General features: G+C 68.4%; 47 protein-coding genes and 6 pseudogenes (2 of these 53 cut by a window edge). 19 read left to right on the top strand and 34 right to left on the bottom strand.

Features of this window, described 5'->3' with window-relative positions; all coding sequences use genetic code 11:
- The 3 genes and pseudogenes from P2L57_RS24935 to P2L57_RS24925 form a co-directional block, all read right to left on the bottom strand.
- Positions 1-2,329: the beginning of a type I polyketide synthase gene (locus P2L57_RS24935; RefSeq protein WP_275818261.1), read on the bottom strand. Its footprint begins 4,679 nt before the window's first position; only the first 2,329 of its 7,008 coding nucleotides appear in the window; its start codon is at positions 2,327-2,329; the stop codon falls past the left edge of the window.
- Between the two features lie 148 nt (positions 2,330-2,477).
- A pseudogene (locus P2L57_RS24930) lies at positions 2,478-3,220 on the bottom strand (MmyB family transcriptional regulator).
- Between the two features lie 290 nt (positions 3,221-3,510).
- Positions 3,511-4,542, bottom strand: coding sequence for a medium chain dehydrogenase/reductase family protein (locus P2L57_RS24925; RefSeq protein WP_275818257.1), 1,032 nt, complete (start codon positions 4,540-4,542; stop codon positions 3,511-3,513).
- Between the two features lie 136 nt (positions 4,543-4,678).
- On the opposite strand from P2L57_RS24925, the gene P2L57_RS24920 reads away from it, so the two are divergent.
- The gene (locus P2L57_RS24920) at positions 4,679-5,329 is read left to right on the top strand and encodes a TetR/AcrR family transcriptional regulator (RefSeq protein ID WP_275818255.1); all 651 of its coding nucleotides are present in this window, start codon (positions 4,679-4,681) and stop codon (positions 5,327-5,329) included.
- 337 nt (positions 5,330-5,666) lie between these two features.
- On the opposite strand, the gene P2L57_RS24915 is transcribed toward P2L57_RS24920, so the two are convergent.
- The 6 genes from P2L57_RS24915 to P2L57_RS24890 all read right to left on the bottom strand — a co-directional run bounded on the left by P2L57_RS24915 (position 5,667) and on the right by P2L57_RS24890 (position 10,248).
- Positions 5,667-5,798 carry a hypothetical protein gene (locus tag P2L57_RS24915; RefSeq protein ID WP_275818253.1) on the bottom strand — a complete coding sequence of 44 codons (132 nt, stop codon included), beginning with the start codon at positions 5,796-5,798 and terminating at the stop codon, positions 5,667-5,669.
- Positions 5,799-5,960: 162 nt separating this feature from the next.
- On the bottom strand, positions 5,961-6,461 hold the full coding sequence (locus tag P2L57_RS24910; RefSeq protein WP_275818251.1) for a nuclear transport factor 2 family protein: 501 nt from the start codon (positions 6,459-6,461) through the stop codon (positions 5,961-5,963).
- A gap of 74 nt (positions 6,462-6,535) precedes the next feature.
- Entirely contained in the window at positions 6,536-7,891 is a 1,356-nt protein-coding gene (locus P2L57_RS24905) for a carotenoid oxygenase family protein (protein WP_275818249.1), read from the bottom strand.
- 69 nt (positions 7,892-7,960) lie between these two features.
- Complete coding sequence (locus P2L57_RS24900) at positions 7,961-8,434, bottom strand: SRPBCC family protein (RefSeq protein ID WP_275818248.1); 474 nt, start codon at positions 8,432-8,434, stop codon at positions 7,961-7,963.
- Positions 8,431-9,960: an MFS transporter gene (locus tag P2L57_RS24895; protein WP_275818247.1), complete on the bottom strand. Its 1,530-nt coding sequence runs from the start codon at positions 9,958-9,960 to the stop codon at positions 8,431-8,433. The genes P2L57_RS24900 and P2L57_RS24895 overlap by 4 nt, the downstream gene beginning before the upstream one ends.
- Positions 9,961-10,080: 120 nt before the next feature.
- A complete protein-coding gene (locus P2L57_RS24890; RefSeq protein ID WP_275818246.1) occupies positions 10,081-10,248 on the bottom strand; it encodes a hypothetical protein in 168 nt (55 codons plus the stop codon).
- Positions 10,249-10,500: 252 nt separating this feature from the next.
- On the opposite strand from P2L57_RS24890, the gene P2L57_RS24885 reads away from it, so the two are divergent.
- From P2L57_RS24885 to P2L57_RS24855, 7 genes are all read left to right on the top strand, one after another.
- On the top strand, positions 10,501-11,628 hold the full coding sequence (locus P2L57_RS24885; RefSeq protein WP_308292514.1) for a transposase family protein: 1,128 nt from the start codon (positions 10,501-10,503) through the stop codon (positions 11,626-11,628).
- The gene (locus P2L57_RS24880; protein ID WP_275818245.1) at positions 11,556-12,791 is read left to right on the top strand and encodes a cytochrome P450, cyclodipeptide synthase-associated; all 1,236 of its coding nucleotides are present in this window, start codon (positions 11,556-11,558) and stop codon (positions 12,789-12,791) included. Before P2L57_RS24885 ends, P2L57_RS24880 begins: the two co-directional genes overlap by 73 nt.
- A 114-nt stretch (positions 12,792-12,905) precedes the next feature.
- Positions 12,906-13,298, top strand: coding sequence for a nuclear transport factor 2 family protein (locus P2L57_RS24875; protein WP_275818244.1), 393 nt, complete (start codon positions 12,906-12,908; stop codon positions 13,296-13,298).
- A 351-nt stretch (positions 13,299-13,649) separates the two neighbouring features.
- Positions 13,650-15,653 (top strand): AAA family ATPase, encoded by a 2,004-nt coding sequence (locus tag P2L57_RS24870; RefSeq protein WP_275818243.1) that lies wholly within the window; start codon positions 13,650-13,652, stop codon positions 15,651-15,653.
- Positions 15,654-15,807: 154 nt separating this feature from the next.
- The gene (locus tag P2L57_RS24865; RefSeq protein WP_275818242.1) at positions 15,808-16,188 is read left to right on the top strand and encodes a hypothetical protein; all 381 of its coding nucleotides are present in this window, start codon (positions 15,808-15,810) and stop codon (positions 16,186-16,188) included.
- Between the two features lie 989 nt (positions 16,189-17,177).
- Positions 17,178-17,504, top strand: a complete 327-nt coding sequence (locus P2L57_RS24860) for a hypothetical protein (protein ID WP_275818241.1) — start codon at positions 17,178-17,180, stop codon at positions 17,502-17,504.
- Positions 17,505-17,870: 366 nt separating this feature from the next.
- The gene (locus P2L57_RS24855; protein WP_275818240.1) at positions 17,871-19,415 is read left to right on the top strand and encodes an FMN-binding glutamate synthase family protein; all 1,545 of its coding nucleotides are present in this window, start codon (positions 17,871-17,873) and stop codon (positions 19,413-19,415) included.
- 60 nt (positions 19,416-19,475) lie between these two features.
- On the opposite strand, the pseudogene P2L57_RS41160 reads toward P2L57_RS24855, so the two are convergent.
- Positions 19,476-19,679 (bottom strand): annotated as a pseudogene (locus tag P2L57_RS41160) (IS982 family transposase); the annotation flags it as partial.
- Between the two features lie 94 nt (positions 19,680-19,773).
- On the opposite strand from P2L57_RS41160, the gene P2L57_RS24850 reads away from it, so the two are divergent.
- Positions 19,774-20,343, top strand: coding sequence for a MepB family protein (locus P2L57_RS24850; protein WP_275818239.1), 570 nt, complete (start codon positions 19,774-19,776; stop codon positions 20,341-20,343).
- A 91-nt stretch (positions 20,344-20,434) separates the two neighbouring features.
- Here the strand turns inward: P2L57_RS24850 and P2L57_RS40860 are convergent, their stop codons facing one another.
- Together P2L57_RS40860 and P2L57_RS24845 are read right to left on the bottom strand one after the other, a co-directional pair.
- Complete coding sequence (locus tag P2L57_RS40860) at positions 20,435-20,578, bottom strand: putative immunity protein (protein WP_344184612.1); 144 nt, start codon at positions 20,576-20,578, stop codon at positions 20,435-20,437.
- 231 nt (positions 20,579-20,809) lie between these two features.
- Complete coding sequence (locus P2L57_RS24845) at positions 20,810-21,619, bottom strand: class I SAM-dependent methyltransferase (RefSeq protein WP_275818238.1); 810 nt, start codon at positions 21,617-21,619, stop codon at positions 20,810-20,812.
- A gap of 320 nt (positions 21,620-21,939) precedes the next feature.
- Here P2L57_RS24845 and P2L57_RS24840 point away from each other — a divergent pair, with 320 nt between their 5' ends.
- On the top strand, positions 21,940-23,046 hold the full coding sequence (locus P2L57_RS24840) for an acyl-CoA dehydrogenase family protein (protein ID WP_275818237.1): 1,107 nt from the start codon (positions 21,940-21,942) through the stop codon (positions 23,044-23,046).
- A gap of 540 nt (positions 23,047-23,586) precedes the next feature.
- Positions 23,587-24,384, top strand: coding sequence for a GNAT family N-acetyltransferase (locus P2L57_RS24835; protein ID WP_308292513.1), 798 nt, complete (start codon positions 23,587-23,589; stop codon positions 24,382-24,384).
- A gap of 77 nt (positions 24,385-24,461) precedes the next feature.
- On the opposite strand, the gene P2L57_RS40855 is transcribed toward P2L57_RS24835, so the two are convergent.
- Together P2L57_RS40855 and P2L57_RS24830 are read right to left on the bottom strand one after the other, a co-directional pair.
- Positions 24,462-24,647 carry a DUF6191 domain-containing protein gene (locus P2L57_RS40855; RefSeq protein ID WP_372515901.1) on the bottom strand — a complete coding sequence of 62 codons (186 nt, stop codon included), beginning with the start codon at positions 24,645-24,647 and terminating at the stop codon, positions 24,462-24,464.
- Between the two features lie 320 nt (positions 24,648-24,967).
- Positions 24,968-25,300, bottom strand: a complete 333-nt coding sequence (locus tag P2L57_RS24830) for an alpha-amylase inhibitor (RefSeq protein ID WP_275818236.1) — start codon at positions 25,298-25,300, stop codon at positions 24,968-24,970.
- A 606-nt stretch (positions 25,301-25,906) separates the two neighbouring features.
- On the opposite strand from P2L57_RS24830, the pseudogene P2L57_RS41250 reads away from it, so the two are divergent.
- Together P2L57_RS41250 and P2L57_RS24825 are read left to right on the top strand one after the other, a co-directional pair.
- Positions 25,907-26,080, top strand: a pseudogene (locus P2L57_RS41250) (hypothetical protein); the annotation flags it as partial.
- A 300-nt stretch (positions 26,081-26,380) separates the two neighbouring features.
- Positions 26,381-26,947, top strand: coding sequence for a hypothetical protein (locus P2L57_RS24825; protein WP_275818235.1), 567 nt, complete (start codon positions 26,381-26,383; stop codon positions 26,945-26,947).
- Between the two features lie 148 nt (positions 26,948-27,095).
- Here the strand turns inward: P2L57_RS24825 and P2L57_RS24820 are convergent, their stop codons facing one another.
- The 6 genes and pseudogenes from P2L57_RS24820 to P2L57_RS24795 all read right to left on the bottom strand — a co-directional run.
- Entirely contained in the window at positions 27,096-27,806 is a 711-nt protein-coding gene (locus P2L57_RS24820) for a GntR family transcriptional regulator (RefSeq protein ID WP_275818234.1), read from the bottom strand.
- A gap of 43 nt (positions 27,807-27,849) precedes the next feature.
- Entirely contained in the window at positions 27,850-29,229 is a 1,380-nt protein-coding gene (locus P2L57_RS24815) for an aldehyde dehydrogenase family protein (RefSeq protein WP_275818233.1), read from the bottom strand.
- Complete coding sequence (locus tag P2L57_RS24810) at positions 29,226-30,230, bottom strand: proline racemase family protein (RefSeq protein WP_275818232.1); 1,005 nt, start codon at positions 30,228-30,230, stop codon at positions 29,226-29,228. Before P2L57_RS24810 ends, P2L57_RS24815 begins: the two co-directional genes overlap by 4 nt.
- 17 nt (positions 30,231-30,247) lie before the next feature.
- Positions 30,248-31,156, bottom strand: a complete 909-nt coding sequence (locus P2L57_RS24805) for a dihydrodipicolinate synthase family protein (protein ID WP_275818231.1) — start codon at positions 31,154-31,156, stop codon at positions 30,248-30,250.
- Positions 31,157-31,236: 80 nt separating this feature from the next.
- Positions 31,237-32,229 carry an FAD/NAD(P)-dependent oxidoreductase gene (locus tag P2L57_RS24800; protein ID WP_275818346.1) on the bottom strand — a complete coding sequence of 331 codons (993 nt, stop codon included), beginning with the start codon at positions 32,227-32,229 and terminating at the stop codon, positions 31,237-31,239.
- Between the two features lie 11 nt (positions 32,230-32,240).
- Positions 32,241-32,843, bottom strand: a pseudogene (locus tag P2L57_RS24795) (NAD(P)/FAD-dependent oxidoreductase); the annotation flags it as partial.
- A 150-nt stretch (positions 32,844-32,993) separates the two neighbouring features.
- Here P2L57_RS24795 and P2L57_RS24790 point away from each other — a divergent pair.
- Entirely contained in the window at positions 32,994-33,995 is a 1,002-nt protein-coding gene (locus P2L57_RS24790; protein ID WP_275818230.1) for a LysR family transcriptional regulator, read from the top strand.
- Here the strand turns inward: P2L57_RS24790 and P2L57_RS24785 are convergent.
- From P2L57_RS24785 to P2L57_RS24740, 10 genes are all read right to left on the bottom strand, one after another.
- Positions 33,982-35,178: a M6 family metalloprotease domain-containing protein gene (locus P2L57_RS24785; RefSeq protein WP_275818229.1), complete on the bottom strand. Its 1,197-nt coding sequence runs from the start codon at positions 35,176-35,178 to the stop codon at positions 33,982-33,984. The genes P2L57_RS24790 and P2L57_RS24785 overlap by 14 nt on opposite strands.
- 37 nt (positions 35,179-35,215) lie before the next feature.
- Positions 35,216-36,502 carry an alpha/beta fold hydrolase gene (locus tag P2L57_RS24780; RefSeq protein ID WP_275818228.1) on the bottom strand — a complete coding sequence of 429 codons (1,287 nt, stop codon included), beginning with the start codon at positions 36,500-36,502 and terminating at the stop codon, positions 35,216-35,218.
- A complete protein-coding gene (locus P2L57_RS24775; protein ID WP_275818227.1) occupies positions 36,499-37,485 on the bottom strand; it encodes an ABC transporter ATP-binding protein in 987 nt (328 codons plus the stop codon). The genes P2L57_RS24780 and P2L57_RS24775 overlap by 4 nt, the downstream gene beginning before the upstream one ends.
- Positions 37,482-38,330, bottom strand: coding sequence for an ABC transporter ATP-binding protein (locus P2L57_RS24770; RefSeq protein ID WP_275818226.1), 849 nt, complete (start codon positions 38,328-38,330; stop codon positions 37,482-37,484). The genes P2L57_RS24775 and P2L57_RS24770 overlap by 4 nt, the downstream gene beginning before the upstream one ends.
- A complete protein-coding gene (locus tag P2L57_RS24765) occupies positions 38,327-39,319 on the bottom strand; it encodes an ABC transporter permease (RefSeq protein WP_275818225.1) in 993 nt (330 codons plus the stop codon). Before P2L57_RS24765 ends, P2L57_RS24770 begins: the two co-directional genes overlap by 4 nt.
- A complete protein-coding gene (locus P2L57_RS24760) occupies positions 39,316-40,257 on the bottom strand; it encodes an ABC transporter permease (protein ID WP_372515899.1) in 942 nt (313 codons plus the stop codon). The genes P2L57_RS24765 and P2L57_RS24760 overlap by 4 nt, the downstream gene beginning before the upstream one ends.
- Positions 40,254-41,936, bottom strand: a complete 1,683-nt coding sequence (locus P2L57_RS24755) for an ABC transporter substrate-binding protein (protein WP_275818221.1) — start codon at positions 41,934-41,936, stop codon at positions 40,254-40,256. Before P2L57_RS24755 ends, P2L57_RS24760 begins: the two co-directional genes overlap by 4 nt.
- A 162-nt stretch (positions 41,937-42,098) precedes the next feature.
- Entirely contained in the window at positions 42,099-43,331 is a 1,233-nt protein-coding gene (locus P2L57_RS24750) for a M6 family metalloprotease domain-containing protein (protein WP_275818219.1), read from the bottom strand.
- Between the two features lie 468 nt (positions 43,332-43,799).
- Positions 43,800-45,698: a LamG-like jellyroll fold domain-containing protein gene (locus P2L57_RS24745; RefSeq protein WP_275818217.1), complete on the bottom strand. Its 1,899-nt coding sequence runs from the start codon at positions 45,696-45,698 to the stop codon at positions 43,800-43,802.
- A 149-nt stretch (positions 45,699-45,847) separates the two neighbouring features.
- On the bottom strand, positions 45,848-46,237 hold the full coding sequence (locus P2L57_RS24740) for a helix-turn-helix domain-containing protein (protein ID WP_275818215.1): 390 nt from the start codon (positions 46,235-46,237) through the stop codon (positions 45,848-45,850).
- Between the two features lie 557 nt (positions 46,238-46,794).
- Between P2L57_RS24740 and P2L57_RS40325 the strand changes: the two genes are divergently transcribed.
- The 3 genes from P2L57_RS40325 to P2L57_RS24725 all read left to right on the top strand — a co-directional run bounded on the left by P2L57_RS40325 (position 46,795) and on the right by P2L57_RS24725 (position 52,874).
- Positions 46,795-47,154: a CU044_2847 family protein gene (locus P2L57_RS40325; RefSeq protein WP_275818213.1), complete on the top strand. Its 360-nt coding sequence runs from the start codon at positions 46,795-46,797 to the stop codon at positions 47,152-47,154.
- A gap of 83 nt (positions 47,155-47,237) precedes the next feature.
- On the top strand, positions 47,238-51,404 hold the full coding sequence (locus P2L57_RS24730; RefSeq protein ID WP_275818211.1) for a trypsin-like peptidase domain-containing protein: 4,167 nt from the start codon (positions 47,238-47,240) through the stop codon (positions 51,402-51,404).
- A gap of 162 nt (positions 51,405-51,566) precedes the next feature.
- The gene (locus P2L57_RS24725) at positions 51,567-52,874 is read left to right on the top strand and encodes a hypothetical protein (RefSeq protein ID WP_275818208.1); all 1,308 of its coding nucleotides are present in this window, start codon (positions 51,567-51,569) and stop codon (positions 52,872-52,874) included.
- 169 nt (positions 52,875-53,043) lie between these two features.
- Here P2L57_RS24725 and P2L57_RS24720 read toward each other — a convergent pair whose 3' ends face one another.
- The 4 genes and pseudogenes from P2L57_RS24720 to P2L57_RS24705 form a co-directional block, all read right to left on the bottom strand.
- On the bottom strand, positions 53,044-53,841 hold the full coding sequence (locus tag P2L57_RS24720; protein ID WP_275818206.1) for a maleylpyruvate isomerase family mycothiol-dependent enzyme: 798 nt from the start codon (positions 53,839-53,841) through the stop codon (positions 53,044-53,046).
- Positions 53,842-53,889: 48 nt separating this feature from the next.
- A complete protein-coding gene (locus tag P2L57_RS24715; protein WP_275818204.1) occupies positions 53,890-54,585 on the bottom strand; it encodes a type 1 glutamine amidotransferase domain-containing protein in 696 nt (231 codons plus the stop codon).
- Between the two features lie 391 nt (positions 54,586-54,976).
- A pseudogene (locus tag P2L57_RS24710) lies at positions 54,977-55,094 on the bottom strand (IS5/IS1182 family transposase); the annotation flags it as partial.
- A gap of 55 nt (positions 55,095-55,149) precedes the next feature.
- The gene (locus P2L57_RS24705) at positions 55,150-56,013 is read right to left on the bottom strand and encodes an SDR family oxidoreductase (protein WP_275818202.1); all 864 of its coding nucleotides are present in this window, start codon (positions 56,011-56,013) and stop codon (positions 55,150-55,152) included.
- Between the two features lie 375 nt (positions 56,014-56,388).
- On the opposite strand from P2L57_RS24705, the pseudogene P2L57_RS24700 reads away from it, so the two are divergent.
- Both P2L57_RS24700 and P2L57_RS24695 read left to right on the top strand, forming a co-directional pair.
- Positions 56,389-56,763, top strand: a pseudogene (locus P2L57_RS24700) (transposase); the annotation flags it as partial.
- Positions 56,764-57,018: 255 nt separating this feature from the next.
- Positions 57,019-57,671 carry the 5' portion of an alpha/beta fold hydrolase gene (locus P2L57_RS24695; protein ID WP_275818200.1) on the top strand. Its footprint extends 190 nt past the window's final position, so the window shows 653 of its 843 coding nt (coding positions 1-653); it begins with the start codon at positions 57,019-57,021; the stop codon falls past the right edge of the window.

Raw genomic sequence — 57,671 nt, 5'->3', positions numbered from 1 at the left:
GCTCGGAGCCGTCGACCCGGTCGCCGGTCACCGTCGAGTACAGCGGCACCTGGGCCCGGCCCGGCCGGATGCCGGCCAGGGCCGCCGGCAGTGCTTCGCGGATCTCGTCCATCTGCGGGCTGTGGTAGGCCACTTCGACCCGCAGCGGCGTGACGGCTGCGCCCGCCGCCTTCAGCCGTTCGGCCACGGCGTCGACGGCCTCATGACCACCGGCCAGCGTGGTCGCCGTCATGCTGTTGATCGCGGCCACCGATACGCCTTCGGCCAGGTAGGGGGAGAGCTCGTCGGCGGGCAGGCCGACCGCGATCATGCTGCCGCGACCGGCGAGCGTCGATTGCAGACTCGCCCGGTGGAAGCTCACTGTCAGCGCGTCCTCCAGCGTGTACACACCGGCCGCATGTGCTGCAGCCACCTCGCCCACGCTGTGGCCCACGATCGCGGCAGGCTCGATTCCCCAGTCGCGCCACAGCGCCGTCAGCCCGGCCTGCACCACGAAATTGGCGACCTGCGCATAGAGGGTCCTGGTCAATCGGGATTCGGCCTCGTCGCGGAGCAGTTCCTCGCGGACCGAAACGCCGAACCTCTCGAGGGTCGCGTCACACGCGGCGACGACCTCGGCGAAGCGTGGCTCTTCCAGCAGCAGTTCCCGGCCCATTCCCCACCACTGCGGGCCCATTCCCGTGTAGACGAACGCGACCGCCCGCCGTTCCGTCCGCTGCGGGGCGACTCCGAGCTGCCGCAGTTTCCCGGCCGCTTCCTCGGGGTCGGCGGCGACGACGAAGGCCCGCAGGGAATGGTGGTCGCGCCGTCTTGCGGCGGCACCGGCGACGCGCCGTAACGCCGGCGCCTCCGGCTGTTCGAGCAGGGTCGCGTAGGCGTCGGCGAGCGCGCGCAGCGCCCCTTGGCTCCGCGCCGACAGCGGGAGCAACAGCGGCTCGCCGCCGTCCTTCCCACCGGTCCCGCCGGTTCCGACGGACCTGACGCCCGGTGCCTCCTCGAGAATGGCGTGTGCGTTCGTACCACCGACGCCGAACGAGTTGACCCCCGCCCGCCGCGGCCCGTCGTACTTCGGAAAGGGGACCGACTCGGTGGGCACGCGCAACGGTAGCCGGTCGAACGGGATATCGGGGTTGGGCTTTTCGAGGTGCACGTTCGGCGGGATGAGCCCGTGTTCCAGGCACAGGCTCGCCTTGATCACTCCCGCCACCCCGGCCGCCGCCTCGGTGTGGCCGAAGTTCGACTTCACCGAACCCATCCAGTGGGTGCGGTCGGAGCCGTCGAGTGCGTCACCGATCGCCGCCGCCTCGATCGGATCCCCCACGGCGGTGCCCGTGCCGTGGGCCTCGTAGTAGCCCACCGAACCCGGCTCGACACCGGTCGCCCGGAACACCCGCCGGATCAAGGCACGTTGGGCCTCGATGCTGGGCACCGGCACGCCGGGAGTACGGCCGTCATGGTTCACCGCCGTTCCGCGGACCACCGCGTGGATCCGGTCGCCGCCGCGCTGAGCCGCGGAAAGCGGCTTGAGCACGACCATTCCCGCACCTTCGCTGCGTACATATCCGTTCGCACGGTGGTCGAACGACTTACAGCGGGCGTCCGGGGACAGGAACTGTCCCTTCGCCATCGCCATCGTGGTGACCGGAAGGAACATCATGTTCACGCCGCCGGCCACCGCCAGTTCGCACTCGCCACGGTCCAGCGCGGAGCATGCCTGGTGGAGCGCGACCAGCGACGAGGAACACGCGGTGTCGAGCGTGAAGCACGGCCCCTGCCAGTCGAACGTGTACGACAGCCGCGCCGCGAGCATGGTCATGCTCACCCCGGTCGGGGTGGCCACGCTGAGCAGATGCCGGTTCTGGTCGGCCATCGCCAGACCCGCGGCGTCGAAAGTGAACCCTCCGACGAATGCGCCCACATCGGTGGCGGCGGTCGAACTCGGCGGAATTCCGGCGTCCTCGAAGGCTTCCCAGGTCACTTCCAGCAGCAGCCTCTGCTGCGGATCCAATGCGGCGGCCTCACGCGGCGGCATCCCGAAGAAACCCGCGTCGAACTCCTCCAGAGCCGAACGGAGAAACCCTCCCTGCCGGATGAACATCCGGCCCGGAGTAGCGGAATCGGCGTCGAAAAAGCCATCGGCATTCCACCGGTCAGCCGGAATGTCGGTGATAGCGTCCACTCCGGAGACGACCAGCTCCCAGAAGCTCCGGGGATCCGTGATCCCGCCGGGGAAGCGGCAGCCGATTCCGACGATCGCGATCGGCTCGGCCCAGCCGCGGTTCGTCCCTCGATCGTCGGCAGTGTCAAGAGGTTGTGTTGAGGAAGCCACCGAAACTCCTCCTAACGGCTCAGACCGCGACAGCGCGCCAGCCTACCCGCTGTGCCCACGGCGATTGGGACGGAAGTGACCAGAGTTCCCAGGCTGAAAGAAGCAGCCCAAACAGGTGACGATGAGCGACCACCAGCCGTCCGCCTGGTCATATGTGGTGGCCGCTGCCCCCAAGAAGCGCCCGCCCCGCCGGCGGCGCGCGGGCATGCCAGCCGATCCTTGACCGGGCGGGGTCGGCCATTGAGACGGTGTCCCTATCAGCAATTCGCCGGTCACGAATACGCCATGACGCCGGTTCGGCACTGCGCCGCGGCGTTGGAGTGGGCTTCTGTTGGGATCCGGGCAATCGTGGCGCGGGCATGTCCTCGATACCGAGGACCGTCAGCAGTCGTGACTTGTCGGCTGCTTCGCTGCCGGGTGCCGCTGTGAAGACGATGATGCGCGGGTCTGTGCCGTGTACCGATAACACGTCGCAGTTGAGTTCGAGTTCGCCGACTTCGGGATGGTCGACGGTCTTACGTTCGTTCCCGTGGTACGCGACGGTGGAGTTATTCCACAGGCGGGCGAATTCGGGGCTCGATGTGTGCAGTTCGCGGTCATGTCCGCCAGCTCGCGGTCGGCTGGGTAGCGCGTCGCTACGTCGCGCAGGTCGGCGACGAGGGATTTCTTGTGATCGTCTGGAAACAGGTGTCGCACCCGTCCAGGGGCGTCGTGGAAGGACCTCCACACCGGGTTCGCCGACCGGCCGCCGCGGCCGCGCATGTCGCCGTGCAGCGCGGTCCACAGATCGTTGTGCTCTAGCAGCGTCCAGGCCGCGTCGAAGACGGCGATCGGGGTGTCCGCGAGACGGTCGAGCAGGCGCTGCACGCTCGGGCCGATGTGCTGCGGCATCAGTCCGCCTCGTTCGGCGGCGTGGCCTGCCGGGCGGCATGCCAGTTCGTACTCGGTGCCGGACAGGCGCAGCGTCCGCGTGAGCGCGCGCAGGACGGCTGCACTGGGATGCGCGCGGCCCTGCTCACCGCGCCTTCGGTTGTCCGGCTCTTCGGCGCCGCGTTCGTCGTGTTCGGCCCCGGGCGATGCTCACAGCGGGTTGCCGGCTGAGGTCGGGGGGCTGGTCGGATTCGTCCGACGGCCGGCGGGCGGCGACATCCAGGGGCGGTGCGCGTCAGGGGGTCAGCGGGTCAGGGGGTCAGGACGACCTTGCCGGTGACGGTGCCGGACTCTGCGAGGCGCAGTGCCTCGGCAGCCCTGGTGAGCGGCAGTTGGGCGGCGATGCGGGCGGTGACGTCGCCGCGGCGGACGGCGGCGAAGACCTCGGTGAGGTCGGCCCGCAGCCGGGCGCGGAAGCGGTCCTTGCTCAGGGCCCGGCCGGCCCAGATGTTGTAGAAGTGGGCGCGGCGGCCGTTGGGCAGGGTGTTCCAGAGCCAGGTGCGGGCGAGGATCTTCAGCACGGGCCACTGTTTGGAGCCGGTGTCGTCGCGGGTGGAGGCGCTGCCGTAGGCGACGAGGGTGCCGCCGGGGGCGAGCAGGTGCCAGGAGTCGGTGACACTTCGGCCGCCGACGTGGTCGAAGACGGCGTCCACCCCGCTGGGCGCCAGCTCCCGGACCCGGGCGGGCACGTCGCCAGCGCGGTAGTCGACCGGGACGACGCCCAGGTCCCGCAGGGCGTCGTGGTGCCGGGCGGAGGCCGTGCCGATCACGTTCACGCCCGCCGCACGGGCGAGTTGGACCAGGACGGAGCCCACGCCGCCGCTGGCGCCGTGCACCAGGACGGTCTGCCCGGCGCGCACCCGGGCCTTGCGGTGCAGCATCTGCCAGGCGGTGATGCCGTTGACCACTACGGTCTCGGCCTCCGCCGCCGTGATGCCGTCCGGGACCTGGACCGCGTCCTCGGCGTCGACCGCCACATGGCTGGCCCACCCGCCGACCTTCACCAGCGCGGCCACCCGCCGCCCGGCCAGGCCCGGGTCGACACCCTGGCCGGTCGTCAGCACCCGACCCACGAGGTCGTAGCCGGGCACGAACGGGAACGGCGGCTGGTCGTAGTACCGCCCGCGGCGCATCTGCTGCTCGGCGAACGAGACGCCGGTCGCCTCCATGGCGATCACGATCTGTCCCCGGCCGGCGTCCGGTACGGCTGCTTGGCGGATCTTCAGGCCTTCCGGAGCCACGATGCCCGGCAGAACGACCTGGACGAGGTGTGCGCTACCCATGACCGCCCCCTCTTCTTGATAGATGGATTCGCGTTCGCTAGAAGTTATAACTCCCACGATGGGTGAGAGTCAAGAGCGTTAGTGATAGCCTCTAACTGAACGGGGGTGCTGCATTCGAGAGAGTGGGGGACAGGTCGTGATCGAGGCGGACACGAGGACTCCGAGGGAGCGGTACCGCGCCCAGGTGCGGGAGGAAATCAAGCAACACGCCTGGACACAGCTCGCTGCCGCCGGGGCCTACGCCCTGTCCCTCAACGCCATCGCCAAGCAGATGGGCATGAGCGGACCGGCCCTCTACCGGTACTTCGCCAACCGCGACGAGCTGATCACCGAACTCGTCAAAGACGCCTACCGCAGCCTGGCCGACACCTTCCGCGCCCGCGCCGAGGCCGGCGCCGACCTCGGCGACCTGGCGCACGCCCTGCGCCAGTGGGCTCTGGCCGACCCCCAGCGGTACTTCCTCGTCTACGGCACCCCCGTGCCCGGATACCAAGCGCCCGAAGACACCACGCGAATCACCTCCGAGATCATGACCGTCCTCCTCGACGCCTGCACCGCCGAGCAACCGCCCGCCACGGCGCCGTCCCCGCTCGACCCGCACCTGGCCGAGCGCCGGGCCTGGGCCGGACAGCACCCGGCCCCGCCGTCAGCGCTCCGCCGTGCCCTCACCTTCTGGACCCGCCTCCACGGCGTGCTCTCCCTCGAACTCGCCGGCCACTTCACCGGCATGGGATTCGACCCCGCCCAGCTCTACGCCGCCGAAACGGAAGCCCTCGCGGGCCGTTGACGACGCGACAGGCGCCGTCAACGGTGCTGGACGGACTGCGGTCCGCCGACCCCGGACCGAGCGTGTACGCACGGCCGAACCGGTCCACCCCGCCAGTCAGCACCTCGGCCACCGTGCGTCGAGCGTCCCTTCTCTGCTGTCCCGGCCCGCGCAGCCTGATGACGCCACATCTACCCGCCCGGGGCCCACACGGCGATCAACGGAAAGGACGAAAGTGGAGGCGCCCGATGGTCAATCAGATCGAGTGCCGAAGCCGGGCATGCGTCGGAGCACTCCGCCCCGACGCGGCCTGGACGCTTTTGCGCCCAAGGCCACGTCGCTCCGAGTGGTGCCCTGATCAGGCGGCGGGCAGCTCGTCGGGGACGGGCCAGAGGAGGCCGCCGGTCTTGTCGGCCTGGTCGAGGTAGATGTCACCGGGACTCCACCATGACCTGGGCCTTCTCTCCGAGTTGAGCGCGATGGTTGCCACTGACGGGTCGAGATGTTGTCACCTGCCGCGCGGGCTCGCGTCGGCTTCCACCACCGCCGGAGATCCCGGTACCCGCTGGTGGGTACCGGGACCTCCGGCGTCTGCACTCGGTGTTGGCCAGGCCTTGCTCTGGGTCGGCGGGCTCGCTCAGGACTGTGAGGGTTACTTGCCGGGGGTCCAGTCAGTGGGCAGGCCGGACTGGGTGAGAACCGCGTTGAGGTTGTAGTAGTCCTTATCGCTGGCGATCTGCTTCCCGTCGAGGACGAGGATGGTGGCCATGGGCACCGCGAAGGGCTTGGGTGCGCCCTTGATGTGCCCGGCGTACACCGACTCGATGGTGATGTGGTCACCGCTTCGGTAGGCGCCGGTCACGGTGTCGTGGACGTTGTCGATGAGCATGTCGGTGCGTGCCTTCCATCCGCTGATCTCCTGGCGGCCGTGGGAGGTGAGGACGACGGCTTCGTCGGTGTAGGTGCCGTCGCTGGTGAAGAGGTTGCCGAGCTGGTGGGGGTCGGTGCCGTTCCAGGCCGCGGCCCAGGCCGTGACCTGGCTCGGGATGTCGCGGTCGGGAGCCTTGTCGGCGAAGGCGGTACCGCCCAGGAGGGTGACGCCGACAGCGGCGGCGGACAGGGTGATCAGAATGCGGGGCTTGCGGAGGTTCATGACAGTGCCTTTCGTTATCAATCGTGATGCGGGGCCGGGATCCGGGTTGGAGGGTGGAATCCGGAGGTCTGAGGTCAACTCAGCTGCGGAGCGGTGTCGGGGATCCAGGAGCCGTGGAGTCCGGCGCTCACCCGGTGGGGCAGGTGGACGGCGGCGATCTGGTCGAGGCCGGAGGCGTCCAGGACCAGGAGGCGGGAGGCGTCCTGCTTGATGTCGGAGACGACGGTGAGCAGGTAGCCGTCGTCCTCGCGGGTGGCTCCGGCGGCGGGGACGAAGACGGCTTCGCTGGGCATGCGGGCGTCGCCGACCTGGTGGATGCGGCGGGCGCCGGTGGTGCGGTCGTACTTGGCGACACCGTAGCCGCCGAAGCCCTTCTCGTCGGGGAAGGAGATGGCGTACTGGTAGCGGTGCTCGGCGCCCAGGTACTCCTCGTTGAGGGTGGGGAACTCCACCGCGAGGTCGTCGATGATCTGCTCGTCGACGGTACCGTCGGCCATGTCGACCACCCAACGGCGGGTGTAGGAGCGGGAGACGGGCTCGGTACCGCGCCCGGGCGCGCCGACCCACCAGTTCCAGGAGAGCTGGAAACCCTCGCGGTCCACAGTGGGGCCTTCCAGGACGACGCGGCCCTGGCCGTCCTCGTAGGCGTTGGCGACGTGCAGCACGTTGCCCGGTTCGATGGAGAACCAACGGATGTGCCGGGCGCCGTCGTTTCCGCGTGGCATGACACCGATGCGGGCGGGCTGCCCGTCGCTCCAGCCGTAGGGGATGCCGGAGTGTTCGGTCGGGTCGAAGGTGACGTTGCCCTCGATGAAGACGACGTGGCGGCGGGTGAGAGCGAAGTCGTGCTTGAGCGAGGCGGTCGCCCCTGGGACCTCGGCGCTGTGGACGATCTCGCCCTTGGCGTCGGCGACGTAGTACGTCAGGAACGGCGGCAGCGGCGAGGAGCCGAAGAAGTGGAGCTCCCCGGTCACCGGGTCCTCCTTGGGGTGGGCGGTCATCGCGTTGCGGAGCTTGCCGCCGAAGTCGTAGGCGCCGACGGTGTCCAGCTCCGGGGTGAGCTCGAAGGGGAGGTTGGCCTCACACAGGGCCAGCAGGCGTCCGGCGTGTTCGATGACGTGGGTCCCGGCGGCGCTGGCGGTCAGTTCGGGTCCGTGCTCGGTCATGTAGGGGGCGCCGTCCAGGGCGGGGGTGCGCACCCAGCGGTTGCGGTACCACTCGGCGCGGCCCTCGCGCAGGCGGATGCCGTGGACCATGCCGCTGCCCTTGAACCAGTGGGTCGGGGTGATGCCGGGCTTGGGGTTGTGGCCGTTGCGGAGCAGTCGGCCGGTCAGCTCGGGGGGCAGCGAGCCCTCGATGGTGAGGCCGGTGGCGGTGGTCTCCTCGGCGACGGGGGTGAAGTGGCCGGTCAGGTACGGCTTGCTGGTCATGGCAGGAACCTCGATGCGTCTGGTGTGGTCGGCAGTTGGGTAGGGCGTGGGACTGCGGTGGCGGCTGTGCTAGCGGTTCTCGGCCTCGGTCTTGAGCCGGCGCAGCCAGTCGGTCAGGGACTGCTCCAGGGCCTGCTGCAGTTGGTCGGGCTGGGCCTCGACCACAGCACCGCTCCAGGACTCCTCGGTGTGGACGGTCACCGCGCCGTCGTGCTCCTCGAAGGCCCATACGTGGATGCCGTCGATGCCGTTCGCGGGGCCGCCCCAGACGATGCGCTCGCCGTGTACGACCTGGAAGAGGGTGGAGGTGATCTCGAGGCCGTGGGTGAGCCAGTGGAAGCTCGCTCCGGGGGTGAGTGGGCCGGCGAACTCGATCCTTTCGACGTTCGCGTTCCACCGGGCCCATCCCGCGATGTCGGTGTGTAGGTCCCAGACGGTGGCGAGGGGAGCGTTGACGGTGGTGGAGACCCGCACGATGACGGGGGCGTTCTCGTCGACGGCGGTGATCGGGGCCTGCTGGGGCTGCGGGGTGTTGGTGTTCATGGTGATGTCCATTCGGGCTTGGGCACTGAGAGTCGGGGTTCGGGGGGCGGGGTATTCAGGGGGCCTTGCTGGTCGCCGGCGCTGTCGTGGGCCGGCCGGTGCGGGGGGGCGATGAGGGCGGCGATGAGGGCGGCGGCAGCGGCGATGGCCGCTGCGGTGAGGAAGGCTGCCTGGAAGCCGCTGTCGACCGAGGCGAGGCTGGGGTTGGTTCCGGTGCGGCTGGTGGCGACGGCGGTCAGCAGGGCGAGTCCGAGGGCTCCGCCGACCTGCTGGGTGGTGTTGATCAGGCCTCCGGCCAGGCCGGCGTCGCTCGGAGCGACCTTGGCGGCGGCGGTGACGTTGACGCTGACGAAGGACAGGCCCAGGCCTGCTCCGACCAACAGCGCGGGCCCGAGGATGACGCCGGTGTAAGTGCCGTGCACGGAGGCGGTGGAGAGCCAGCCGAGGCCGGCGGTGAGCAGCAGTGGCCCAGTGACCAGGAGGGTCTTGATGCTGGTGCGGGCTGCGAGCCGTGGCGCCAGCCAGGCGGCCGTGGTGATTGTCAGGGCGAGGGGGAGCTGGCTGAGCCCGGCCTTGAGGGGCGTGTAGTGGAGGATCTGCTGTATGTAGAGGGACAGGAAGAAGAACAGGCCCACGGTGGCCGCGCCGATCGCTGCCATGACGGCGTTGGCGGAGGTGACGGTGCGCAGGCGGAAGATCCGCAGCGGCACCAGGGGCTGGGGGACCGCCCGCTCTGTCGCGATGAAGGCCGCCAGCAGGGCCGCGCCGAGGCCGAGGGCGGTCAGGACGAGGGGTGAGGTGAACCCCTTGTCGTGGCTCTGTGAGAGGCCGTAGACGATCGCGGCGAGTCCCGTGGTGAGGGCGGTTGCCCCGGGAAGGTCGATGCGGCCTCGGGTCCCGCTGCTGCGGGGCACGTAGCGCAGGGCACCTGCGGCCACCGCCACCGCGACGGGGAGGTTGACGAAGAAGATCGCGGGCCAGCCGAAGGTGCCGGTGAGCACGCCGCCCAGGAGCACGCCCGCTGCACCGCCGCTGCCGGCGACCGCGCCCCACACCCCGAGCGCCTTGGCTCGCTCGCTGCCGGTGAACAGGGTGGTGACCAGGGAGAGGGCGGACGGTGACATCAGCGCCGCCGCTGATCCCTGGACGGCGCGGGCGGCGATCAGGGTGCCTGCTGTGGGCGCGAAGGCGGCGACCGCCGATGCGGCGGCGAATCCGATCAGTCCGGTCAGGAAGGTCCCGCGCCGACCGCGGAGGTCGGCGATCCGGCCGCCGAGCATAAGCAGTCCGCCGAAGGTGAGTACGTAGGCGGTGACCACCCAGGACAGCGAGGACGCCGTCATGTGCAGTCCGATGCCGATGTCCGGCAGGGCGATGTTCACGATCGAGGAGTCGAGCACGACCATGAACTGGGCGACCGCGAGCACGGCCAGCGCGGCCCAGCGTCGCGGGTAGGGCGTGCGGCCCGGGGCGGGCGAGGGGTTCTGGGCGGTGGGCGAGGTGGGTGGGGTACGCAGGGCGTCCATGACACCTGGCTCCTTTCTTCTGATACCGGATCAGGCGTGGTTTCCGCTCGACTGGAGACCGAGGCGGGCACCCACGAACTACGGGCGGAAGCCGATCGCCGTTTCTGGCGCTCGCTTCTGTCAGAGACAGAAACTGTCGCTACTGAGCAACGCGAGGGCGTCGGCGTTGACCACCCGGGTGGTCACGCCCTCCGACGGGCCGATCCCGGCGAGGATCTGCCGGAGCGCCACGTTGACGATCGAGGCGGCGAGCATGACGGTGAACTGGGCCACGGCCAGTGCCGCCAAGACCACTCCTGTCCGGGGGGACCGGCGTGCTGCCGGGTCCGTCTGCGGGTGTGCAACGTTCATGGCACACAGACTCGTGTCGGACGGTGTCCACTTTCCAGGCCCGACAGGGCCAGGGACTGTCCAGCACTGTCCACACCCGTCCACCAGCGGGGACCTCTGATGTCCGCCAGCGGGGAGATCAAGGGCTCTTCCAAGATTTCCGTGAAACCGGTCCGTGCCACCGTGCTTCCGTGACGCTCCGTCGCTTGGATGGTGATGCTCGCCCTGTGTGAGGGGCTGTTGACGGTGATGTTGCCGCACCTCGGCGGGGTGCGGGTGCAATCCATGGTGTCTGAGAGGGACTTGCTGCGGATCGAGGCCAGGACATCCTCGACCGTGGCGGTGCCGTGTCCGGACTGCGGTGCGCCGTCGAGCCGGCGGCACAGCGGGTACGTGCGCCGTCTCGACGATGCGGCGGTCGGTGGACGCCGGGCCTGCATCCAGCTGATGATCCGGCGACTGTTCTGCGACAACACCGGCTGCGAGCGGGTCACTTTCGCCGAGCAGGTCCAGGGGCTGACGGTGCGTTACGGACGCCGCACGCCGCTACAGGAAAGCGAGTGTCCAGCCAGCGTGGTCGGGTTGGATCGACGTCGAGTAGTTCCAGGAGTTGCGGGGCCGCTGCCCCACACCCATCCGGAAGCAGTCAACCAGCTCACAGCCGCCCCCACACTGACCATGATCACTGGGCGCGGACACTGTCGCCCCCGATCGGCTTTCCCGTCTGCCGGGTCCGCCCTGCTTGATCTGGCGTCGCAACTCCGTGTCCACGACAGCCTGAGCGTCCTCCACCGCCAGGTCCAGCCCGCTCGGCGGCAGGTTATAGTCCACACGACAATTTCAATGGGTGGGTCGGCGTCGAGCCACCCTGACGGACCCTATCGACCGTCCCGACGTGGGAACCGACAACGTTGCCCAGAGTGCGAGCTGCCTGCCCGGCCACGGCGCGGAAAGCGGTGCCCGGTCGTCTGCGCACGGTGCACGGGGCCGCGGACCACCGCCCCTGTCACGCACCAGCAGGCGGAGCGCATCGCTTCCCGCATGTCGGCCGAACTCTCCTTCTTCCTACCGACCCTGGCCCTGGGTGTCGGCGAATCGCTCGTGGCTTACCGCCAGCCTGAGAACTCGGCGAGCAGACCTTCATCGGCCGGGTTCTCTCACACGGCCAGTCCCGATCAGAGCTGCTCAAGATGCTCACTGTCACCGAAGCCCTGCCGCCCCAGCGTTCCCTCTGTGCCCGTTCCCCTTGAGAGGTCCGCCAGCTCATGGTCGATCCCCGCTTCAGCATCCTGTCCGAGGACTTCGCCGCCGCTCCCTGCCGGTACTTCGCCCGGCTGAGAGACCAGTCGCCGGTGCACTACGAGCCGGCCATCGACAGCTACTTCCTCTCCCGCCATCAGGACGTGAAGCGGGTGCTGACCGACCATGAGGCGTTCACCACCCAGACGCTGCAGGTGCGCGCCGAGCCGGTAATGCGCGGGCCGGTCCTCGCCCAGATGACCGGGACCGAGCACACCGCCAAGCGAAAGATCGTCGTCCGGGGTTTCACCGGGCAGGCCCTGCAGGATCAGATACGCGCCATCCACTCCAACGCCGCCGAGCTCGTCGCGCCCTTCCTTCCCCGGGGACGGATGGACCTCGTCAACGACTTCGGCAAGCCCTTCGCCGTCTACGTGACGCTCGACGTCCTCGGCTTGGACAACAGGGACTGGCAGCAGGTCACCGCCTGGCTCAGCGGGGTCAGCGAGTTCGTCACCAGCATCGTCCTCACTCCCGAACGCCGTCAGCACTGCATGGACTGCGCCGAGCAGTTGGAGGCTTACCTCGTCCCTGTCATCGAACAGCGGCGCCGCCAACCCGGGGAGGACCTGATATCGAAGCTGTGCACGGCCGAGTTCGACGGCATCGCCATGAGCAACCGCGACGTCACCGCGCTGATCATCAACGTTCTGGTCGCCGCCGTCGAGCCCGCCGACAAGACCCTCGCCCTCCTCTTCAAGCACCTGATCGACCACCCCGCGCAGATGGCACAGGTCCGCCAGGACCCGACCCTGCTGCCCGCCGCGATCGCCGAGACACTGCGTTACAGCCCGCCCGTCCAGCTCATCCCCCGCCAAGCGGAGAAGGACGCCGTGTTCGGCGGCACCGTCGTCCCGGCGGGCGCCACCGTCTTCTGCATGATCGGCGCGGCGAACCGTGACCCCGACGCCTTCACCGCCCCGGATACCTTCGACATCCACCGCCCGGATCTGGGCACCGCTCGCTCCTTCACCGCCGGCGCCCAGCACTTGGCCTTCGGCACCGGACTTCATCAGTGCGTCGGTGCAGCCTTCGCCCGCGCCGAGATAGAGACCGTGGCCGCGTTGCTGCTTCCCCTGCTCGACCAGGTCCGCTACAGCCCTGGCTTCCGTTACCGGGAGACCGGCCTGTACACCCGCGGTCCCGTGTCCCTGTCGCTGGACTTCACCCCCGTCCGCGAAGGCGTCACCTGCCATGGCTGAAGCCCACCCCCCGCCCAGGCTTCTACCGGGTAGGCCGGCGTCGCATCCTCCCCGGCTCCAAGAGCCAGGGCCTTCCTATACCACAACCACCACACCCTCCGGGAGAACGCAGTGATGACTCCGACCGACATCACCCGAGCCATCAACGACCTGCTGTTCAACCCGGGCCTCGACCTCACCGAAGCCCTCGATCGACACTTCACCCCCGACTACCGCCAGCGCACTGACGGCGTGTGGAGCGATCGGAACTCGTTCGCCCAGCACATGGCTCGCCTTCGCTCCCTGGTCCGCAGCGGGCACATCGAGGTCCATGACGAACTGCGCGACGGTCCGCGCTACGCCGACCGCCACACCGTCACCCTCACCCAGCACAACGGCCGCGCCTCCCGCACCGAGGTGTACCTCTTCGCCCAGTTCGCCCCCGACGGGCGATTCCAGCGCGTCGAAGAAACCACCCTCCTGGTCGCCGGCCACGCCGACGACAGGAACCTGGGACTCGTCAAGTGACACGGACGGGACCTTCGGAGAGCGCTGCTTGTGCAGGTCTCCCATGCGGCCCGTCCGAACCTCCAGGGCCTTGGAAACCGCCGACGGGTACGACGGCACGCCGTCCACGAACCTTCGGCGGCCTCGACACCCATCGACACCTCTGGCGCCATGGTTAGGATCTCTACCGAAATACTGGATACGACACCACTGCGGCGAATGCGTGCGCCGTTTCGACCGGTCGGAGCAGGGCGGCGCAGGCGGACCGGACCGCCGCCGCACGTGCCTCGTGCCGGTGCCTGTCACCGCGAGGCTTGGAGGGGACCGCCGGGCATCGCTGTCCGGTGCTGGGACACGGAGAGGGGAGCCGCTGTGGCGTCCGTCGGAGAGAGACTGAGCGCTGCGCGAGTACAGGCCTTCATCGGCCGAGACGAGGAACTCGCACGCTTCGCGGAGGCTTTGGCCGACGATCCGCAAGCGCCGTTCGCATTCTACCTGTTCGGGCCGGGCGGTATCGGGAAGTCGACGCTGCTGCGGCGTCTGGCGGACCATGCTCGTGCGGCGGGCCGGCTGCTCGTCGAACTCGACGGCCGTTTCGTCAGCCGGGACCCGGCCGACTTCGAGCGGGCGGCCAGTGCCTTCCTGGACGTTCCCGGCACGGTCTTGTTCGTGGACTCCTTCGAGCACTGCCAGTGGCTCGAAAGCTGGCTGTGGCACCACTTCCTGCCTCGCGCCGCGGACGGTGCCCTGATCGTCCTGGGAGGTCGACTCGCGCCGCAGCCGCAGTGGACCGCCGACCCCGCCTGGGCCGGCCTCCTGCACGTGACCGAACTGGAGCCGTTCTCCGAGGAGCAGGCCCGGAGCCTGCTGGCCGCGGCCCGGATCGGGCCCGAACTGCGGGACTTGGTGCTCCGCTTCGCCGGAGGCAACCCGCTGGCCCTGTCCCTGGCGGCGGCAGCGGGTTCGACGGGCTGGAGCAGGGAGGAGATCTGGGCGCCTTCGGCCGATGTCCTGCGAATCCTGTTGGTGGGGCTGATCGGAGAGGTGCCGTCGGCGGCTCACCGCCGCGCCCTGGAGGTGGCCGCCCAGGCGTATTCGACCTCCGAGGAACTGCTTGCTGCGGTGCTGCCCGAGGAGGACGCCCACCTGCTCTTCGCCTGGCTGAGGGACCTGCCCTTCATGGAGTCCACTTACCGGGGGCTCCATCCACACGACGCCGCACGCGAGACTCTGGCCGCAGACCTGCGCTGGCGAGCCCCCAACACTTTTGTGACGATGCGCCGGCGACTGACGGAGGAGTACCTGCGCCTGCTGCGCGAGGCACCCGAGGAGCGGGTCTGGACCGTCACCGACGAACTCTTCTACCTCTTCCGAGAGGGGGAGATCGTGGCGCGTCTGCGGACATGGTCCCGTGAGGACGAGGTACACGACCGTCCTCTGCACCCGGACGACCTCGACGTCGTACTGCGCATGGCCGAGGAGACCGAGGGCCCGGCCTCCGCGGATCTGGTCCGCTACTGGGCACAGCGCCAGCCGCAGGCTTTCAGCGTCTACCGTCTGGTGAACACGGGCCGGATCGTGGCGTTCACGGCCCGACTCGCTCTGCTGGCCCCGCCCGACCCCCAGGATCTGGCCACCGATCCCGTCGTGGCAGCGGCCTGGGAGCACACCGACGCCACCGCGCCGGTGAGCCCGGGCGAGCACATCGGCATAAGCCGCTTCTCGGTCTACCCCGAGCGGTACCAGGTCCCCTCGCGCGTCATCGACCTGAGCAGTTCCCGCGCCCAGGCGGAATCCGCCCGTGCCCGCGGTCGCGCATATGGCTTCGCCGTCTGGCGAGACGCCGATGCGTGGTCCGCGCGCGTCAAGGGCAGCCTCGCTGACACCGGTGCGCGACCGCGGGTCGGCGAGCACACGTACGGGCTGTTCAGCGTCGACTGGCGCCTGGTGCCCGTCGAGACCTGGCTTCGCCACTTCATATCAGCCACCGATGTGCCTGCCCAGTCCGGGCCGTCCGGCGTCTCGCGCACCGCGTTCGACCAGGCCGTGCGCGAGGCCCTGTCGCACTGGCGCGACCCGGGCACCTTCGCCGCCTGCGCCCTGATGCGTGCCCGTCTCGCGGCCGATTTCGCCGACCCCGCCGAGGAACTGCGCGCCCTGCTGCGCCAGGCCGTCGACGACCTCGCCCATGACCCGCGAGGGGTACGAGCCCGCGAGGCCCTGACAGCGAGTTACTTCTCCGGTGCGCCCACCCAGGAGGCCGCCGCCCGCCGCCTCAGCCTTCCGTACGGCACCTACCGGCGTCACCTGCGCCAGGGCCTGGACCTGCTGTGCGAGGCCCTGTGGCATCGGGAACTGCACGGCGGCCCGCGATAGGAAGCGGCCAGGCGCTACGCACGGTCATCGCCAACGGCGACTTCCCCTGTGGGTGCCGGAAACTGGTGTCACCCACTCTGACCTGTAAGTTCGGCGTTACGAGGTAGTCACAGGGCAAGCGGTTGTCGGCTGACCTGGAGCATGATCTGAGGGCGTGGCGATACGTCTGCTCTACCGGCTCGGGTGCCAGATCTTGCGCTGGCTTGCGTTGTTGGCCCGGTCAGGTGCGGCGAAGGACATCGAGATCTTGATGCTCGCTGCCAGTTCGCTGTCCTGCAGCGCACCCCTACGCACCCTGTGCCGCCCGAACATACGATTCGCCGCAGTGACCTGCGGCGATGCAATTCGGTCAGGCAGCGTGGTGGTACTCGTTGATGAGACCGCCCAGGATGGGATGCCGTCGGATCCAGTGGGCCTGAAGGTCGCCGATCATTGCCGGAGCGGGCGGTTCGGCGCTGTCTGGGGGCGGTTGCTGCCGGTTATGGACAGGGTTTGTCGCTGTCCGTTGTCCATGTCGCGGCTCAAACTGCCGTGAGTGAGAGGCTGGCGGGGATGGCGTCGAATGCTTCCCCGACCTTGTATAGGAGACAGGTGAGGGCATCGCGTCCTCGGTGGGCGCCATGGCCGCCACGAATCGAGTTCCTCGCCACGCACCGCCACGCGGCGAGGGCCATCTCGCCCAGCAGCCGCAGGCTGACGTCGTCCCGACTGTCGATGGCGAGCTTGCTCTCAAGGAGCCAGGCGGCGCTGGATAATCCCAAGTCGCTGGCGCCGCACCGTCGGTCGTACCGCTGTTGACCGTGGTTGTCCGCGTCTACGGGCACGGATGGGTCACGGCCATGACCGGGTCGTCCGGCGGCACTCGGACGGGCATCCGGAAGTGCGGTAGATGCGGGTCCGGTGATCGCGCGTGGAAAATGTTGCGTGCGCGATCCGTGGCGGCGGCCAAGGGGCCGAGGCAGGTGCACTCGGCATTGCGCGCAGATGAGAGCATGCGAGCCGTCATCCGCCAGGTCGGCCGGACAGAAGGAATGTTTCGGCGTCCAGATCGCGGCCCAGTCGGCATGGGGGGAGCTGTGGTTCGCCGTGGGGCCCGTCGGGCTGGACGGCGTATCGAGGCCGAGTGCGGCGCAGGTCACGGGAAGTCGGTGTGGGGTGCCGGACAGCTCATCGAGGTGAGCACTCATATGCGAACCCGGGTACGGGCCGGGGAATCGAGCGCGTTCGCCGAGTGAACGCCAAGGACTTACACAAATGGTCCGACCAGCTGGGACGCGTCCGGATGCTGCGGGCCGGTCTGCTGCTCTCCGCCCTGTACACGGCCGTCTTCCTCCTCAGCCAGGGTCTCGGATGGCTGCTGGTCAGCCGGCTCCTGTCCGGACTGTCCGCCGGAATCTTCACCGGAACCGCCAGCGCCGCCATGGTCGGCGCCGCCCCACCGGGGGAAGCGGTCCGAGCGGCTTGCCGTTGTCATGGGGTACCTCCGGGCTGCGGAACCTCGGGCATGCTGGGCACACCGGTGGGATGCGGACTTGGGAGCGGCAGGCCACTGGTGGGAAAGTTCGTCGGGAGGCCGGTGGGGAAGCTGGTGGGCATGTCCGTGGGGCGCAGGCTCCCGATGCCGCCGAGTTCTGGTCGCACCTGCGGGGATGGCGGCTCAACATCCAGGCCGACGGCGCGGTCCACCAGTCGTGCGGTGACAACCAGGTGCTGATTCCGCAACTGGCAAAGGCGGTCGGGATGAGCGACGAGGACCTTCGGGGCTGGATCGGCACCCTCGACCCGGCCCATGCGGTACGCATCTGGCAGGCGTACCCACTCGCGTTCTTCGACCTGCACCTGCGGCACTGACGAGGACATTTGCTCGACAGCCCGTCCCCAGCCTTCCCAGAGGTGAAGTTCATCCCATGAAGCGACGGACCGCGGCGCTCACGTCCCGCGCCGCGGTGCGCGCACCACGGACGGCGACGTAGACCGGTGAACGGGGCACTGCCGATGGCGTCAAGGTCAGGGCACGCGCGGGTATCCGCCCAGGGCGTGCATCTGGTGCTGGTGACTGCCCCCTGGCCATATGCCTGTCCGCGCGGCCTCTTAATATCATTTCGCATTCTTCGACGGACGCTGATGCCAGCTTGGCCGTGCCCGCCGTCCAACGCCCAACACGACACAACGACTCCACCGCATGGCGATGGAGTCGTGCATCGAGGAGGAACGTTCATGCACGCCCGGAGGATCGGCGCGGCCGCCGCAACAGCAGTGGCGCTTCTGGCTGCCCGCGACCTCATCCAGAAGAGGCACGCACTGCTCCGAAACTTCCCGGTTATCGGGCACGCCCGGTACCTGTTGGAGACGATCGGGCCGGAGCTGCGGCAGTACATCGTGACGTCCAACGAGGAGGAGCGCCCGTTCAGTCGTGACCAGCGCACCTGGATCTATGCGTCGGCGAAGGAGGAGAACAACTACTTCGGGTTCGGAACCGAAGTCGACGTCGAGCACGTGCAGGGGCACGCCTACCTGAAGCAGCGCACGTTCGCCGGCACTCTGCCCGACGCGCACGACCCGCAGGCGCCACTGCCCTCGGCCAAGGTGCTGGGCGGGCCGCGCGGGCGCGCCAGGGCGTTCCGACCGGCGAGCGTGGTGAACATCTCGGCGATGAGCTTCGGATCGCTCTCGGGGGCGGCCATCACGGCGCTCAACAAGGGGGCGGCGCTGGCGGGCACGATGCACAACACGGGCGAGGGCGGTCTCTCGCCGTACCACCGCAACGGCGGCGACCTCGTCCTTCAGATCGGGACGGCGTACTTCGGCTGCCGCAACGAGGACGGCAGCTTCAACCTCGACAAGCTCAAGGACGTGGTCTCCAGCGCCCCGGTCAGGGCGATAGAGATCAAGCTCTCCCAGGGCGCCAAGCCAGGGCTGGGCGGGATGCTGCCGGGCGCGAAGGTGACCCCGGAGATCGCCGGGATCCGCGGCATCCCGGTCGGCAAGGACTGCGCCTCCCCGTCGCGGCACACCGCGTTCAGCGACGTCGACTCGATGCTCGACTTCGTCGAGTTGCTCGCCACCGAGACCGGTCTGCCGGTCGGGGTCAAGAGCGCGGTCGGAGAGACGGGCTTCTGGCAGGAGCTGGCCACGCTGATGGCGCGTGGTGACCGTGGTGTCGACTTCGTGACCATCGACGGCGGTGAGGGCGGCACCGGGGCGGCGCCGCGGATCTTCGCCGACTCGGTGGCGCTGCCGTTCCGGATGGGCTTCTCCCGGGTCTACGGCACCTTCGCCGAGCTGGGGCTGACCGACGACCTGACCTTCATCGGCTCCGGCAAGCTCGGCCTGCCCGAGAACGCCGCGGTTGCCTTCGCTCTGGGTGCCGACATGATCAACGTGGCCCGTGAGGCGATGCTGTCCATCGGCTGCATCCAGTCGCAGAAGTGCCACACCGACAGGTGTCCCACCGGCATCGCCACCCAGAACCCGTGGCTGGCCCGCGGCCTCGACCCGACCTCGAAGGCCACCCGGGCCGCTGTCTACCTGCGCACCCTGCGCAGGGAGCTGATCAAGGTTTCGGCGGCCGTCGGCGTCGGCCACCCGGCACTCATCACGGCCAACGACATCGAGATCATGAACGGCGACTACGAGGCCCGCACCCTGGCCGGTGTCTACGGCTACAAGGACGGCTGGGGCGAGCTCGGCCCGCACCTCGCCGATGAGATCACGGCACTGCTCGCCACCAAGCCGACCGCCGTCCAGAAGCCGGCCGTCTGACGAGCCGACAGCGACAAGCACCGCGCTCAGGGCTCCCCTGCGCGGAGCACGTGCGTGGCACGGAAACATCGCGCCCAGGCGGGAGTGGACGAACCGCAGCCACCTGGACTCCGAGGCGAAGCCCAGCATCGCCTGGGCGACGGCGAGACAGACGAGCTCAGAGTCCGTCAACCGTGGTGGGCGGCCCAGTCATCGGGTGTCTCCGATCTCGTCGTCGATCTTCACGTGCAGTGCGGTGAGCAGGGTGTCCAGGTCGCTTGTCAAAGAACGATCTTGGACGCCCTGTCTGCGTTCCCGGACACACCGCCGGCATTCGCCGAGTCGGCGTCCGTACAAGCCCCTGTGACAGGGTGGACGGATGACGGCGAACCGCGAGTACTCATCCGCTCCGCACTCCATCGGACCCGCACCGTGGGCGGACACCACCCCGGCCCACAGTGATCTTGTGGCGGCGAAAGAGCTCGTCTACGACCCTTGCGGATTCACCTGCTCGCAGCCAGTTCCCGAATCCGAGAGTGCCGAGTACGCCGCCCACGAATTCACCCTTGACGGTCTCTCCATCCGGTTCCGCGCGGCCAAGACGACCCCCACCAAGGTCGGCCAGTTTGTCACCGTATGGAAGAGGTCGCCGGGTGGGCCCATCCAGCCCTTCGACGCCGCGGACCCCGTCGACCTCTTCGTCATCAGCAGCCGTGACCATCACCACTTCGGCCAGTTCGTCTTTCCCATGGACGCGCTTCGCCGGCACGGTGTCGTATCAGTCAACGGTTCCGGTGGGAAGCGAGCCTTCCGCGTTTACCCGCCCTGGGTGACCACCACCAACCGCCAGGCCAGTAGTACGCAGGCATGGCAGCTGGACCACTTCCTACACCTGGACCAGGACGGGCCCATGGACTCCGCTCGCGCCCAAGAGCTCTACCACCCGTAGGACGGCGCCGACACGACAACAGGACCAGCCAGTCCGTCACACGATCGCTGATCGCCTATGGCCGCCGAATCATTCGGAATGACTCGTCCAGTCACCCTGCGGCCTCGCCCTCGCCTTCCGGCGCGGCAGCACGTGCGGCCTTGATCGCGTAGGCCGCCGCACCGAGTTCGTGCGCGGCGACGTGTGCGACGGCCCCGGCCTGGCCGGCAGCGTACGCGGCACTGCGGGTGCCGATAAATCGTCCGCCGAGGTCGGGACCTTGATCGCGTCCAAGCCTTCACGTGCTCAGGGCATCGGCGGCATCATGACCTGCCGTGCTGCTGCGCCTGGCCTACCTCGCCGCGACCAAAGCTGCGGCACGTCCTGCTGCTGGTACACCCGGACACGATCCTGCCCGCACTGCTGGCGCTATGGCTCTTCGACCGCATCATCCTCACCCCAGAGCCGTAATGACCATCTCCCGAGTTCAGGCTGACTCGTTCGTGCCCTTCCGCGCCCAGCAGGCGACCAGGCGCGGCTGCGCGACGGCGCACATCTCATTGCCCGCGACCGCTTCCAGCTCCCGCATCAGTGCGTCGAAATTCGACTCGGTTGTCAATCCTGCCCGCACGGGCAACATTGACTCGCGTGCCGTGTACTCCCAGAAACGCTTCTCCTCGCCGCGGAGATAGACCGGGTGAATAAACTCCATGTCGGGCTCCGGCAGCCCCGCTGAACTGAAGACCGTAGCGAGTTTGGCGCCGATCTCGTAGTCCCGGCCAATGGCCTGTCCACCGTTGCGCGAGAGTGCCCTCAGTCGTTCGTAGCACTCGGTGCTGGGAATGCTGAACAACCCGCCGATGTCCACCTCGAAGGCGATGACCAGGCCGCCCGGCCTGGCCAGGGCGGCCATCTCGCGAACCAGTGCCACCGGCTCGGTCACGTGGCTGATGAGGAATCGGCAATGGACGATGTCGAAACGGCCACGATCAATACCTGTGTTCATAGCGTCAGCCTGCACCGTGCTGACATTACCGATGCCATCGCGATCGATATCCGAGGCGAGCAGGGCCAGTTGCTCGCCCGATTCGTCGACCGCGACAACCTCGCCGGCCGACCCGATCTGCGACGAGAACCACTTCGTCGTCGAACCGGTGCCGCACCCCAAATCGGCGATCTTCGCGCCTTCTTGTACGCCGAGCCGTCCCAATATCCTTCTGGTGTGGTCGCCGTAGACCTTCTCAACCAGCGCCAGGCGCTCAGCACCCGCCGCTCCGGTTTGCAAGACGTAAGGCACGGACACTCCTTCATATGACCGTCCACAGCGGCTGATCTCCACGGTGACGGAACACGGCGCCAGCGCAACAGCGCTACAGCAAAGACTAGTACCAATAGAGCAACTTTACCTGATATAAGCAAGTGGCGGTGAACGCTACTGCCGGAGGCGGGTATCGTCAAGTGGACGGCATGCGGAAATCGGCAAACTCGGTTGTGCGGCAACCATTTGCATGTTCGTACACCAAAAACTTGCCTATTTATACAGCAGCAACTTGCCTGCGACGTCCGCCTATGGAGTAAGAATGGGCCTGTAATGGAATTGAACCAATGGGAGGGCACATGCTGTCGGGTGCACGGGAGGTCGCCGCGGTCGCGCGTGCGCTGGCCGACGAGACGGAGCGCGGGCGGCAACTCGCACCCCAACTGGTCGCCGAGCTGAAGGCCACTGACCTGCTGCGGATCGGGCTGACGATCGACCTTGGTGGCACCGAGCCGACGACCGCCGAGATCCTGCAGGCCGCCGAAACGATCGCCGAGGGCGACGCGTCTGCCGGTTGGTGCGTGTCGATCGCCGCCACCAGCAGCTTGCTTGGGGCGTACCTGCCGGAGAAAGGAGGGCAGGAGGTGTTCAGCGACCCGACCTCCGTTGCTGCCGGCGTGTGGGCGCCGCACGCCAAGGGAGTCGCCGTCAAAGGCGGCGTTCGGATCACCGGCCGCTGGTCGTTCTGCAGCGGCATCCGGCACTCCGACTGGATCTTCCTCGGTTTCATGCAGGACGGCCGGGTGCGCACCGCCGCGATTCAGACCGCAGAGTTGGAGATCCTCGACACCTGGCACACTTCTGGCCTGCGCGGGACCGGCAGTACCGACGCGGTCGCCAACGATGTGTTCGTGCCGGATGAGCGTCTGTTGTCTGTGGTCGACGGGCCACCGGCCGGGTCACGAACGCTCCAGCGGTTCCCGTTGTTCGGCTTCTTCGCCTCATCGATCGCCGCCGCCTCGCTGGGCAACGCACGTGGTGCCATGACGGAATTCGTCGAGCTGGCAACGGTTCGCAAACCATCCGGCTCCAGCCGGAGCACCGCGGAACGGTCGGCGACGCAGAGCGCGTTCGCTGAGGCCGAGGCATCGCTACGCGCGGCACGCTGCCTCTTCTACCAGGCCATCGACGACGCTTGGCAGGCGGCGAAGGAGGAAACGCCCGTTTCGGTGGAGCTGCGGACCTCGCTGCGGCTGGCATGTACGTACGCCGTGCGTACCGCTGCGACGGTTGTCCGCGTCGTGTACGACCTCAGTGGTAGCTCGGCGATCTATGAGGATGCCCCGCTGCAGCGCCGATTCCGGGATGCCCACACGGCGACGGCGCACTTCCAGGTCAACCCGGCGATGTACAGGCTGACCGGCCGCGTGTTGCTCGGCCTGCCGACGGAGACTGACCAGTTGTAAGCGGTCACATCGCCCCTGACTTACTCGAGTCGCCTGCTCGAAGGCGAGACCAGCGTCACGAACAGTAGTCGGCGACCTTCTCGCAGCCGCCATCACAGGACCCCGTCCCGCGTCGTGGGGTGGAACCGCCCCTCGACATTGCGCCGTCCGGCGGGAAGCCGCTGGTCAGCCCTGCACCCTTCTGCGTGTAGTCCCGCCGGGGGCTCGAACCTGCGGCCAACCACCAACAGATCCAGCCATTGAGATCACTCGTCAAGCGCCAAATGTCGCTCCCCCACTTAACCCACCACGGCCCCTGTCCATCAGCCTCGCCGACGCCCTCCTGTAGTCGATTAGATGAGCTAACCGGAAGCAGAACTACGGACACGTCACTTGACCAGCACGGATGATTTATCGGCAGCCGCAGCGTCGAACGCCCAAGACCAGACTGGCTGGAACACACGGGATGCCCAGGCGAAGCAGGTCATTGAAGAGTTCGTGTCCCGTGCTTCACCGCTGGTTCGTTGAGTTCACGCTCTGGCTGGTACTGGCTGTCTGTCCGTGAGGAATCCGGTCGCGCTCCGGCTGCGGGGCCGACAGGATGCGGCCATGGCTGACGATCTCTTGCTCATTCGCGCCCGGGAACTGTGGGTGGAGCTGGCGGGCACACCGGTCGACTTCCGTCCGTCGGGAGATGTGAATGTGGTGGTCGCGCCCGGGTCTCGGTTGTGTCCGCCGTCGTGGACCGGGGTCGTGCAGATCGGTGACGCTGTCATCGTCACTGCGCCGAGCGTGAGGGACGCCGGGATGGTGTACGACGCCGCGCGGAAGTTGTCCCTCGAAGAGCTCGTCGATGTCGCTCGTCTGCGCGCGGTGCTGCCGGTACTCGATGCCCTCGGGCCGGCTTCGCTCTTCTATGTCGGCCGGGACGGCTTTCTTCCTGCGCATGAAGGTACCGCCGTCCAGCAGTTGCCGGTCGGTCACGGTACTGGCGGCCTGGCCGCGCTGCTGGCTCTGGCAGGGGAGAAGGAGGCCGGCGAGAGCGGTCTGGCGGACATCTCCTCTCCCTCGTTCATGCTGCGCCGGGGCGACGAGGTGGTGGCCGCGGCCGGGTATCGGTCCTGGCCGCGGTCAGTGGCCCATCTGAGCGTGCTGGTTGCTCCGCACTACCGGCGACGGCACCTGGCCCGGACCGTGGCGTCCGCAGCAGTGGCCCATGCCCTTGATATCGGATTGCTGCCTCAGTGGAGAGCACGGCCGTATCCGTCGCAGCGCGTGGCCGTAGCTCTGGGTTTCCAGGAATTGGGCGCCCAGCTCAGCGTTCGCCTTGGCAATGCCCCCGCCGACCAGGACCGGTGAGGACGGATCTTCCCCCTCCCCCCCGGCGGCGGGGAGCGCCTGGCGGGGCTGCTCGTCGAGCTCGGCTGGCCGGTTGCTCAGCGCTTCCGCCGAACCACCGCAGTGCCAGCGTCCAGGTCGATGCCCATGCGCGGCGGGGCGCCATCTTGCTCGTCGTCCCGCAGTATCAACTCCGCACGCCGCTGCTCGATTTGTACACGCTTATTTGCGTTGAAGAACGCGTGCAGTTCCCTCGGCAGCGGTGGCGCCCAGGCCGACCCCACCTCGGGGCTTGCGCGCAGCCAATCGCCGGTAGAGCCACGTCGGACGGCCGGAGCGCAGCACGACCTGTCGGGCTGAGGCCAGCATGAAGGGCACGAGCACCAACACCATCATGAATAACAGGCTCGCCATCATGACCATGCCCACTCAACGTCCAGGAGAGGTGTGCCCGTTCCCCATCCGTCATGCACAGAGTGGGGGTGCGCAGCCCTCACCGTGACCCTGGCGTTTCAGGGTAGGAAGGCCAGGGCCGTGGGGTTCCCGCGTCATCGCCATGCGGCCACCGCTACGGGTCAGCTCGGTCGCGCACCAGAGGGGTTGGTCAGCAGACTACGGTCTTGTGGTAGGACTGGAAGAGGGATGGGTCATAATCCCAGGAGAAGGCCTGCCCGTTCGCCAGTGTCCTGCAGGGGCTGCTAGGTCCGCGGTCGATGATGACCCGCACACGCATGGTCTTGCCGTACCAGTTGCTGATCCGCACGTAGCCCAAGAAGCCGTGGTCCCGACGGTGGATGCAGGCGGGTGCGGTTCCGCCGGCTGCGGCCATGGTCTGGTGGGCGGCATCCGCGTGGGCGGGCACTGTTAGGCCCAGGGTTGCCAGCCCTGCGAGGGTTGTGGTGGCTGCGATCGCGGTGATACGCTTGCGGAGGTTCATGTCCCGGTTCCTTCCGTTGAGGTGGGGCTGCGCGGCTTATCGCTGAGCCCTGGCTTGCGCTGTACACGGTGCATGGCGGCTGGTCTGAGGACGAGACGTGTTCGGTCAGGTGGTGATTCCTCGGGACGTCCCACCTCTTGAACTGCAGCAGCGCAGCGTGGGGTGACGCGGTTGTGGGACGGTAAGCGCCGCGGCCCACAAGATGCGCCAGGTGCGCCCGTTGTGCTGGAAGATCACGCGATCACCTCCGCGTTGTGGAGTCATCCCGAGTCGCGCGAGTTCCGAGCCTGCGGCGGCGCGCTTGATCGTTCCTCTCACGATGTGTTTCTCCCGTCGCTGCCGCGATCCCCCTCCGGGCCCCCTGCTCGGGGTGGGGCGGCAGCTGCGGGTGACGCTATGGCAGGGGCCTGACAACCGGCCTGCGCCTACGGCCGTTGGCCCGATCATCTCGCCCGGTATGTCTGATTCCGCATCAGCCGCCTTCGCCCGCTTGATGCCTGACGGCACAGCGCGCACGCCAGCCTCCGCATCCCGGCGGCAAGTCCCGTGCCCCAACGATGGACTCCTACTCGTTAGCTATGTGCAGTTGGCCGGGAAGCCGCGTGGTGCGACGACGCTCGGCGGCGGTGGCTGTTGCAGGCGTCCGAAGCCGAGGCGCGGGAGATCGCGCACGTCTTCTTCCTGGAGGGCTTGCGGGGGTCTGTCGCGCCGCGGAACCGGTCGGCTCGGCAGGACGCGATCAGGTACTGGCCTGCTGGTGTGGCGGCGCAGGGACGGTAGAACGCTCCGTTCGGGTGTTGTGGGCGATGTGACTCCCGGCGCTAGTTGGTCAGCCTGTCCGGCGGGAACGCCAGTCGCGGGCCTGCGCTCAACGAGAGGCGGACGAGGCCCCGCAGCCTCAACGGGGTGTCTGGTGAGATGGCCGGATCTCGCCACAGGTCCACCACTAAGCTGTCACATCCTCTACACGCGACCTTCACAAACGGCTACGCTCCTCGCGCATCCAGCGAGCGAATGACATGCATGTTGGCATGAGCCTGTCATTCCTCGACCATTGAAGGCCGGAAGGAGTGTCTTCGCATGACACGATCCAAGTGGGCAGCTCGCGGTCGGCGCCGTCTCCAGGGCAGCCTCGCCACGGCTGGCATCGCCGCAGTCCTCCTAGCCGCGACGCCAGCGACTTCGGCCTTGGCCGCCTCGCACGCCGCGCCCGGGTCCGTCATGATCGAGAGCGGCACGTTCCACGGCTACGCGCTGTGCGCCAGCCCCAACGACGAATCGGTCTGGCTTGAGCCGATCAACACCAGCAACCCCTACTGCTCCTGGATGGAGTTCGGGACCCCCTCCCAGTTCACGCTGTTCAACCTGGCCAAGGGGCAGGTGATGGCCTACACCGGCGGTAACGAGGGAGCTGTGGTGATGGAGGCACCCGGGACCTCACCTCTGGGCGCGAACGGCGAGTTGTGGTCATGGGGAGGCCAGGAAGACTGGGGGGCCTCCGCGCTGCAGTCCTTCTGGGACAGCGGACAGAACGTCGACGCCAAGTCCCCGAACGGGGACTCCCCCCGCACCGACCCGGTCCACACCCGCGGCTGGCGCCACGGCTACCAGCGTGAACTGACCTGGAACGCGATCACCGTGGGCTGAGTTCCGCCAGATCCACGACCAGTTCGAGCCGGGCACATTGCGCTCGGCTCGAACTACGAGTTCAGCCAAGGTGATGGGCCCTGGCAGAGCGACAGCCGAAGCGGCGCGTCGCCGTATCCCTTCAGCAGGGTGCGGGTGGCCTTTGTGCTCAGCGGGACGTGCCCGGCCTTCTCTTCGGGCGGCGCTGGGGCTGGTTCTCGTTGCCTTTGCCTTCGGCCCACAGGGAGCGGACGTGGCCGAGGTGGCGGGTCATGCACTTCTCGGCCTGCTTAGCGTCTCCAGCGAGCATCAACTCCAGTAGCTCCAGGTGTTCTTCGGCTGACGAAAGCAGCTGGCTGCCCTCGTCGAGGGTCGTCAACCCGTACAGTCGTGAGCGCTTGCGTAGATCACCGACGGTCTCTACGAGACGTTCGTTGCCGGAGAGCGCCGACAGGCTGAGGTGGAACTGGCGGTCGGCTTCCAGATAGCCGATGAGGTCGTGGCGGCGTGCGGCGCGCACGATCTCATCGGCTACGGGGCGAAGCGCCTCCAACTTCCCGGCGGATGCGGTGCGGGTGATCCGGCCGACGGTGGGAACCTCGATCAGGGTACGGATCTCGGTGTACTGGTCGAGGTCGCGCTCGGTCATCCGGAACCCCTTGTTGCGGACCGGCTCGCCCAGCCCCTCGCGGGCCAGGCCGAGCATCGCCTCGCGTACTGGTGTCGCGGAGGCGCCGAAGTCCTCAGCGAGCCCCGGCGCCGAGTACAACTCGCCGGGGCGGAGCTCACCGGAGATCAGCGCGGCGCGCAAGGCGTGGGCGACCTGGTCGCGCAACCGCTCGTGGGCGGTGATGAGATTGCGCGCTTTCAGGTGCCCCATGGCGACGCCCCTCCGTTTCCGAGTAAGGCTCCAACGCGCAATGTCACATTGCTGTGGCGGGGGTCAGTGTGTACGTCCGGGTGCAGGTGTAGAACTCCAGGGCGGCTCGGCCCTGTTCGCGTGGTCCATGGCTGGACGCCTTGGTGCCGCCGAACGGCAGATGGAAGTCGACGCCGGTGGACGGGGCGTTGACCCGGACCATGCCGGTGTCGAGATGGTCGAGCCCGCGCAGAGCCGCGTCCAGGCTGGCGGTGTGGACCGAGGTGACCAGCCCGTACGGGACGCGGTTGGCGATCCGTACCGCGTGGGCCAGGTCGTCCGCGGGCAGCAGCGCGGCGACGGGCCCGAAGACCTCCTCCTGTAGCAGGCGGTGGTCTGGCGGCACCTTCTCGACCAGGGTCGGAGCCGCGTACCAGCCGGGCCGGCCGGGGGCGTTGCCGCCAGCCAGTACCGTCAGGCCCTGACATGCCTGGCCGACGCGGTCCCGGGCCTGCTCGCTGATGAGCGGTCCGCAGACGGTGGCCGGGTCGGCCGGGTCGCCCACCGGGAGTGCCCGCAGCGCTTCGGCGAGGGCCTCGCGCAGCGGGTCGAGGGCGGCGCCGACCGGGATGACCTTGCTAGTTGCCGTGCACTTCTGTCCCGCGTATCCGGCGATCGCGGCGGCGATGTGGGCGGCGGCCCGTTCGATGTCCGCGTCGGGGAGGACAATCGCCGCGTTGAGCCCGCCCATCTCTGCCTGGACCGGGATGCCCCGGGTGGTCGCGGTACGCACCACCTCGTCGCCGACCGTGGTGGAGCCGGTGAAGGAGACGGCATCCGAGGACGTGATCACGGCGCCGCCTTCGACGGCGCCGCCGGGAATCACGGTGAACACCCCACGCGGAAGCGCCTGTTGGACGATCTCGGCGAGGCGCAGTGCGCATGTCGTGGCTTCGGGCGCGGGTTTGACGGCGACCGTGTTGCCGACCGCCAGCGCCGGGGCCGCCTTCCAACTCGGGATGGCGAAGGGGAAGTTCCAGGGGGTGATCAGGCCCGCGACGCCGTGCGGGCGGCGGCGGGTGAGCAGCAGCCCGGGGCCGCCGAAGGCTTCGTGGACAGCGCCGGTCGGCTCGTACGGGGCCTGGGCGTAGTACCGCCAGATGGCGGCGGTACGTGCCACCTCGGCCCGGGCTTCGGTAAGCGGCTTGCCCACTTCGCGCACGGCGAGTGCGGCCAGCTCGCCCGCCGCGGCCTCGACGGCGTCGGCGACGGCGGCCAGGGCCGCCGAGCGGGCGCCCGCGCCATCGCCCAGCCATCCCGGTTGGGCGGCACGGGCCTCGGCGACGGCACCGGCGACCGCGGCGGCGCCGGGTGCCAGGACCCGCAGCAGGACGTCGGACGGATCTGCCGGATTGCGTGAGATGACGGCTGGGGACGTGGTCACAGGAGGAAGCCTCCGGGGAAGGGGTCGTCCGGGTCGAGGAAGTACTGGGCGGTGCCGGTGATCCAGGCCCGTCCGGTGATGGTGGGGACGACGGCAGGCAGGCCACCGACCCGGGTCTCCTCGACGAGCCGACCGGTGAACTCGGTGCCGATGAAGGACTCATTGACGAAGTCGCGGTGGAGGGGGAGTTCGCCGCGTGCGTGCAGCTGAGCCATCCGGGCCGACGTGCCGGTGCCGCAGGGCGAACGGTCGAACCAGCCCGGGTGGATCGCCATGGCATGCCGGGACCGGTGTGCGTCCGAGCCGGGCGCGACGAGGTAGACATGTTTGAGACCGCTGATCTCCGGCCGTTCCGGGTGCACCGGGCGGCACGGCGAGGCGTTGATGGCGTCCATGACGGCCAGACCCGCGGTGAGCAGTTCGTCCTTGCGGGAGCGGTCGAACGGCAGCCGCAGCGCGTCGAGTTCGACGAAGGCGTAGAAGTTGCCGCCGAAGGCCAGGTCGTAGCGCACCGTCCCGTACCCCGGCACCTCGACCTCGCGGTCCAGGCCGAGGCAGAACGCGGGCACGTTGGTGAACGTGACGGCCTTGGCCGCACCGTTCTCGACGCGTACGTCGACCCGGACCAGGCCCGCCGGAGTCTCCAACCGGACCGTGGTGACCGGCTCGTTGGCCTCGACCATGCCGGTCTCCACCAGGACGGTGGCGACCCCGATGGTGCCGTGCCCGCACATCGGCAGCACACCGGAGACCTCGATGAACAGCACCCCGTAGTCAGCGTCCGGGCTGGTCGGGGGTTGGAGTATCGCGCCGCTCATGGAGGCGTGGCCACGTGGCTCGTACATCAGCAGCGTACGGATGTGGTCCAGGTGCTTGACGAAGTGGAGTCTGCGATCGGCCATCGTGGCGCCGGGTATCACCCCGACGCCCCCGGTGATGACGCGAGTTGGCATGCCCTCGGTGTGCGAGTCGATGGCATGGAAGACATGACGGGTGCGCACGGGAGTCCCTTCTGCGGTCAGTGGCGGCCCTCGGCGACGGCCTTCTCGGTGGCGGCGAGCACCGCGGCCTCGGTCTGACCGGTGAGCGGTGAGCGCGGCGGGCGGGTGGGGCCGCCATGACGGCCGACGATGTCCATGGATGCCTTGATGGCCTGCACGAACTCGGTCTTGGAATCCCAGCGCAGCAGCGGATGGAGCGACCGGTACAGGGGCAGTGCCGTCTCCAGGTCCCCTGCGACAGCGCGTCGGTAGAGTTCGGAGCAGGTGGCGGGAAAGGCGTTGGGGTATCCGGCGATCCAGCCGACGGCTCCGGCGATGGCGAGTTCGAGGAGCACGTCGTCCGCACCGATCAACAGATCCAGTCCGGGGGCGAGTTCGGCGATCTCGTAGGCCCTGCGCACATCACCGGTGAACTCCTTGACCGCTACCACGCTGCCGCCGCTGTGGAGCTGGGCGAGCAGGGGCGGAGCGAGGTCGACCTTGGTGTCGATGGGGTTGTTGTACGCGACGACCGGCAGCCCCGCCCTGGCCACCTCGGCGTAATGGGCGCGTACGGCGGCCTCGTCCGCACGGTAGGCGTTGGGCGGCAGCAGCAGCACGGAGCCGCAGCCCGCCTCCGCAGCCTGCTCTGCCCACCGGCGGGCCTCCGCACTGCCGTAGGCGGACACACCCGGCATCACCCGGGCCCCGTCACCCGCCGCCTCGACGGCGGTACGCACCACTCGGGCGCGTTCCTCGGCGGTGAGGGTCTGGTACTCGCCGAGGGAGCCGTTGGGGACGACGCCATCGCAGCCGTTCTCGATCAGCCAGTGGACGTGCTCGGCGTAAGCGCCGTAGTCGATGGAGAGGTCCTTGCGCAGCGGAAGCGCGGTGGCGACCATGACGCCGCGCCAGGGACGTTCGGCGTTCCAGAAAGTGGTGGTCATGCCAGTCGGCCCTTCTGTGGTGTGTGACATTTTACTGGAGGGCCCGCACGCCGCAGGGCGGAATGGCGGCCGTGCGGGAGCTAATCGTCGGCCTCGGCCAGTGAGCCGAGCACGGCGAGTGGTACGGGTACCGCGAGCGGTCGGCGCTCGGGGGAGGGCGGTACGTTTCCGTCGCTGCCGCTGGCGGCCAGGCAGGCCACGGCCGTTCCGCACATGCGACCCTGGCACCAGCCCATCCCGGCCCGGGTGAGGAGCTTGACGGTACGGACGTCCTCGGCGCCGAGATCGGCGACCGCCTCGCGGATGCGTCGTGCCGTCACCTCCTCACAGCGGCATACGTCGGTGTCATCGCCGAGCCAGTCGGTCCAGCCCGGGCGGGGTGCGTGCGCGTTGGCCATGGCATCGGCGAAGGCGCGCATCCGGTCACGGCGGCGGCGAAGCCGCTGAACGCGCGCTCCGTCAACGAGCTTCCGGCGCAGTCGGGAGGCCACCGCGATGGCCGCCAACTCGCCTTCTGCTTGCGTAAGTTGGGCTCCGCCGACCCCGCCGGTCTCACCCGCCGCCCACACGCCGGGCACGGAAGTCTCCTGGAGGCTGTCAAGGACCAGGGCGTGCGTCGCGTCCGGCGTACGCCGGGTCGCGCAACCGAGGCTGGTGGCCAGTTCGATCTGCGGGACCAGCCCATGGCCCACGGCCAGCGCGTCGCATACGATGCGGCGGCCCGTTCCTGGCACCGGCCTCCAGTCCCTGCCGACCCGGGAGACGGTCACGGCCTGCACCCGGTCGGTGCCGTGGACTTCGGTGACCGCGCTGCGGCTGTGCAGTGGCACTCGGTGGCGCGCGTACCCGAGGTAGCCGGATGCCTCGACGACGGCGGGGACGCGGGCTCCGGCGGCGGCGAGTGAGGAGGCGACGGCGAGCAGCAGCGGCCCACTCCCCGCGACGACGACCCGCTGACCGGGCAGCACCAGCCCCGACTTGAGCATCGCCTGCGCACCTCCGGCAGCCACCACCCCCGGCACCGTCCAGCCGGGAAACGGCAGTTGCCGCTCATAGGCACCAGTCGCGAGCAGGACCGCACGGCACCGGGCGCGTTCACCACGTGCGGGGCGTGGACGGCACCGGAACTGGTCCGCACGCCCGTCACCTCACCGCTCGGGGCGGTGAGGATCCCGGCGACCTCCTCACCGAGGCGGACGTGGGCGCCCGAGGCGCGGAGCAAGTGGGCTGCGGCGAGCGCTGGTTGGACCTGGGCGTCCTGCGGGTAGTGGAAGCCGCCCGCCACGGCGGGGGTGAGGTGCGGCTCCAGATCGCCCAGGCGGTCGGCCGGGACCTCCTCCGCCACTACCCCTGCCTTCTCCTGTCCAGTCGCGAACTCCCGCAGGGCGTCCAGTCCGGCCGCGTCGAAGGCGACGACCAGACCACCCTTGGCCTCGAACTCGAATTCCAGCGGGAGCGGTTCGGCCAGCTCACGCCACAACCGCGCGGAAAGCAGGGCCAGTTCCAACTCCGGTCCCGGCTCCTTGTCGGAGACCAGCAAGTTCCCTTCGCCCGCGCCCGTGGTCCCGCCAGCGACGGGGCCGCGGTCGATCACGGTGACGGAGAGGCCGCGACGAGAGGCGTAATAGGCGCAGGCGGCGCCGACCATTCCAGCTCCGACGACGATGACGTCCGAGCAGCTTGTCATAGACACGTCAGTAATATTTCACATTGCACTAGGGGTTTCCAAGGGGCCTGTCACCACGGGGTCGGTAGAACGCCGCGTGTGACATGTCACACGAGACTGCGGATGTTCCGCTCTGTTGGGAACCTCCCACCTGTCCATAACATCCGCGGCATGGACCTGGAGGTACGGCATCTGAGGGTGGTCTGCGCGATCGCGGAGGCCGGAAGTCTCACCCGCGCCGCGGTGTCGCTGCATATGACCCAGCCGGGACTCAGTGCCCAGCTGCGGCGCATCGAGGTCATGCTGGGCGGGACGATCTTCGAGCGCGGGCAGGCCGGGGTGGTGCCCACGCCGTTCGGGGAACTGGTGCTCACCCGGGCGCGCGCCATCTTGCCCGGCATTGACGACCTGCTGGCCGACACCGCACGCGCCACCCGCCCCCGAGGCGCCCCCGACCGCATCCGCCTCGGTTCGGTGGGCGCCCCCCTGCTGGCCGACCTCGTCCTGGCGGTGCGGGGCGTGCTCCCCGCGGCGGAGGTGTCGACCCGGTGCCAGTACTCCCCGTCGCCGCTCCTTGACGACCTGGCCGCAGGACGCCTGGAGGCGGCTGTCGTCGGGGACAACCCCGGCCACGAACTCCCGCCGCACGGTGGCGTCGTCCTGCGCCCACTCGTCACCGAGCCCGTCTTCGCCCTGCTCCCGGCCACCCACCCGCTGGCCGCCGAGGAGGAAGTGAGCCTGAACCAGCTCCTGGAGGATGACTGGGCCATGCCGCACCCCGACAGCGACCGCACCCGGGAGTACTGGGCGACCGTCTTCGCGCTGATGGACCGCCAGCCCCACGCCCCGTACGAGGCCGAGGGGCGGCAGCTCATCGAGATCGTGCGCGCGGGGCTGGCGGTCAGCCTCTGCCAGGCCACCTTCATCGAGGTCCCTGGCATCGCGGTCCGCCCGCTGGCCGGTACTCCGGTGTGGTACCGCCACGTGCTGGCCTGGCACCGCGACGGCCCACTCGCCGCCCGCGGCGACGACATCGTCCGCAGGGTGGGCGAGGGCTATCTGGCCACCTGCGCACGCACGCCGGTCTACGCCCGGTGGCGCGAACGCCATCCCCGTTCGGCGCAGTTGTCCGATCCGGGTCAGCTCATGTCGGGTGAGGCTACCGCTTGGTGATGGAGATCTCGTCCTGGAGCGCGTTGCTTCTTTCGACGCTGATCCGCACTCCCGTCGCGGGGTCGTCGAAGGACTGCCCGCGGTGGAGGGCCGCCATGTCCAGGGGCGTGCAGCCCTTGGGCGGGGTGGCGTGGGAGTTGCCGTCCACCACCTGGATCGGACCGTCGCCGGTCTGCGTGGACGAGTCGACCTTGTAGACGAGCACGCCCGTGGAACACGCCTTGTCGTCCGCGCCGACGGCCCTGCGGGACTCGGCGACATAGGCGGTGGTCTCACCGGTGCGGATCACCGCGATCTTCGTTCCGCCGGGGCTTTCGACCGCCGTCAGGCGGATGGTGCGGCTTCCGGACGAGTTCAGGCAGGCGACCTGGTTGTCGTCCATCCACCCGAACTTCCAGCGCTCCCAGCCGAAATGCTGCGGGGCGGCCCCGGCGATGTTGCCCATCAGGTCCCAACCGCCCACGAAACGGTGGTAGTCGGTGCCGGTGAACGCGTAGAGGTCGGGCAGGCCGAAGGTGTGGCTGGTCTCGTGATCGGCGACCTTGAAGCCCCAGTGCCACATGTCCTGGCCGAAGGTGACCGCCCACTTGACGCGCTTGCCATTCGCCACGATGCCGTTGGTGGTCGGGTCGTACAGGTACGTCGGTGAGAAACTGATCGCGGACGCGGACTTGGCCGGGACGATGTACAGCATGTCGTAGCCGGAGAAGTCTATGTACGGCTCGGCCGCTTCGACGGCCTGCCGTACGTACAACTCGTGCTGCTGGAAGCTTATTCCGCGTTGGAAGCCGTAGCTGGTGGACGCCTGCGGCATCCGTATCCAGCGGCGTAGCGGGGTGATGTCCAGCCTGGCCCGTCCGTAGGAGTCACGCTTCATCCAGTTCGCGGCTGGGGCGAGTTGCCGGTAGTAGGGCGTGGTGGAGCCGGAGGCTTGGGCGTCGGGGAAGTCGACGAACAGCATGAGGACGTGCTTGGCGCCGATGGGCCGCTGGAACTGGGTGTAGTCGGTGTTGTGGCCCTCGTCCGTCCAACCGGTCCTGCCAGGCAGGGCGCAGTCGCCGGCGGCGCTGGTGTGCCGCTGAGGCGCTGCGGTCGCGGTGGGGACCAGCGCGAAGAGCGAGAGGACCAGGGCCGCGGCGGCCCCAGCGGCGACGGGACGACGGCTGAAGGGAGATCTGGACATGCTCTTGCCTCTTTCTCGTCGGGGTGGTGTGCGGTCGTCAGGCCCGTCCGGCGGCCATGTCCATCAGGCGGGCCAGGACGCGGTCGCCGGATGCGGTGACGCCGTCGTGTTCCCACTCGTTGGTGACCCAGGCGCGCAGTGAGCCGACCGAGCGCGCGGTGTCCAGGGAGAGTTCGGCGGGGACGTACATGTCGTCGTGGTAGACGGCCGCCGCCACCGGCACCTGGTTGGCGGCCAGCCGCGACGGGGAGTACAGCGCGGGCCAGTCGGACCGTTGGGCCAGCAGGTCGGCGGCTTCGGCGAACGGCCTGAGCCCGGCGATCTCCTGGAACATCCAGGGGTAGAACATCTCGCCGGTGAACAGCAGCGGATCGGCGTCCTCGGCGAACTCCGGGTGGGTGGCCATGGCACGGGCGGCGGCCCACCCCGTCGGCCTGCCGCCCTGTCCGTAGACCGACTCCTGGAGGACGGCGAAGAGCGGGTTGTCGGTGAAGCCGGTCAGGTTCATCACCTGCTGGAGGAAGGTCGCCGAGAGCTGACCGCCGACGCCGATCGCCTCGTCCAGCAGCCAGTGCAGCCGCTCGAAGCCGTCGCCCATGCCCAGCATCAGGCCGAGGGTGCGCAGGCGCCGAACGGTGAGCCGGTCGCCGTCGGGCAGGTGGACCGGCTCGCGGTCGAGCAGGTCGGCGATGTGCCGGACCAGTTCGCGGTCGTGGGAGTAGCGGCGGTAGTAGGCGGTCACCTTCTCCTGGACCTTCGGATAGGTGGCCGCGTAGACATGGTCGGCGGTGGCGTCCAGGCCGGGCAGGCCGCCGGTGATGTAGCAGGCGCGCAGTCCCTCGGGGGCCTGGGAGAGGTAGGTGAGGGTGACGAAGCCGCCGTAGCTCTGGCCCAGGGTTTCCCAGGGCTCGCCGCCACAGAGCTGATGTCGTATCAGCTCAGCGTCGGCGACGATGGAGTCGGCGCGAAAGAACGCCAAATCGTCGGCCAACTCCCTGGCGGATGCGTACTGTTCGGCCGAACGGGCCGTGACCGGAGTACTGCGGCCGGTGCCGCGCTGGTCGAGCAGGAGCACTCGGTGGGTCTTGACGGCATGGGCCAGCCAGCCGGTGGTGGCGTTGAGTGGTCGTGGTGACTTGCCTCCGGGGCCGCCCTGGAGGTAGAGTAGCCAGGGCAGCCGCTCTCCGGCCCGGACCGGGTCGGAGACTTCGCGTGCGAACACCTCGACCGACGCGCCGGCGGGGTCGGCGTGGTCCAGCGGCACGGTGAAAATGCGGTCGGCCACCGCGAGTCCGGGCAGGCGGTAGGCGTGGCGCAGGCTCATGAAGTCCTCTCTGCGGACAGCGGTTCGGGGTAGTGGCAGGCGACCTCGTGGCCCGTGGCGATCGCCTGCAGCGCGGGCCGCTCGGCGGCGCAACGATCGGCCGCCTTCGGGCAGCGGGTGCGGAAGGGGCATCCGCTGGGCGGATGCAGCGGGCTGGGGAGGTCGCCGCGGAGCGTGATCCGCTCGCGGGAGCGTTCGGCGTCCGGATCGGGCAGCGGTACGGCCGAGAGCAGAGCGTGGGTGTACGGGTGCGCGGCGTGGGAGAACAATGTGTCGCGGTCGGCCGTCTCCACGATGGCGCCCAGGTACATGACGGCGACGCGGGCGCTGATCTGGCGGACGACGCCGAGGTCGTGGGCGATGAACACGTATGCCAGCCCGTACTCCTCCTGAAGGTCCTTGAGCAGGTTGAGGATCTGCGCCTGCACCGACACGTCGAGGGCGGAGACGGGTTCGTCACACACGACCAGCTTCGGGCGAGGCGCCAGCGCCCTTGCGATACCGACGCGTTGGGCCTGACCGCCGGAGAACTCGTGCGGATAGCGGGCGGCGTGCTCCGGCCGTAGGCCCACCCGCTCCAGCAGTTCCTCCACCGGCTCCTTCGGTTTCAGCCCTTGGTAGAGGTAGGGAGAGGCAAGGATCTGCTGGACGGTCTGCCGTGGGTTGAGTGAGGAGAACGGATCCTGGAAGACCATCTGCAGGTCGCGGCGGACCGGCCGCAGCGCCACTTCGTCCAGCGCGGTCAGTTCCCTTCCGGCTACGCGGATGGTGCCGGAGGTGGGCTCGACCAGCCGGGTCAGCAGCCGCGCCACGGTTGACTTGCCGCAGCCGGACTCGCCGACCACGCCGAGCGTCTGCCCTGGCTCCACGCACAGTGACACACCGTCAACCGCCGTAACGTGCCCGACCAGCCGTCGGGTCAGTCCGTGCCGTACGGGGAAGCGCTTGACCAGATCGCTCGCTTCGAGCACCGGTGGGTTCACACCGTCACCTCCGATGCCTCGCCCGCAGCCGTGACCGGTGTCCGCAGAGTGGGGAGCCGAACCGGCAGCGGCCCGTCAACCCGTGGCACGCAGGCGAGCAGCCCCTTGGTGTAGGTCTCACGCGGTCGGTAGAACACGTCGCGGACCGTGCCCCGCTCGACGGCACGGCCGCCGTACATCACCACGACATCGTCGGCGAGTCCGGCTACCACCCCCATGTCATGGGTGATGAGCATGATCGCGGTGCCGGACCGCTCCCGCAGATCCCGTAGCAGGTCGAGGATCTGGGCCTGCACGGTCACGTCGAGCGCCGTGGTCGGCTCGTCGGCGATCAACAGGTCGGGTTCCAGGCAGAGCGCCATCGCGATCATCACGCGCTGCCGCATCCCGCCGGAGAACTCGTGCGGATAGGCACGGGCGCGCCGCTCGGGCTCGGGGATGCCCACCCGTTCCAGCATCCGCACGGCGACGCGGTGGGCTGCCCGGCGACCGGCACGGCGGTGGGCCCGGTATGCCTCGGCGACCTGGAAGCCCACCGGGTAGTACGGGTTGAGACACGACAGCGGATCCTGGAAGATCATCGCGATCCGGTTGCCGCGCAACCCGCGCAGCGTCCGCTGGCCGACGCCATTCAACTCCCGGCCGTCAAACCGGACTTCACCAGTCACCCGGGCATCCGGCGGCAGCAGCCCCATAACGGCGAGACTTGTCACGGACTTCCCGCTCCCGGACTCACCGACCACGCCGAGCACCCGCCCGGCGGCCAACTCCAGGTCTAGCCCGTCCACGGCGCGTACACCGGAAAGGAAGTCAACGCTCAGGCCGCGTACGGTCAGCAGGGTCATCCGACGGCCCTCACTCTCGGATCCAGAGCCGCGTAGACCAGGTCCACGGAGACGTTGGCGAGTACGACGAACCCGGCGGCGAACAAGGTCACCCCGAGGATCACCGGCTGGTCTGCGCTGTTGATGGCGTCGGCCGCCAGCTTGCCCACGCCGGGCAGGCCGAAGACCGACTCGGTGATCAGGGCACCGCCGAGCAGTGCTCCGAGGTCCATCCCGAAGATGGTCACGATGGGCATCAGCGCCGGGCGAAGCGCGTGCCTGCGCAGCACGGTCGGCTCGGGCAGGCCCTTGGCGCGGGCGGTACGCACGTAGTTCTGGCCGAGGCTCTCCAGCATCTCGCCGCGGGTGATCCGGGCGTAGACACCGGCGTAGAGCATCGCCAGCGCGATCCACGGCATGACCATCGACTCCGCCCAGCCGACCGGGTCGGCGGTGAGCGAGACGGCCTGCGGATAGGGGAGCAGCCCGGCCTTGACGACGAGGAGGTACTGCAAGACCAGCGCGGTGAAGTAGATCGGCAGCGAGACGCCACCGAGCGCCGCCACCATCGCCGCCCGGTCCCACAGGCTGCCCCGGCAGAGCGCCGAGACCACACCCGCGGTGACACCGACTGCCAACCACAACACCGCCGCTCCCACCGCGATCGAGACACTGACCGGCAGCCGGTCGGTGAGCATCCGCCAGACCGGCTCGTTCGTCTGGAAGCTGAACCCCAGGCAGGGGAACGGGCAGGAGACCACCTGCGCTCCCGTGCCGTAGGTGCGGCCGGCCACGATGCCGACGAGATAGTCGCGGAACTGCGTCACGACGGAGTGGTTCAGGCCCAAAGTCGCCCGGATCTGCGCGATCCGCTCCGGGCTGCACGCCTTGCCGCACGCGCCCTGGGCCGGATCGGCGGGCATCAGATAGAAGATCGCGAAGGTCGCCGCGCAGATCACCAGCAGGATCGCCGCCGCAGCGGCCAGCCTGCGCAGCGCGTAGAGGATCACCGTCGGCTCCGGGGGTCGAGCGCGTCCCGTACCGCGTCACCGAGCACGTTGAAGGCGAGCACGGTGACGAACAGGAAGGCACCTGGGATCAGGAAGTACATCGGGTCGGCGGCGTACCACGGCACGGCGGAGGCGATCATCTGGCCCCACGAGGGAGTCGGCGGGCGCACCCCGATACCGAGGAACGACAGCCCCGCCTCCGTGGCGATGTAGTTGGGTATCGACATCGTCGCCACGACGAGGACCGGTCCGGTGAGATTCGGCAGCACCTCCCGCACCAGCAGCGCGCGCCGCGAGGCGCCCAGCACCCGCGCCGCCGCCACGAACTCCCCACGGGCCAGCACCATCGCCTGCCCGCGCACCAGCCGCCCGACATAGGGCCAGCCGAAGAACCCGAGCACGACGACGAGGAGCAACTGCCGGTCGACACCGGGCGCGGCGGAGATCAGCGCGATCATGAAGATCAGGCTGGGAAAGGACATCAGCAGGTCCATCAACCGGCCGATCACAGCGTCGACCCAGCCGCCGAAGAACCCTGCGGCCAGCCCCAGCGCCGTGCCCAGGACCACCGAAAGGCCAGTGGCGAGCACGGAGATCAGCAGGGAGATCCTGGCGCCGTAGACGACCCGGGCCAGGACATCCCGGCCGCTCCCCGGCTCGACTCCCAACCAGTGCCTGGCGCTGATCCCGCCCGCCACGCCGCGCGGCAGTCCGCCGAGCGCCGGGTCCACCGCGTCGGAGTGGAACGTGGTCGGCGACGTCCCGGCGAGCCAGGTGATCAGCGGGGCCGCGATGGCGGCCACCACCAGGAGGCAGACCACCGCAAGCGTGAGGGCCGAGGACGGCTGCCCCAGCAGCCGCCGCAACAGGGAAGCATCCCGCCGTCCCGCGCGGCGCCTGACACCGGACGGTATCGACGTGGGAAGGGCCGTGGTCACTTGCGCAGCCCCAGGGAGACCAGATCCAGCCGACCGACGTAGGCGACATGGCCGTAGGCACCGGCGACATCAGAGCCGATCAGGATCGCCGCCTTGTCCCACAGGAACGGAACCACCGGTGTGTCCTGCATGATCTCCTTGGCCAGCTCTCCGTAGGCGGTGGCGGCGGCCGTCGGGTCGTTCATCTTGGCGATCGCGTCGAACCGGGCATCGACCTTGGCGGCGTCGTACTGGGCGCGGTTGTTGTTGCCTTCGGCGGTGATCTGCCGCCCGTCGAAGACCGTCGGCAGGTAGGTGGAGGCGCCGGGCCAGTCGGGCGTCCAGCCGTCGATCACCAGCTCGTGTTCCTGGCCTGTGTTCCCGACCGTGCTGTAGAACGCCGACGTACTGATCGCGTTGATCTTCACGGTGATACCGGCTCGGCCCAGCGACGCCTGAACCGCCTCGCCCTGCGCCTTGCCCGCAGTGGTGGCCGGGGTGTCGAGGGTGAGGGTGAGTCCGGAACCGTGGCCCGCCTCGGCGAGGAGAGCCTTGGCCTTGGCCGGGTCGCCCTTGCCGTCCTGGCTCGGGAAGGGGTCGTCGGGGGTGGCGCCGGGGAGGGCGGGCGGCAGCAGCGTGGTGGCCAGCTCACCGGCGACCGGGCCGCCTCGCGTGGTGCGCAGCGCGTCCTTGTCGAGCGCGTAGGCGATCGCCTGACGGACCCGCACATCGTCCAGCGGCTTGTGGGCGGTGTTTACGGCGAGGTAGCGCGTGTTGATCGAGCCACCGGTCACAAGTCGCCTGCGCACGGCGGGATTCGCCATCACAGGCCCGACGGAGGCGGGGCCGATCGGCTCGAAGGCGACCGCGTCGGCGTCCGGTCCGGTACCGGCGATGAGCCGCTGGTCGACCACGGCCGGATCGAGGTTGAGATCGATGACCACCTTGTCCGGAAGGCCCTTGCGCACCGAGTCGGTGGCCGGATTCCAGTAGGTGTTGCGCACCAGCGTGAGCCGCTTCTTGGGCTCGAACTCCCCGATCTTGTACGGTCCGGACGAGCAGGGCCTGCTGTCGTAGCGGACACCGGTGTCCTTGTCCGGCGGTACGGGGGCGAACATCGGCAGCGAGACCGCGGAACCGAAGTCGGCCACCGGGTGGTTGAGCTTGAAGACGATCGACCTGTCGTCGGGAGTCTCGATCGAGGCGATCCCCCGCCTGTCCTTGTACGGTCCCTTGTACTTCTCGCCCCCCGCCAGCCACATGCGGGCGTACGGCGGCCCTTCGGGTAGTTCGGCCGCGAACGTCCGCTCGACCCCGTACTTGATGTCGTCGCTGGTGATGGGCCGTCCGTCCTCGAACTTCGTCCCGGGCTTGAGGGTGAAGGTCCAGGTCCGGGCTCCGTCGCTCGGGCGGCCGGTGTCCGTCGCCAGATCCGGCACGATCCTGCCTCCGGCCTTGCCGGGTGCCGCCGCGTAGGTCGTCAGCGTCCGGTAGATGAGGCGGCCCACATCCTCGGACGAGGTCACGTAGTTACGGGCCGGATCGAGGTGTTCCAGGTCAAGGGTGGACAGCACATGCAGCGTGCCGCCCTTCGCGGCCTGTCCCTGTCCGCCAGCGCCACGGTCGGCTCTCCCGCAACCGGCCGTGGCGACGAGCCCCAGGGCGACGAGTGCGGCCAGCCCGGATCGTCTTGCCTTCACAGTGACTCCCTCTGCGATGTGACATTTCACAGGGTGTGACAAGGGTGGCGGCGGCGGGTCGTCGCGGGAAGCTGTCGCATCCCCATAACGTCGCGTTATGCCGCGTGCGGTGTTGCCGATGGTGGGACGCGTCAGCCACACCCGTGCTCCCTGGTGCTCCGCTCACATGGACGTGTCCACGGTGTCGTTGTACTGGTCGGAGCTGACGACGGAGATCGTGACGTTGGTGGCGGGATCGGTGAACTTCTGGCCGGGCTGCCAGGTGTCCATGTCCTGTGCCTCGCAACTTCCCTTCGGCGCTGGGGCGTTGGGGTTGCTGAGGACCTGGATCGGGCCGTTGCTCGTCTGGGTGGAGGTGTCGACCTTGTAGATCAGTACGCCCTGGGAGCAGAGGCTGGGGTCGTTGTAGGCGGACCTGCGGGACTCGACAACGTAGGCCGCGGTGGCGCTGGTCTTGAGCACCACGAGCTTGTAGGTGCCCGAAGTCGGCCCGTACTCCACGGCGTTGAGTGTGGTGCGGTAGGACGTGCCCTGCGTGGAGAGACAGGAGACCTGAGTGTCGTCGATCCAGCCGAACTTCCAGGACTCCCAGCCGAAGTACTGCGGGCCGGGACCGCCGATGTAGCCCATGATGTCCCAGCCGCCGACGTACTGGTCCCGCGAGCCGCTGAAGGCGTACAGGTCGGGCAGGCCGAAGGTATGCGAAGTCTCATGGTCGACGATCTTGTAGCCCCAAGCGCCCCAGATGTCCTGGCCGAACGTGACCGCCCATTTCACCGTCGTGTTGCCGACGACCACGCCAGGGTTGCTCGGGTCCCAGATGTAGGTGGGCGAGTTGCTGATCGTGGCCGCGTTGGTGGTGGGGACGATGTAGAGCATGTCGTACTGGGACAGGTCCACCCCGGCCTTCGAGGCGGCCGTGGCGGCGTCCAGGACGTACCGCTGTTGCTGTGCGTACGGGGGAGTGCCGGGCCAGCCGTAGGCGGTGGCGTTCGACGGCATGCGCAGCCACTGGTTGAGCGGGGCCTGGATGTCGAGCCAGGTCCTGCCGTGGGAGGCGTTCCACATCCAGTTGGCAGCGGGCGAGAGCCGGTTGTAGTAGTCGGCGAGGTTGCCGGTGCCCGCCGCGTCGGGGAAGTCCACGTACAGCATGCCCACGTGGATCGTCTTCGACGACGAGGGCCCGGACGGGTCGAACGGCTGCTGAAAGGTGGTGTAGTCGGTCTGCTGGCCTTCGTCGGTCCAACCTGTCGTTCCCTGCAGCGCACACGGCGACCGGCCAGTGTTGTACGCGTGGGCGGGGCTGTCGGGGACCAGGACCAAGGCGAGCAGGGCGGACAGTACGAACAGGAGCGTCGCTGGGAGCGGGCGTCTCGCTCCGACGGGAAACCGCATCACGTGCCTCCGAGGGGGAGTGTCCGGGCCGCGAATCGTCGGCAGATGGCTGTAGGCAGGGCGGTGGTTGCGCCGACGCAACCTGTCGTGGGTTCACGCTCGTTGCGAGGCGATGGGGGCGGTGCGTGGCTCGCGCAGGCCCCCCGGGGGGAGATCACGCGGATACCGAAGATGGGCTTCCCTGATCATTCGCGCGATCGCGGAGCGTACCTTCGGTCCAGACGGGGCCGAGCGGGTCCGCTCGTACGATGCCTCTCGGCCATGATGGCGAGATACCGCAGTTGCCGGGAACTCTCGCCTCTCCATAGCACCGCGTTATGAGTCGGGGCTTCCGGCTACCCGCGCGCGGTTCCAGAACTCGGCTTGTCTGCCTGACGCCTCGGCCGGCAAGTCGCGGAGGCCCGGTGTGCCGTCCTGTCCGGATGGCCGGTGTCCGGTGAACCGCCTCCGCGCTTGCCGCCCGATGGCTCAGGACCGCATGAACTTGCTTGTCGGGAGTGCCCGGTTGACGATGCGGACATCGCCGAGGTAGCCGTGCAGGATCTGGTTGATCGTGCCCCCGTACTCGTAACCGCCGAGCATCCACGGTCGGCCCAGGGTGGTGATTCCGGTGGACTCGGTGGAGGGATTGCGAACCACAGGGCACCCGTCCACGTACATGGTGGTGTGGTGACCGTCATTCACCACGGCGACATGCCACCAGGCGTTGAGCGGCAGGTAATGGCCCCAGTTGGTCACCGAGCCGGTGAGGTTAAGAGGGTAGATGCACCACTGCAGTTCCGCGCCGCCCGACAGGCTGAGTGTGGCGATGGGCTCCTGAGGGTCGCCGCTGGTCTTCTTGGATTCGCTACTCATACCCCAGCGACTGAGCAGCGCGGCCCAGGCATCGTTGTCCGGGTTCCAGTCGGCGGGCAGCTTGAAGAACGCCTCGACGGTGTAGCCGGATGAGAACATCGCCTTGTTCAGCGGTGCGTTGGGACCGGTCTGCAGATAGGCGCCCTGCAGCGGGTTCTGGTGCCCGGTGAAGAAGATGCTGCCGTGCCCCGGCTGGTCCGGATGGAACTCGGTGGACCAGCTCAGGGCGTTGGCCGGGCTGCCGGGCACGCTCACCTTGGTGAGGTCGTTGCCGTTGCCGCTCAGGTCGGAGATACGGACCGTGTCGGGTAGCGGTCCCTGCCGGCCTGTGCCGTCGAAACGCCAGTACGCCACCGTGCCAGGGATGAGCATCTGCTGCGCGGGACGGGCCGGACGCGGCGGCACTGGTGCGAACCCGGAGAACCGCTGGGTGAAGTCGATGGGTATCGAGAAGTAGTCCTGGTCGCTGGTGAGCTCTATCTCCTGCCGCTCCAGTTCGTTGAGCCGCTCTTCGGAGCGGTCCAGGATCCACGGCGAGAAGGTCTGCACGTCGATGGTGTTGCGGGCCAGGTCGAAGTGGTAGAGCCGGATCATCGCGGCGCCGCCGTAGTAGCGGTTCTGGTAGTTGGTGATGTGTAGGTGGACTTCGTTGCCCGCGTTGTTCTTCAAGGTGGTGCGCGCGGGAGGCCAGAAGTGGCCGTTCAGAGTGAGGAAGATCTGGTCGTTGGAAGCGATCAGACCGTCCCACAGCTGCTTGCCGTAGTCCGAGAGCTGGGCCGGGTCACCGGGGTTGTCGGCATATACGATCTCGTGCGTGGTCAGGATGACGGGCGTCTTGGGGTGCTGCTTGATGACATCGCGCGCCCAGGCGAAGCCGGCCGGGGACAACCTCCAGTCCAGCGCGAGCACCAGCCACTCCCGGCCCGCGGCCTGGAAGACGTGGTAGGTGTTGTAGCCGTCCGGGCTGGCGCCGCCGAAGGTGGGTGCGTGACGGAACCGCTGGGGACCGAAGGCGCCGAGGTAGGGGCTTGTACCGCGCTGGTCGCCGGTGGAGGAGTTGATGTCGTGATTGCCGGCGAGCACGCTGTAGCCGATCGGGCCGTTGTCCAGCAGCGTGAATGCCTCGCTGATGGCATCGAACTCGGGCTGCTGGCCGTTCTGGGTCAGATCGCCCAGGTGCGACATGAAGACGATGTTCTCGTCCCGGGTGTGGTCGAGGATGTACCGGAACGAGGCCTTGATCGGCTCGGGGTGGATGCTCTCCCCGTCGAACATGTACTGGGTGTCCGGCATCACGACGAGGGTGAACCGCGGATTCGTCGGGTCAGGCCGTGCCCCGGCGGACTGCGCGCTCTGCGTCCGGGTGGTGGGCAGTGGCGCGGCGGATGCCGTAGCCCCTCCGGCAATGCTCGCGACGGCGGCACCCAGACTGACCAGGCCGGTGTTGCGGAGGAATGAGCGCCGTATGGTGCCCAGTTGCGGGCCGTCGGGCTGGTGTTCGGCGTTGCACATGCGTGGCTCCGTATTGTCGGGAAGACACGCGCACGCTACGGCCGGGCCCGCGGCGACCGCAGCGTCACGGGTGTCAACGCGGAGGGAAGAGCGGATGAAGAGCCGTAGCGGTTCTGCGAGTGTCTCCGCCGGGGTTCGCGGAGCACCGTCTACCAGGTCACCGGCAGTTCCCGCAGGCTTCGGCTGCGGAAGGACTGCCCGTAGTGCTTCATGTGTTCTAAGTCGCAGGCGATGAGGCCCTCGGCCTGCGCGGTCAGGAACTCGCGCCGCGTTGGTCCTCCCCGGCGTGGGGCTGGATCGATGCCCGCGGCGGTGAGGATGTCCCAGACCGTCGTCGTGCCGACCGGGTGTCCGAGCCGAATCAGTTCGCCTTGGATACGTCGGCAGCCCCACCAAGGATTCTCTTTGGCCAGCCGCAGCACCAGAGCCTTCACCGCACCCGCGGTCGGCGGTCTTCCGGGCCTCGTCCGGCGCTTGCTGTAGTCCCACTTCCGGGCGATCAGCCGGCGGTGCCAGGCGAGCAGCGTCGCGGGCGTCACCGGAAGCACCTGCGCCCATCGGCGCCGGGGGATCAGCAGGACAGCGCCGCAAACCACAGGCGAACCGTCGGCTCGTACCGCACTGACTCGTTAGCTGCCTCCGCAGCACCGCGTTCTCGTGCCGCAGAACAAGCAGTTCCGCGTCGTTGGCCGCGTCCCGCCGCAGCAGCAACGCCGGGGCCGCGAGCAGCTTCCGAGCCACCTGCTACACCAATGAGACGATCACTTGGACAGGCTTCCAGTAGACCGTGATGGCGCGCCAGACCGCCTCCGAGCAGCAGCGATGACTTTCCGAACGGCACAGGGGCGAAGAGCTGCCGCTTGGCGATGTCGTGCAGTGCGGCGCCGCGACCACGTCGACTGCGCCGTCGCCCTCGACCTCATCCGCTGCGACGCCTGGTGGAACGGTCACCCACTCGACCGGGCGCGGACAACCCGCCTCTCCAGGCTCAACCTCGACCTCACGGCCTGACCGAATCAGCCACCAGGATCCGTATCTCGATAACTCCCCCTGCCCTGTGGCCAGATGGAAGACTTGGCCACGGAGGTGCACGCGCGTGACGGTAGTGGAGTTTGCGGCAGGTCAGGACGGGCGGGTCTACGTCGAAGTCCCTGACGCGGCACGTGACAACGGCGACAGGGGACTGGTCCGGGCCGGCGCCGGTGACCGGATCGCCCGGGCGGCGGCCGATACCTGGCAGGGCGCTCTGGCGGGCGTGCGGTCCGCTGCCGAGGGCGCGTTGGCTCAGTTGCGCGCGATCGACCCGCCACCGGAGGAGGTAGAGGTGACCTTCGAGGTGGCGGTCGATGGGAAGTTCGGCGCCACGCTGGTGTCGGCGGGCACGAATGCGCATCTGCACGTGAAGGTGGTTTGGCGGAACGCCGCCGGGGCTCCGGGCTCGGACACGGGCGTATGACGAGCCCGAGTCTGCTGGCGCAACGTCCGTCGTGGCTGGTCCGGTTTCCCCGTGCGCATGGCGATGGTGCGGCGGGGGCTGGCGTGCTCGTTGGGACCCGGCATGTGGTGACCTGCGCCCATGTCCTGGACAAGCAGTTCGGCCGGGAAGAGCCCGAACCCGGCCGGAGCCCGGCAGCGCCTGCCGAGATAGTCGTGGTCGAGTTTCCGTTCGCTGACAAGATCGGATCCGCGGGTACCCGCATGCGGGCCACGGTGGTGGGCTGGGTGCCGGTCGCGGCGGACGGCTCTGGCGACGCAGCACTGTTGGAGCTGGAGTCGGAACTGGATCTGATACCGGATCTGGAACCGGAGCCGGAACAGAAAACCAGCGTCGCCTACACGCCAGCTCCGCTGGCGTGTCCTCCCGGGCCGAGCGGCCACCAGTTCTCCGTGCACGGCTTTCCTCATGGCAGTCCGGCGGCGCGGCAGGTAAACGGTGTGGTGCGAGGTGCCAGCGGCGAGGAGGGGCCATGGGTCCAGCTGGACCCGGAAGGCACGGCGGGCTGGGCAATCGAGGTGGGCTTCTCCGGCGCGCCCGTGTTCGACAAGAGCAGGGAGGCCGTGGTCGGCATCGTCGTGATACGCGACGATCACCGTACCGGGCACATGATCCCCACGTCTTACCTGCGGGGGCTCTGGCCCGAGGTGCGGAACAACTGCCGCTGGCGGCTGGACCTCGAGGCGAGCTACCGAACGCACTGGCGCCCTCGGGCCCGCGGTTCTGAGCCCGGCACCCGCACCAAGGAGTGGTTCTTCACCGGCCGTACCGAGGCCCGCCGCGTCATCCGTGACTGGCTGGAGGGCGACAACCCGGCCCTCGCCGAGCACTCGATGCTGCTCGTGACAGGCGGTCCGGGCAGCGGCAAATCGGCACTCCTGGCACACTCGTTGGTCGCGTCCGACCCACTTCTGTCCCGGACCGTACCCACTTCAGGCCCGTGCCCGCCGACCGGGGCCTTCGACGCGGCGGTCTACTTGAAGGGGCGCACCTGCGACGAGATGAGGGCACAGCTGGCCCGTGCGCTCGACGTCACCGCGAGTGATTCCGACGAACTGGTGGCCGCGGTGCCCGAGTTCCCGGGTGGCAAGCGGTTCACGGTGCTGGCGGACGCGGTGGAAGAGGCCGCCAGCCTGGACGAGGCCCTGGACGTCGCGGACCTGCTGAGCCAACTGGCCAGCACCGGCCGGGTCCGCGTACTGGCCGGGGTACGCACCACACCCGCCGGTGCCAGCCGGCAAGAGATCCTGACCGCCTTCGGCCGCAGCACTCCTCGTATCGATCTGGAAGACAGCCGATACCTGCACCGCCCCGATGTCGCCGAATACGTCGCACGCCGCCTGGCCAGTGAACAGGCGAACTCGGCTCGGTACCGCGCCTACGGGCCCGACCAACTGCGCGCCATCGGCGAGAAGGTGGCCCGCAAGGCCCGCTACAACTTCCTGATCGCCCAGCTCACCACCGGTTGGCTGATGGACCCCAGAGGGCAGCAGTCCGGGCCGGACGACCCCGACTGGGAGGCCGAACTACCCGAGACCGTCGGCCAGGCGATGGACAGATACCTCCGCACCTGTCGTCCCGACACCGCGACTGTCAAGCGCCTGCTCACCGCCCTGGCGTACGCCCGTGGAGACGGCCTTCCTCGCGGCGCCAGCTGGCTGCGCATGGCCGACGCACTCGCCTCTGATGCCGACGACACCGCCCGCGATCTGGAGAAGGTATTCACCACCCGCGATCTGGGGAAGGTCTTCAACAGCGCGGCACAACACCTCGTCGAGCGGGTCAACGAGGGCTCGGGGCCGCACACGTACCGGCTCTTCCACGATGCCCTTGACCAGCACCTGCGCGAGACACTCGAGCGTGAGCATCACGCGCCCGAGGCGGCCATCACGGCCGTTCTCACGGATGCCGTTCCTTGTGGACGTGACGCGGAGCGGAACTGGGCTGAGGCCGATGCGTACACGCGTGACCATCTGGCCAGTCACGCAGCCGCCGCAGGACAGCTGGACAGCCTGATCATTGACGCCGATTACCTCGTGCATGCCACGCCACGCAACCTGATCCGCCATCTGTACGCCCCTTCGGCCGGCTCCGCACGACGCACCGCCGCGGTCTATCGCAGCTCCGTCAACCTCCACGCGACCGCCACACCAGCTCAACGCCGCCAGATCCTTGCCCTCGACGCCACACGGGCAGGCACTACTTGTTTACAGCAGCAACTTGCCCGCCGCATACCGGAAGGCAACTGGGTCCCCCAGTGGGCCACAAGAGGCGACTTCTCCCCAGCACTACGGGATTCCCTCACCGGGCACACCGATGATGTGTGCGCAGTGGCGTGCACGACTCTCCAAGGCAAACCTGTCGCCGTGACCGCTGGCGACGACAAGACAGTGCGGCTGTGGGATCTCGCCTCCGGCGTACCCATCGGCCAGCCCCTCAGCGGACTCACCAGCCGGGTGGACGGGGTGGCCTGCAGCAGCCTCGACGGCTCGCCCATCGCCGTCACCATCGGCTCGGACCGGACAATTCGAGTATGGGACCTCACCTCCGGAACGCCGCTCGGCCAGGCCCCCACGGACCCCTACGGCATGATGAGCGCGGTGGCGTGCACAAACCTCGACGGCTCGCCCGTCGCCGTGACCGGCGGCTCGTTCCGTGGCACGACGGTGTGGATATGGGACCTCGCCTCCGGCACCCCCATTGGCCGCCCCCTCGCTGACGCCGGACCAGTAGGCGCGGTGGCGTGCACCACCCTCGGTGGTATACCCGTAGCCGTCACTGCCGGTAGTGCCGAACGCCCGGTGCGGGTGTGGGATCTGGCCTCCGGCGCCCCCATCGACCCGCACCACGACATCCGCCGCTACAGCGGGCTCATGGCCCTGGCGTGCACCGACCTCAACGGCCGTCGGGTAGCCGTCACCGCCAACCGCCAGTCGGTGCGGGTGTGGGATCTTGCCTCCGGCGCACCCATCGGCGGCCCGCTCACCTATCACTCGACAGAACCGCTCGAATTCGTAGTCGACGTGGCGTGCGCAACCCTCGGAGCCGCTCCCGTAGCCGTCACCGTCCACAGCGACGGGACGGTGCGGATCTGGGACCTTGCTTCCGGCTCCGCCATCGGCCAGCCCCTCCTCGGACACACGGACCTGGTCCACGCCGTGGCGTGCACCAACGTTGACGGGAACCCCATCGCCGTCACCGCCGGCCGCGACCGCACCGTCCGGCTGTGGGACCTGACTGCCGCCAGCACCGACGACGAACCTCCCGCCGGACATACCGGCCAAGTGACCGCGGCGGCGTGCACGAGTCTCAGAGGCCGCCCTGTCGCCGTTACCACTAGCCGGGACGAGTCGGTCCGGCTGTGGGATCTTACGTCGGGTGCGCCCATCGGTCGGCCTCTCCTCGGACATACCGGCCCGGTGTTCGCGGTAGCGTGCACCAGTCTTGATGGCAAACCCATTGCCGTCACTACCGGCGACGACAAGACGGTCCGGCTGTGGGATCTGGTCTCCGGAACCCCTGTCGGACAACCCATCACCGGCCACACCTCTGCGGTGTACGGGGTGGCCTGCACAAGCCTCAGAGGCCGCCCCGTCGCCATCACCATCGGCCACGACACCACGGCCTGGGTATGGGATCTCATCTCGCGTACGCTCATCGTCCGCCTCATCAGCCCCGTCGACTCTCACGTCTACACAGATCGAGCGATTGCATGTACCAGCGTCAACGGCGCGCCCTTCGTGGTAACCAGTGGCCCTCCCGCAGTGCGTGTGTGGGACCTGACGTCCAACATCCTGCTCAGCAACGACTCCGACTACATGACCGATTCGCCACGGGTGGCGTGCACCGTCCTTGACGGGATGCCTGTGGCGGTCACCTCCGATGGCCGCGGGACGGCGCACATCCGGAACCTGACCGCCGGCGGACGAATCGGCCGCCCCCTCGTCGGGCACGCCAGCCGTATGCGCATCGAGACATGCGCGGACCTTGATGGCACGCCTGTCGCCATAACGACCGGCGACCGCGAGGCAGTGCAGGTATGGGATTTGCGCACAGGGGAGGCAGCGGGGCAGATCATTGCGAACAGGGTCGATGCCGTGGCCCTTGGCGAAGAAGGGCACCTTGTTGTGGGAATGGGACGTGATATAGCGGTCTTCACCCGGCACCCTCGACGTTCACCGCCCGGTCCGCACCCCATGCCCGATGCCTGACCTGGTTTGCCATGTCCGCTCCTCCCTCCCACCACCGATTCCAGACGGGGCACATACATGAGCGAATCAGCAGAGCAAGCGCGGGAGATGGCCCATCGCATCGCTCGTCACCTGGCGACTGAAGGCCCATCTGGTTGGCGCGACATGGAGGCGGTGTTCGCGATGACCGTCTCGGCCAACTTCGCGCGGGCTGCCTTCTTCAACGATGAGGGGTCCACGCCGGTCGAACCGTCGGTGTCGGTAGTCGCGCTCGTCCGGGAACACCGTGAGCAAACGGCGTGGCTCAGCGATGGACCGTGGTGGCGGATGCTGCTGTCCATGACCGAGTCCGGTGAGATCGAGGTCGACTACGACTACGGTGATGAGCCGTTTCCCGACGACCAACTGTTCCTGCCTGAGGCGTACCAGGCTGACCTGGACGAGTACCCCCGCGACCGGCTCCCGGTCTGGCTGGCCGCGTACGTCAGCCACCGCGATCGGCAGAAGCGCAGCCCCCGGCAGGCCGCTGAGGCGGCACGCGCGGACCGTGCCGCCAAGGTCTGGTCGGAGCTCACCGAGAACGAGTTCCCGGCGTTTCGGCTCATGTGGGCACGGTGGGCAACGATCGCGGCGGCATTCGTCGCCGTCGGATCGGAGAGAGGTCCCAGGATCCGACCGGCACTCGGCTGGTTCGAGAGTTCAAGGCGCAGTGGCTGCACCCTGTATGCACTGCCCGGTGATCGGGCGGTGCTGTCCGGCGGGTGGTGGTGCGCATCCTCCCTGGATGCTGCGTACAACGGCGGGGCAGAGCTGCCGCGCTTGTTCGCGGGTGCACCGGACTGGGTCGCCGATCCGGTGTTGAACCCGCGTGCCGGTACTGGCCTGCTGTCGTTCTGCTACTGGTGGGAAGGGGACCGCTGGTACCGGGGTGAGTCGCCTCCTGCCGAGCAATGTGCCCAGGCCGTGCCCGGCGTATGGACCACGAGTACCGTGACCGGCATCGTGGCCAAACTGGCCGCGGACCGGCCGACCGAGCAGCAGCAGCGCGCGGCGCAGATGTTGGTCTCAGTCGCTCAGCAGGGTGTCGTCACCCGCGACGCGCTGGTGCACGTCTTTGGTGACGACGGCCGTCGCGACATCGACGGTGCCCTGTACCAGTTCTCGCTCGCCGGCCTGACGAACGCGATGCCACCGCAGGAGTTGCCCAAGGAGCAGGCCATCCTCCGGGTGCGGCAGTACATCGAGGCCCACGGTTGGGACACCTCCGGCTATCCGTTGTCCGAGCTGGTAGCTGACCGATTCAGCGTCGGCTGGATGGTCTTCGTACCCGTTCCGCGCGGTGAAATGGCGATCGGTCGCGCCATCTTCTACGTCGACGACGACGGCGTGCTGGAGCAGTCCTCCTCGTCGACAGCGCCGTCGGTGTTCATAGCCGGTTTCGAGCAACGCTTCCGGAAGCGTCATACCCCGGCGATCTGGAGTCCGGACTAAGGGGGCAGCAGTAGCCCTCGTGTTTCGCGTTTTTGGTTGGTTGTGTTTCGGCGGCGGCCCAGGCTGCGAGGACGGTCTGGGTCTCTTCGGCTGTTGCCTGGTGGGGGCGTGAGGGCCGAAATGAGATCCTCCCGGCGACCCGACTACTCGGCCATAACGCAGCCTGCCGCTAAATGATGTTGAGGCAGTCGAGGAACGGCGTCGCGGCGGATGCGTCCCCCGTGATGCGGCAGTGGTCGCGCCAGGGTTTGCGGGTGGTGGCCCACGCGATGAAGTCGAGTGCCGTGCTGTGGACCCGGGTCGTTGCGTCCGCACCGGGTGCCACGGTCAGCTGCCCGTCGGGCCCGGTCGCGGGGACGATGGTGACGGTCGTGGCGCCCGGCCCGGTCAGATCGAGGACGAGGGGCTGGCCGACGGCGGCGGTGAGTTCGGGCCCCTGCATCTGGGGGAGGCCGGCGAGCATGAAGTCGACGGCGGGGGCGACCTGGCCGTCGGTCGGTTCCGGCAGGGTGAACGGGAGCGGGCCGTCGGGGGCGAGCATGTCGTTGCGCAGGTGGCAGAAGACGTTGAACGCCATGGTGTTCGCCAGGAGGTGGCGCGGATACGTCCCGAGTCCGGGCACCTCGACGGGCTCGTCGGCCTCGGGCGGTTCCTGGGCCGCGTCCAGGAGGTCCAGCTGCCGGGGGGTGCTGCGCCGCCACTCGTCGAGGACTTCGGCATGGCTCCAGCCACGGCGTTCGTCGACGCGCAGGTCGTGGTAGCGCTCGCGGTTCTTCGGCAGTGAGGGGTCGGGCGGCGGCGGGTCCACCGCCTCGGAGGCGAGGGCCGCGAGGTGAGCCACCACGTCGATGACGCGCCAGCCCTCGCACGCGGACGGCAGCTCCCATTGTTCGTCGTCCACCCGGGAGATGATCTCCGCCAGGTGCGCCGTGCTCGAGCGCGCGGCGGCGATGCCGGCACGGGTCACCGTTCCTCCGGTGCAGGGTAGTTGACATGCCCCTGGCCTTGCCGCCGGTCAGGACAGAACCTTGACGAGCTCTTTGGCGAGAGGGCCCGAGGAAGCGGGGTTCTGCCCTGTGAAGAGGTTGCGGTCCACGACCGTGTAGGGCTCCCAGGCAGGACCCCGCGAATACTGGGTGGGCAGCTTCTTCAGCTCGTCCTCCAGCAGCCACTTGGCTTTGTCGGCGAAACCGACACCGGCCTCCTCTTCGTTGCAGAAACCCGTCACACGGTAGTTCGCGAAGGGCGTGTTGCCGTTTGCGTCACGGGTCGCGAGGAGAGCAGCCGGGGCGTGGCAGACGATGCCGAGTGGATTGCCGGAAGCGAGTGCCTTTCGCAGCAGTGTCCCGGAGTCGGGGTCGGCCGAGAGGTCTTCCATCGGGCCGTGACCTCCGGGGTAGTAGACCGCGTCATAGTCCTCGAGGCGCACCTCCCTGAGGGAGATGGGATGCCGCAGCTCATCCGCCGACTCGATGACGGCCTCCTCCCGGAGGGCGTTCTCCTCGCCGCCCGCCATGCGGGGCTCCAGGCTCATCGTGTCCACAACGGGGACGACCCCACGCGGAGTTGCCACGGTGACCTCGTGTCCGGCGTCGGTGAACACGCTGTAAGGCGCCACGAACTCCTCGGCCCAGTACCCGGTGGGGTGTCGGTGCCCGTCCTTCAGTGTCCAGTAGCTCGCGCCGGTCAGCACGCACAGGATCTTGGCCATAGGACGCTCCTGTGGAAGATGTTGCCCTCGAAAGGACGCAGGTACCGTTTAAACGTACAAAACAAGTTTGAGTGGGCATCTTGGAGGCTGCAACTTGTGGCCGATCAGGCGTAGATATATCGGCATCGTGAAACGTCGGTAGAATTTCGGTGCCACCATATAGAAACATATAGAAACTAAGCACGACCGGGGCCTGGACCGCTTCGAAGGCCGATCCTGGCCCGGCTGGGACCACCACGTCACCCTCGTGACCGCCGCCCACGCCTTTGGCGCGCGCATCTCAATCAGCGGTCAGGGTGCCCCAGAGAGCCTGGCGGCCACTCCCACCGAGCCACATCCGACAAGGCGTTGTCAGCCACACCCGGCCCTCCCCGGCCACACAACAACTTACGGAGGTGTCGTGTTCCCCTTTCCAGGGCGGCAGTTTCGGCCTGGCCTTTCTCGCGGCCACAGGGGATGACCAGGCTGGTGCCTCGGTAACCGCCGTCAGCGATCACCGTGGTCCGGCCGTGATCGGCTCCAGCGCATCCCAGGCCGGACTGCCTGCGGTCCGTTGGGAAGCGGTCAGCCAGCGACGGGAGTCTCAGGCTGCATCTCGTAGGAGTGCTGGATGGCCTGATGCCGGGTCCCGAGGCCATCCGTGACCTTGCGCTCCCAGGGAACCCGCTGGAGGCGCTTGGTCTCTTCTAGCATCGACGTGGGCTCCAGATTGCGGAAACTGTCGACCTCTCCGGCAGCGACGGACGTCAACGTCGCATACACCGCTTCAGGATCGAACTGTGCTCGGGGGAAGGCGAGCTTGGAGTAGTCAAAAAGCCGCTGAGACGGGTCGTCCTCCCAGCTCTCCCAGGTCTGGAACATCCGGTCGTTGAAGCCGGTCAGGAATGGCCCGGGGTTGACCGTGGCGACTTCGATGTTGTGCTCCTGCAGCTCGTAGGCCATGGTTTCGGCGATCGCCTCGACCGCGTGCTTGGAAGCGGAGTAGATGCCGGTGAAGGGGTTGACGTTCAGGCCCTCTCGGGATGAGACCCAAACGATCCTTCCGGCGCCGCGCTTGACCATCTGCTTGGCGATCCCCTGAGTGAGGAGCAGCGGCCCGGTGACGTTGACCTCGAACTGGTGCCGGATGTTCGGTGCGGGAATGTCCACTGTTGAGCCGCCTTCGCCGACTCCTGCGTTGTTCACGAGGATCTCCACACCCCAGTTGAGAGCTTTGCGGCGATCACCGTCGTCGGTGACATCGAGCTTCTCCACCTGCAGGCCTACCCCTCGCTCGGCCGCCTGCCGCTTCAGCGTCTGGACCTGGGCGTAGATCTCCACCGCGGCGATCACGTCGAAGCCCTTTTCCGCCAAGCGCATGGCGGTTTCATATCCGAAGCCGGTACCCGCCCCTGTGATGAGGACCTTCTTGAGCGCTGCACTTGCCATTTTGATGTGCTTCCTTTCGTATTGCAGGTTCAACGGTCATCGAGGCTCTGGCCGCCGAGTGGGCTCTACGCGCAGCGTTGGTGGCAGTGAAGGAGAGGTGGTGGATGCCCGTGATCGTTGGCTCAGTGCCATCAGCCATGGTTTAATTCCGGTCGCTTTCTGTGAAGACCAGCATTTAGCCCGGATACCCACGGCGTCCCCCTGCCCCAGTGTCAATCTGGAAGCTTCTTTCTGCACCTCTGTTACGTCCAGTCGAGTGGTCCGCGACGGCGCCGCTGCGGGCAGCGCGCGCCAGAAGGCGCTCCGGGGACGAGCCTGAGAGGCGGCCGTCGGCGTGGCGGGTTCGGCTTCCTGCACCCCCAGGTGGGCACGGGGTTGACGAGCGCCCGGGTGCTGGCCGAGATCGGTGACGACCGCCAACGCTACGCAGACGCGCGCGGCCTGAAGGCCTACGCTGGCGCCTGACCCATCACCAGGGCCTCCGGCAAGGAGCCAAGCGTCGCCCGGCGATGGGTGAAGAGCGAGCGCCTCAATCATGCTGGCTACCTATGGGTCTTCTCCGCCGTCAGCGCCTCAGCCGGCGCCAAAGGCCACTATCGCAGGCGCCGTGACGACCATGGGGACTGGCATGCGGCGGCCCAGAAGAATCTCTTCAATCGCATGCTCGGACAGCTCTACCGCTGCCTTCAGTACCACAAGTTGTTCGACGAACACACCGCTTTCCCCGTCGAACTCGCAGCCGCGGAGTAATTCGATATGCGGGCTGGTGTCATTCACCGACCTCCGGGTAACCTCTCGGCTTGACCGCTGTCGATTCAGGGCTAAGCTGATCTAGCACCTAACGTCGGCTCTCCGCTTTCCAGGCCGAAGGTTCCCGTCCGGGGCCGCGTCGCTGGCCGGATACGGCATCGCGGCGGCTATGGCCGACGCCTTCCGCACGATCCTTACTGTTCTCCGTCGCCGAAAAGGCCGAGTTCACCTTGTACGCCGAGGATGTGGAAGCACATGACCGCCTCTGGGATATTGAGATCAGGCGAGGGCAGACTGGCCCTCGGAGTGGCGGTGCTCTCCGCCCTGACCGTGGCGCCGGCACACGCCGCAGACGACCTCGGCAAGGCTCCGGGGGGCCAGAAGCCGACCGTGGTGCTCGTGCACGGAGCATTCGCCGACGGGTCCAGCTGGAACGGAGTGGTGCAGCGCCTACAGCGGGACGGCTACCAGGTCATCGCCCCGCCCAACACGCTGCGCGGCATACCTCAGGACTCGACTGACCTGAACAGCCTCCTGAAGACCATCAAGGGGCCGATCGTCCTCGTCGGACACTCCTACGGCGGCGAGGTGATCTCGCAGGCGGCCGCCGGGCTCGACAACGTCAAGGCACTGGTGTACGTCAACGCGATTATGCCGGACAAGGGTGAGTCGTTCGCCAGCCTCTCCGGCAAGTTCCCGGCCGCCCCGCTCACCAAGGCTTTCAAGCAAGTGCCGTTCCGCAACGGTGGCGGCACCACGGGCACGGACGTGTACCTCCAGGCCGCCAAGCTCCATGCGACCTTCGCCCAGGACCTCCCGCAGCAGCAGGCGTCCGTCATGGCGTCGACGCAGCGCCCGATCGCACAGTCGGCGTTCACCGACAAGCTCACCGCAGCGGCCTGGCGGGG

Source organism: Streptantibioticus ferralitis, from assembly GCF_029223525.1.
Taxonomy (GTDB): Bacteria; Actinomycetota; Actinomycetes; order Streptomycetales; family Streptomycetaceae; genus Streptantibioticus_A; species Streptantibioticus_A ferralitis.
This window is presented reverse-complemented; position numbering and strand designations above follow the sequence as displayed.

Excerpts from the sequence above, each read along its gene's own strand:
- P2L57_RS24925 (WP_275818257.1), bottom strand. The coding sequence starts at position 4,542 with ATGGGTAGCGCACACCTCGTCCAGGTCGTTCTGCCGGGCATCGTGGCT.
- P2L57_RS24910 (WP_275818251.1), bottom strand. The coding sequence starts at position 6,461 with ATGAACCTCCGCAAGCCCCGCATTCTGATCACCCTGTCCGCCGCCGCT.
- P2L57_RS24905 (WP_275818249.1), bottom strand. The coding sequence starts at position 7,891 with ATGACCAGCAAGCCGTACCTGACCGGCCACTTCACCCCCGTCGCCGAG.
- P2L57_RS24900 (WP_275818248.1), bottom strand. The coding sequence starts at position 8,434 with ATGAACACCAACACCCCGCAGCCCCAGCAGGCCCCGATCACCGCCGTC.
- P2L57_RS24895 (WP_275818247.1), bottom strand. The coding sequence starts at position 9,960 with ATGGACGCCCTGCGTACCCCACCCACCTCGCCCACCGCCCAGAACCCC.
- P2L57_RS24885 (WP_308292514.1), top strand. The coding sequence starts at position 10,501 with ATGGTGATGCTCGCCCTGTGTGAGGGGCTGTTGACGGTGATGTTGCCG.
- P2L57_RS24880 (WP_275818245.1), top strand. The coding sequence starts at position 11,556 with ATGGTCGATCCCCGCTTCAGCATCCTGTCCGAGGACTTCGCCGCCGCT.
- P2L57_RS24875 (WP_275818244.1), top strand. The coding sequence starts at position 12,906 with ATGACTCCGACCGACATCACCCGAGCCATCAACGACCTGCTGTTCAAC.
- P2L57_RS24860 (WP_275818241.1), top strand. The coding sequence starts at position 17,178 with ATGCGGACTTGGGAGCGGCAGGCCACTGGTGGGAAAGTTCGTCGGGAG.
- P2L57_RS24855 (WP_275818240.1), top strand. The coding sequence starts at position 17,871 with ATGCACGCCCGGAGGATCGGCGCGGCCGCCGCAACAGCAGTGGCGCTT.
- P2L57_RS24850 (WP_275818239.1), top strand. The coding sequence starts at position 19,774 with ATGACGGCGAACCGCGAGTACTCATCCGCTCCGCACTCCATCGGACCC.
- P2L57_RS24840 (WP_275818237.1), top strand. The coding sequence starts at position 21,940 with ATGCTGTCGGGTGCACGGGAGGTCGCCGCGGTCGCGCGTGCGCTGGCC.
- P2L57_RS24830 (WP_275818236.1), bottom strand. The coding sequence starts at position 25,300 with ATGAACCTCCGCAAGCGTATCACCGCGATCGCAGCCACCACAACCCTC.
- P2L57_RS24825 (WP_275818235.1), top strand. The coding sequence starts at position 26,381 with ATGACACGATCCAAGTGGGCAGCTCGCGGTCGGCGCCGTCTCCAGGGC.
- P2L57_RS24820 (WP_275818234.1), bottom strand. The coding sequence starts at position 27,806 with ATGGGGCACCTGAAAGCGCGCAATCTCATCACCGCCCACGAGCGGTTG.
- P2L57_RS24805 (WP_275818231.1), bottom strand. The coding sequence starts at position 31,156 with ATGACCACCACTTTCTGGAACGCCGAACGTCCCTGGCGCGGCGTCATG.
- P2L57_RS24790 (WP_275818230.1), top strand. The coding sequence starts at position 32,994 with ATGGACCTGGAGGTACGGCATCTGAGGGTGGTCTGCGCGATCGCGGAG.
- P2L57_RS24785 (WP_275818229.1), bottom strand. The coding sequence starts at position 35,178 with ATGTCCAGATCTCCCTTCAGCCGTCGTCCCGTCGCCGCTGGGGCCGCC.
- P2L57_RS24780 (WP_275818228.1), bottom strand. The coding sequence starts at position 36,502 with ATGAGCCTGCGCCACGCCTACCGCCTGCCCGGACTCGCGGTGGCCGAC.
- P2L57_RS24770 (WP_275818226.1), bottom strand. The coding sequence starts at position 38,330 with ATGACCCTGCTGACCGTACGCGGCCTGAGCGTTGACTTCCTTTCCGGT.
- P2L57_RS24750 (WP_275818219.1), bottom strand. The coding sequence starts at position 43,331 with ATGCGGTTTCCCGTCGGAGCGAGACGCCCGCTCCCAGCGACGCTCCTG.
- P2L57_RS24745 (WP_275818217.1), bottom strand. The coding sequence starts at position 45,698 with ATGTGCAACGCCGAACACCAGCCCGACGGCCCGCAACTGGGCACCATA.
- P2L57_RS24725 (WP_275818208.1), top strand. The coding sequence starts at position 51,567 with ATGACCGTCTCGGCCAACTTCGCGCGGGCTGCCTTCTTCAACGATGAG.
- P2L57_RS24715 (WP_275818204.1), bottom strand. The coding sequence starts at position 54,585 with ATGGCCAAGATCCTGTGCGTGCTGACCGGCGCGAGCTACTGGACACTG.
- P2L57_RS24705 (WP_275818202.1), bottom strand. The coding sequence starts at position 56,013 with ATGGCAAGTGCAGCGCTCAAGAAGGTCCTCATCACAGGGGCGGGTACC.